Origin of the sequence: Promicromonospora sukumoe 327MFSha3.1 (assembly GCF_000385135.1) — a bacterium.
Taxonomy (GTDB): domain Bacteria; phylum Actinomycetota; class Actinomycetes; order Actinomycetales; family Cellulomonadaceae; genus Promicromonospora; species Promicromonospora sukumoe_B.
Map to the genome: position 1 here is coordinate 1 of NZ_ARQM01000013.1, position 57671 is coordinate 57671.

51 protein-coding genes (1 of these 51 running past the window's edge) are annotated in these 57671 nt (G+C 73.0%); 25 read left to right on the forward strand and 26 right to left on the reverse strand.

Features of this window, described 5'->3' with window-relative positions:
* A partial coding sequence (locus H291_RS31020) for an ABC transporter ATP-binding protein (RefSeq protein WP_020016979.1) occupies window positions 1-575 on the reverse strand: 575 nt, incomplete at its 3' end.
* A 371-nt stretch (window positions 576-946) separates the two neighbouring features.
* Here H291_RS31020 and H291_RS32805 point away from each other — a divergent pair.
* Window positions 947-4183: an FtsK/SpoIIIE domain-containing protein gene (locus tag H291_RS32805; RefSeq protein ID WP_020016980.1), complete on the forward strand. Its 3237-nt coding sequence runs from the start codon at window positions 947-949 to the stop codon at window positions 4181-4183.
* Here the strand turns inward: H291_RS32805 and H291_RS34635 are convergent.
* Entirely contained in the window at window positions 4131-4553 is a 423-nt protein-coding gene (locus H291_RS34635) for a hypothetical protein (protein WP_157237231.1), read from the reverse strand. The genes H291_RS32805 and H291_RS34635 overlap by 53 nt on opposite strands.
* Before the next feature lie 287 nt (window positions 4554-4840).
* On the opposite strand from H291_RS34635, the gene H291_RS0120925 reads away from it, so the two are divergent.
* Window positions 4841-5089: a WhiB family transcriptional regulator gene (locus H291_RS0120925; RefSeq protein WP_026365970.1), complete on the forward strand. Its 249-nt coding sequence runs from the start codon at window positions 4841-4843 to the stop codon at window positions 5087-5089.
* 151 nt (window positions 5090-5240) lie between these two features.
* Here H291_RS0120925 and H291_RS0120930 read toward each other — a convergent pair whose 3' ends face one another.
* Complete coding sequence (locus tag H291_RS0120930; RefSeq protein ID WP_020016983.1) at window positions 5241-6722, reverse strand: sensor histidine kinase; 1482 nt, start codon at window positions 6720-6722, stop codon at window positions 5241-5243.
* A gap of 154 nt (window positions 6723-6876) precedes the next feature.
* On the opposite strand from H291_RS0120930, the gene H291_RS0120935 reads away from it, so the two are divergent.
* The 7 genes from H291_RS0120935 to H291_RS0120965 all read left to right on the forward strand — a co-directional run bounded on the left by H291_RS0120935 (window position 6877) and on the right by H291_RS0120965 (window position 15281).
* On the forward strand, window positions 6877-7401 hold the full coding sequence (locus H291_RS0120935) for a DUF2505 domain-containing protein (protein WP_020016984.1): 525 nt from the start codon (window positions 6877-6879) through the stop codon (window positions 7399-7401).
* Between the two features lie 290 nt (window positions 7402-7691).
* Complete coding sequence (locus tag H291_RS0120940; protein ID WP_020016985.1) at window positions 7692-9038, forward strand: ABC transporter substrate-binding protein; 1347 nt, start codon at window positions 7692-7694, stop codon at window positions 9036-9038.
* A gap of 195 nt (window positions 9039-9233) precedes the next feature.
* Window positions 9234-10556 carry an ABC transporter substrate-binding protein gene (locus H291_RS0120945; protein ID WP_020016986.1) on the forward strand — a complete coding sequence of 441 codons (1323 nt, stop codon included), beginning with the start codon at window positions 9234-9236 and terminating at the stop codon, window positions 10554-10556.
* A 168-nt stretch (window positions 10557-10724) separates the two neighbouring features.
* Window positions 10725-11741: a carbohydrate ABC transporter permease gene (locus H291_RS0120950; RefSeq protein WP_026365971.1), complete on the forward strand. Its 1017-nt coding sequence runs from the start codon at window positions 10725-10727 to the stop codon at window positions 11739-11741.
* Entirely contained in the window at window positions 11738-12655 is a 918-nt protein-coding gene (locus H291_RS0120955) for a carbohydrate ABC transporter permease (RefSeq protein ID WP_020016988.1), read from the forward strand. Before H291_RS0120950 ends, H291_RS0120955 begins: the two co-directional genes overlap by 4 nt.
* A gap of 5 nt (window positions 12656-12660) precedes the next feature.
* Window positions 12661-14259 carry a GH1 family beta-glucosidase gene (locus H291_RS0120960; RefSeq protein ID WP_020016989.1) on the forward strand — a complete coding sequence of 533 codons (1599 nt, stop codon included), beginning with the start codon at window positions 12661-12663 and terminating at the stop codon, window positions 14257-14259.
* Between the two features lie 29 nt (window positions 14260-14288).
* Window positions 14289-15281 carry a LacI family DNA-binding transcriptional regulator gene (locus H291_RS0120965; RefSeq protein ID WP_020016990.1) on the forward strand — a complete coding sequence of 331 codons (993 nt, stop codon included), beginning with the start codon at window positions 14289-14291 and terminating at the stop codon, window positions 15279-15281.
* A 128-nt stretch (window positions 15282-15409) separates the two neighbouring features.
* Here H291_RS0120965 and H291_RS0120970 read toward each other — a convergent pair whose 3' ends face one another.
* Complete coding sequence (locus H291_RS0120970) at window positions 15410-18937, reverse strand: bifunctional proline dehydrogenase/L-glutamate gamma-semialdehyde dehydrogenase (RefSeq protein WP_020016991.1); 3528 nt, start codon at window positions 18935-18937, stop codon at window positions 15410-15412.
* 118 nt (window positions 18938-19055) lie between these two features.
* Between H291_RS0120970 and H291_RS0120975 the strand changes: the two genes are divergently transcribed.
* Window positions 19056-19820: an AraC family transcriptional regulator gene (locus H291_RS0120975; protein WP_020016992.1), complete on the forward strand. Its 765-nt coding sequence runs from the start codon at window positions 19056-19058 to the stop codon at window positions 19818-19820.
* 175 nt (window positions 19821-19995) lie between these two features.
* On the opposite strand, the gene H291_RS0120980 is transcribed toward H291_RS0120975, so the two are convergent.
* Together H291_RS0120980 and H291_RS0120985 are read right to left on the reverse strand one after the other, a co-directional pair.
* Entirely contained in the window at window positions 19996-20787 is a 792-nt protein-coding gene (locus H291_RS0120980; protein ID WP_020016993.1) for an ABC transporter permease, read from the reverse strand.
* Window positions 20784-21788: a daunorubicin resistance protein DrrA family ABC transporter ATP-binding protein gene (locus H291_RS0120985; protein ID WP_020016994.1), complete on the reverse strand. Its 1005-nt coding sequence runs from the start codon at window positions 21786-21788 to the stop codon at window positions 20784-20786. Before H291_RS0120985 ends, H291_RS0120980 begins: the two co-directional genes overlap by 4 nt.
* 90 nt (window positions 21789-21878) lie before the next feature.
* Between H291_RS0120985 and H291_RS0120990 the strand changes: the two genes are divergently transcribed.
* The 3 genes from H291_RS0120990 to H291_RS0121000 all read left to right on the forward strand — a co-directional run bounded on the left by H291_RS0120990 (window position 21879) and on the right by H291_RS0121000 (window position 25260).
* Entirely contained in the window at window positions 21879-22643 is a 765-nt protein-coding gene (locus H291_RS0120990) for a TetR/AcrR family transcriptional regulator (protein ID WP_020016995.1), read from the forward strand.
* A gap of 282 nt (window positions 22644-22925) precedes the next feature.
* Window positions 22926-24233 (forward strand): Glu/Leu/Phe/Val family dehydrogenase, encoded by a 1308-nt coding sequence (locus H291_RS0120995; protein WP_020016996.1) that lies wholly within the window; start codon window positions 22926-22928, stop codon window positions 24231-24233.
* Between the two features lie 85 nt (window positions 24234-24318).
* Complete coding sequence (locus tag H291_RS0121000) at window positions 24319-25260, forward strand: methyltransferase (RefSeq protein WP_026365973.1); 942 nt, start codon at window positions 24319-24321, stop codon at window positions 25258-25260.
* Between the two features lie 201 nt (window positions 25261-25461).
* Here H291_RS0121000 and hemQ read toward each other — a convergent pair whose 3' ends face one another.
* The 3 genes from hemQ to H291_RS0121015 form a co-directional block, all read right to left on the reverse strand.
* A complete protein-coding gene (hemQ, locus tag H291_RS0121005; RefSeq protein WP_020016998.1) occupies window positions 25462-26211 on the reverse strand; it encodes a hydrogen peroxide-dependent heme synthase in 750 nt (249 codons plus the stop codon).
* Between the two features lie 39 nt (window positions 26212-26250).
* Window positions 26251-27405: a ferrochelatase gene (locus H291_RS0121010; protein WP_020016999.1), complete on the reverse strand. Its 1155-nt coding sequence runs from the start codon at window positions 27403-27405 to the stop codon at window positions 26251-26253.
* A gap of 138 nt (window positions 27406-27543) precedes the next feature.
* Window positions 27544-28422, reverse strand: coding sequence for a LysR family transcriptional regulator (locus tag H291_RS0121015; RefSeq protein WP_020017000.1), 879 nt, complete (start codon window positions 28420-28422; stop codon window positions 27544-27546).
* Between the two features lie 73 nt (window positions 28423-28495).
* Here H291_RS0121015 and H291_RS0121020 point away from each other — a divergent pair, with 73 nt between their 5' ends.
* Window positions 28496-29827 (forward strand): MFS transporter, encoded by a 1332-nt coding sequence (locus H291_RS0121020; RefSeq protein WP_020017001.1) that lies wholly within the window; start codon window positions 28496-28498, stop codon window positions 29825-29827.
* 139 nt (window positions 29828-29966) lie between these two features.
* Here the strand turns inward: H291_RS0121020 and H291_RS0121025 are convergent, their stop codons facing one another.
* Both H291_RS0121025 and ald read right to left on the reverse strand, forming a co-directional pair.
* Entirely contained in the window at window positions 29967-31118 is a 1152-nt protein-coding gene (locus H291_RS0121025; RefSeq protein WP_020017002.1) for a glycerate kinase, read from the reverse strand.
* A gap of 26 nt (window positions 31119-31144) precedes the next feature.
* Window positions 31145-32263, reverse strand: coding sequence for an alanine dehydrogenase (gene ald / locus H291_RS0121030; RefSeq protein ID WP_020017003.1), 1119 nt, complete (start codon window positions 32261-32263; stop codon window positions 31145-31147).
* 86 nt (window positions 32264-32349) lie between these two features.
* Here ald and H291_RS0121035 point away from each other — a divergent pair, with 86 nt between their 5' ends.
* Complete coding sequence (locus H291_RS0121035) at window positions 32350-33249, forward strand: LysR substrate-binding domain-containing protein (RefSeq protein ID WP_020017004.1); 900 nt, start codon at window positions 32350-32352, stop codon at window positions 33247-33249.
* A 40-nt stretch (window positions 33250-33289) separates the two neighbouring features.
* Here the strand turns inward: H291_RS0121035 and H291_RS0121040 are convergent, their stop codons facing one another.
* Both H291_RS0121040 and H291_RS0121045 read right to left on the reverse strand, forming a co-directional pair.
* Window positions 33290-33757 (reverse strand): MarR family winged helix-turn-helix transcriptional regulator, encoded by a 468-nt coding sequence (locus tag H291_RS0121040; protein ID WP_026365974.1) that lies wholly within the window; start codon window positions 33755-33757, stop codon window positions 33290-33292.
* A gap of 136 nt (window positions 33758-33893) precedes the next feature.
* Window positions 33894-34655, reverse strand: a complete 762-nt coding sequence (locus H291_RS0121045) for an isoprenyl transferase (protein ID WP_020017006.1) — start codon at window positions 34653-34655, stop codon at window positions 33894-33896.
* Between the two features lie 297 nt (window positions 34656-34952).
* Between H291_RS0121045 and trhA the strand changes: the two genes are divergently transcribed.
* Complete coding sequence (gene trhA / locus H291_RS0121050; RefSeq protein ID WP_020017007.1) at window positions 34953-35711, forward strand: PAQR family membrane homeostasis protein TrhA; 759 nt, start codon at window positions 34953-34955, stop codon at window positions 35709-35711.
* On the opposite strand, the gene H291_RS0121055 is transcribed toward trhA, so the two are convergent.
* From H291_RS0121055 to mca, 4 genes are all read right to left on the reverse strand, one after another.
* Entirely contained in the window at window positions 35687-36805 is a 1119-nt protein-coding gene (locus H291_RS0121055) for a nucleoside hydrolase (protein ID WP_020017008.1), read from the reverse strand. The two genes, trhA and H291_RS0121055, sit on opposite strands and share 25 nt — an antisense overlap.
* An 85-nt stretch (window positions 36806-36890) precedes the next feature.
* Window positions 36891-37736 (reverse strand): carbon-nitrogen hydrolase family protein, encoded by an 846-nt coding sequence (locus H291_RS0121060; protein WP_232216134.1) that lies wholly within the window; start codon window positions 37734-37736, stop codon window positions 36891-36893.
* Window positions 37729-38127, reverse strand: coding sequence for a hypothetical protein (locus H291_RS32810; protein ID WP_020017010.1), 399 nt, complete (start codon window positions 38125-38127; stop codon window positions 37729-37731). Before H291_RS32810 ends, H291_RS0121060 begins: the two co-directional genes overlap by 8 nt.
* On the reverse strand, window positions 38124-39011 hold the full coding sequence (gene mca, locus H291_RS0121070; RefSeq protein WP_033327625.1) for a mycothiol conjugate amidase Mca: 888 nt from the start codon (window positions 39009-39011) through the stop codon (window positions 38124-38126). The genes H291_RS32810 and mca overlap by 4 nt, the downstream gene beginning before the upstream one ends.
* Before the next feature lie 171 nt (window positions 39012-39182).
* Here mca and H291_RS31035 point away from each other — a divergent pair, with 171 nt between their 5' ends.
* Window positions 39183-39686, forward strand: coding sequence for a DUF4307 domain-containing protein (locus H291_RS31035; RefSeq protein WP_020017012.1), 504 nt, complete (start codon window positions 39183-39185; stop codon window positions 39684-39686).
* Window positions 39687-39889: 203 nt separating this feature from the next.
* Window positions 39890-40372, forward strand: a complete 483-nt coding sequence (gene greA, locus H291_RS0121080) for a transcription elongation factor GreA (RefSeq protein WP_020017013.1) — start codon at window positions 39890-39892, stop codon at window positions 40370-40372.
* 76 nt (window positions 40373-40448) lie between these two features.
* Here the strand turns inward: greA and H291_RS0121085 are convergent, their stop codons facing one another.
* The 5 genes from H291_RS0121085 to H291_RS0121105 all read right to left on the reverse strand — a co-directional run bounded on the left by H291_RS0121085 (window position 40449) and on the right by H291_RS0121105 (window position 45584).
* Window positions 40449-41801: an RNA polymerase sigma factor gene (locus H291_RS0121085; protein ID WP_020017014.1), complete on the reverse strand. Its 1353-nt coding sequence runs from the start codon at window positions 41799-41801 to the stop codon at window positions 40449-40451.
* A gap of 13 nt (window positions 41802-41814) precedes the next feature.
* Window positions 41815-42174, reverse strand: coding sequence for a YciI family protein (locus H291_RS0121090; protein ID WP_026365976.1), 360 nt, complete (start codon window positions 42172-42174; stop codon window positions 41815-41817).
* Between the two features lie 144 nt (window positions 42175-42318).
* The gene (gene ilvA / locus H291_RS0121095) at window positions 42319-43578 is read right to left on the reverse strand and encodes a threonine ammonia-lyase (protein ID WP_084468363.1); all 1260 of its coding nucleotides are present in this window, start codon (window positions 43576-43578) and stop codon (window positions 42319-42321) included.
* Window positions 43579-43607: 29 nt separating this feature from the next.
* Complete coding sequence (locus H291_RS0121100; protein WP_232216135.1) at window positions 43608-44861, reverse strand: AI-2E family transporter; 1254 nt, start codon at window positions 44859-44861, stop codon at window positions 43608-43610.
* A gap of 123 nt (window positions 44862-44984) precedes the next feature.
* Window positions 44985-45584, reverse strand: coding sequence for a YdeI/OmpD-associated family protein (locus H291_RS0121105; protein WP_020017018.1), 600 nt, complete (start codon window positions 45582-45584; stop codon window positions 44985-44987).
* 58 nt (window positions 45585-45642) lie between these two features.
* Between H291_RS0121105 and H291_RS0121110 the strand changes: the two genes are divergently transcribed.
* Window positions 45643-46206, forward strand: a complete 564-nt coding sequence (locus H291_RS0121110; RefSeq protein ID WP_020017019.1) for an alpha/beta hydrolase — start codon at window positions 45643-45645, stop codon at window positions 46204-46206.
* A 21-nt stretch (window positions 46207-46227) separates the two neighbouring features.
* Here the strand turns inward: H291_RS0121110 and H291_RS0121115 are convergent, their stop codons facing one another.
* The gene (locus tag H291_RS0121115) at window positions 46228-46683 is read right to left on the reverse strand and encodes a type II toxin-antitoxin system VapC family toxin (protein WP_020017020.1); all 456 of its coding nucleotides are present in this window, start codon (window positions 46681-46683) and stop codon (window positions 46228-46230) included.
* Entirely contained in the window at window positions 46680-47579 is a 900-nt protein-coding gene (locus tag H291_RS0121120) for a metallophosphoesterase family protein (protein ID WP_020017021.1), read from the reverse strand. Before H291_RS0121120 ends, H291_RS0121115 begins: the two co-directional genes overlap by 4 nt.
* 116 nt (window positions 47580-47695) lie before the next feature.
* Here H291_RS0121120 and H291_RS0121125 point away from each other — a divergent pair, with 116 nt between their 5' ends.
* The 3 genes from H291_RS0121125 (at window position 47696) to msrA (ending at window position 50236) form a co-directional block, all read left to right on the forward strand.
* A complete protein-coding gene (locus H291_RS0121125) occupies window positions 47696-48697 on the forward strand; it encodes a hypothetical protein (RefSeq protein WP_020017022.1) in 1002 nt (333 codons plus the stop codon).
* Window positions 48694-49461, forward strand: a complete 768-nt coding sequence (locus H291_RS0121130) for a hypothetical protein (RefSeq protein WP_020017023.1) — start codon at window positions 48694-48696, stop codon at window positions 49459-49461. The genes H291_RS0121125 and H291_RS0121130 overlap by 4 nt, the downstream gene beginning before the upstream one ends.
* A gap of 85 nt (window positions 49462-49546) precedes the next feature.
* Window positions 49547-50236, forward strand: a complete 690-nt coding sequence (msrA, locus tag H291_RS0121135; protein ID WP_020017024.1) for a peptide-methionine (S)-S-oxide reductase MsrA — start codon at window positions 49547-49549, stop codon at window positions 50234-50236.
* Between the two features lie 93 nt (window positions 50237-50329).
* On the opposite strand, the gene H291_RS0121140 is transcribed toward msrA, so the two are convergent.
* Both H291_RS0121140 and H291_RS0121145 read right to left on the reverse strand, forming a co-directional pair.
* On the reverse strand, window positions 50330-51253 hold the full coding sequence (locus H291_RS0121140; RefSeq protein WP_020017025.1) for a hypothetical protein: 924 nt from the start codon (window positions 51251-51253) through the stop codon (window positions 50330-50332).
* Window positions 51254-51323: 70 nt separating this feature from the next.
* Complete coding sequence (locus tag H291_RS0121145; protein ID WP_157237232.1) at window positions 51324-52214, reverse strand: hypothetical protein; 891 nt, start codon at window positions 52212-52214, stop codon at window positions 51324-51326.
* Between the two features lie 245 nt (window positions 52215-52459).
* Here H291_RS0121145 and H291_RS0121150 point away from each other — a divergent pair, with 245 nt between their 5' ends.
* From H291_RS0121150 to H291_RS0121160, 3 genes are all read left to right on the forward strand, one after another.
* The gene (locus H291_RS0121150; RefSeq protein ID WP_020017027.1) at window positions 52460-53062 is read left to right on the forward strand and encodes a pentapeptide repeat-containing protein; all 603 of its coding nucleotides are present in this window, start codon (window positions 52460-52462) and stop codon (window positions 53060-53062) included.
* 72 nt (window positions 53063-53134) lie between these two features.
* Window positions 53135-55663, forward strand: a complete 2529-nt coding sequence (locus H291_RS0121155; protein ID WP_020017028.1) for a glycoside hydrolase family 2 protein — start codon at window positions 53135-53137, stop codon at window positions 55661-55663.
* An 87-nt stretch (window positions 55664-55750) separates the two neighbouring features.
* On the forward strand, window positions 55751-57671 hold the 5' portion of the coding sequence (locus tag H291_RS0121160) for an alpha-galactosidase (protein WP_020017029.1). Its footprint extends 254 nt past the window's final position; the window shows 1921 of its 2175 coding nt (coding positions 1-1921); the start codon lies at window positions 55751-55753; its stop codon lies beyond the right edge, outside the window.

Here is a 57671-nt window from a genome sequence, read left to right on the forward strand (position 1 = left end):
GAGTCCAGGTTGCCCGTCGGCTCGTCCGCGAACACGACGTCCGGCTGCGCGATCAGCGCACGCGCGATCGCGACCCGCTGCTGCTGACCACCGGAGAGCTCACCCGGACGGTGCGTCAACCGACCCGACAACCCCAGGGTCTCGACCAGCGTGTCCAGCCACGCCCGGTCCGTGGTCGCGCCGGCCAGCTCGACCGGCAGCGTGATGTTCTGCTCCGCGGTGAACATCGGCAACAGGTTGAACTGCTGGAACACGAACCCGATCCGGTCCCGCCGCAGCTTCGTCAGCGCCTTGTCGCTCAGCCCGGTGATCTCGGTCTCCCCGAGGAACGCCTGCCCACCCGTGGCCGAGTCCAGCCCGGCCAGCAGGTGCATCAGCGTCGACTTACCCGACCCCGACGGGCCCATGATCGCGGTGAACCGGCCCTGCTCGAAGTCCACGTCCACGCCGTCCAGAGCGCGCACGATCGCCTCGCCCTTGCCGTACGTCTTGGTCAGGTTGCGGGCCCGTACGGCGTGGGGGCGGCCTGACGCCGGGGCCGGCCGGCCCGCCGGGACGTACACGGTGGTGTCCACGAGATTCTCCTCGGTCGATGACGCTGCGGGGTGCTGCGGGCGGGTCGCCGGCGGCGGCCCGCACCGGGTGACGTGGCACGGAGTGCTCCGTGCACGGCCCGGAAGTGGTCCGGCCTTCCCGGGTATGGACCCCGGTTCGGCCGGCGTCATCGAACCTACGGAGCCGGGGGCCGGGTGAACATCGGGCGTCGGCCTGATCCTTCCCTGGCCGTGTCATCCCCCGGTCGTACGTCTCGTCAGCCCCGGGTAGGGGCAGTCCCCCAGGGGTTGTGCCCCAGAGAGCGCGACGAACGGCCTGTGGAAACAGGGTTTGTGCACAGAAACCCTGGTCAGAGCCCTGACCATGAGCGCACTGCGGGGAGGCTGGGGGCATGACCGCTACCTCGTCGTCCGACGGCGCCGTACGCATGACCCTGCACCCGGGCGAGGACGTGCTCGTGCGGCCAGGGGTGCGCCTCGGCGACGTGCGCGTGCCCCTCGCCGCGCTGCTGCGCCGCCCGGAGCTGCGGTGGGCGACGCTCACGGCCGACGGGGTGCGGGTGGCGGACGAGCAGGTGGTCGGCGAGCGGCCGCTGCTGCCCGGGGCGGTGCTGGGGGTGGGGGTTTCGCCGGGTGTGGTGCTGGGAGTGGGGCCGGCACCGGAGGTGGAGGCGGGGCCGGGCGGGGTCGGCGGCGCTGATCGTCGGGGCGGGCTCGACGCGCCGTGGCTGGTGGTGCGGGCGACCGGGCCCGACGCCGGCACGGTGGTCGGCACCCGTGGGCCGTGGGCCGCGCTCCGTCGCTGGGTTCGCCTACGGGGTGGGGGACGTCTCGCGATCCGCCGGTCGCGGGGACCGGCGGCCTGGCTCGCGCCGCCTCCGGAGGCCGCGGCGAACGGCCTGTCCTGGCCGCTCGTCCTCCTGCCCGCCGTCGCGTCACTGATTCTCGCGGCTGTGCTGCGTCAGCCCGTCCTGGCAATGTTCGCGCTGGTCAGCCTGGTTGTGGCAGCCCCGCAGCTGCGCGCCGCCCGGCAGCGTGGGGCGGGTACGGGCACGGTGCGGAACGGGGCGCGGGCGCTGCCCGGTCCGGCTCGGCTCCTGGCATTCGCGCACGCGGCGCTCCACGTCTCCCCGGCCGCGTGGGCGGCGGCGCGGGACGCCGGGGCCGCCGCCCGGGCCCGCGCCGCGAGGTCCGTCGGCGCGGGCCCTGTCGCGGGACCCGGCCTTCCGTCCGCGCCGGACGATCCGCTGGCGGCCCTGCTGCACGACGGCGCCGTCGCCGTGCTCGGCCCCGCGGACCTGGCCCGCTCGGTCGCCCGCGCGCTCGTCGCGGGCCTCGCCGTGCGCGGGGCCTCGGTGCGGCTCGCCGACGACGGTCAGTCAGCGGCCTGGTCCGCGGGCTGGTCCTGGCTCCGCTGGCTCCCCGAGGGCGGACCGCGGGTGCTGGTGGTCGACGGGTCCCCCGCGCCCTTCGGGCCGGCGCCCGCGGGACCCGTGGCGTCCCGCGGCGCGGGCGCGGTCACCGGAGCACCGGCGTCCGACGCCGCGCCGAGCGCCGTCGTGTCCGTCGGCGTCGTCCTGCCCGGCTGTCGCGCCGTGGTGCAGGTCCTGAACGCGCGCCGGGTCCGGATCACCGGGCCGGACGGGGCCACGCGCGCCGTGCCGCTCGTCGGCGTCAGTGCCGGCTGGGCGGAACGGCTGGCCCGGCTGCTCGCCGGCGCCGCCTGGCTCGGCCGCACGGCCGGCGCGCTCGGGAGTACCCGCACCGCGGACACGACCGGCCACCCCGACGGACCGGCCCCGCGCCCCGACGACTCCCGCCTGCCGGTCGCCGTGTCCCTGACCAGGGCGCACGGCGTCGACGAGGTGCCCGGGCCGCGTCAGGTCGCCATGCGCTGGGCGGCCGCGGACCACCGAGCAGACGCCGCCGGGCGGGCGCGTGCCGACCGCCGGACGGGCACCGACCAGCGGCCGGACGCCAAGGGGCGGGCGGGTGCCGGCGGCTGGGCCGTGCCGCTCGGCCTCGATGCGGACGGCGCACCGGTGCTGCTGGACCTGGTCCGCGACGGGCCGCACCTGCTCGTCGCGGGCACCACCGGGTCGGGCAAGTCGGAGCTGCTGCAGACGCTCGTGCTCGGGCTCGCCCTGGCCCGGTCGCCCGCCGAGCTCGCGCTGGTGCTGGTCGACTTCAAGGGCGGCGCGAGCCTCGGCGTGTGCGGCCGGCTGCCGCACGTGGTCGGCCGGGTGACCGACCTCGAACCCGGCCTGGCTGCCCGCGCGCTCACCGGCCTGCGTGCGGAGCTGCGCCGTCGGGAGCGGGTCCTGGCCGCGCACGGCGTGGCGGACGTCGTCGCCCTCGCTCCCGGCGTGCTGCCCCGGCTGGTCGTGGTGATCGACGAGTTCCGCGCGCTGGCGGACGACCTGCCCGCGTTCCTGCCGGGCCTGCTCCGGATCGCGGCGCAGGGCCGGTCGCTCGGGGTGCACCTGGTGCTCGCCACGCAGCGGCCGGGCGGCGCCGTCGGCCCCGACCTGCGCGCGAACGTCAGCGCGCGCATCGCGCTCCGGGTCACGGAACCCCTGGAGTCGCGCGACGTCGTCGACGACGCGGCCGCCGCGCGGATCCCGGCCAGGACGCCGGGGCGTGCCGTGCTGCGGCTCGGGACCGCGCCGCCCGTGGTGTTCCAGTGCGCGCACGCCACGGCGTCGCCCGAGGCCCGCCTGCCGCTGGTCCGCCGCGCCCCGGCAGCACAGCACGAGCATTCGCCGGAGCCAGGTCTGGTGTCGGATTCGGCGCTCGGCCCGGACGTCGCGACCCTCGTGGTCGACGCCGTCGGCGGAGCCGCGGAGTCCCTGGACCTGCGCCCCGGCCCGCCGCCGTGGCTGCCCCCGCTCCCCCGGTCGGCCGGGTCCGCCGACCTGCCGCCGGCCACCCGCCGGGACCGGGGCGGCCTGGTGCTCGCGCTGGGCGACGACCCCGACGCCCAGCGCCGCACCACGGTCGCCTGGCACCCGGCGGCCGGTCACCTCGCGATCCTGGGCCGGGCCCGCTCGGGCCGGACCACCGCGCTGGTCACCCTCGCCCTGGCCGCCCTGCGCCAGGGCTGGACCGTGCACGGCATCACCCGGGACGACGCCGCGCTGGCCCCGCTGCGGCACCACCCGGGCTACGCAGGGACGAGCTACCCGGACGACGCCGGGACCCTCGACGCCCTGCTGTCCGCCGGCACCGGGGCGACCCGCCCCGACCACCCCGGCACGCTCGTCCTGGTCGACGGCGTCGAGGACGTCCGCGGCGCTCTCCCGCTCGCCGCGCTGCGCTCGGGGGTCGTGCTCGCCGTCACGGCGGACGGCCCGTCGGTCGGTGGCCTGGCCGCGCGCATCGGGCCGCGCCTGGTGCTGCTGGGCACCGACCGCGCGGCCGACGTCATGCTCGGGGCGCCCGCGCTGCTCGCGGGTGCGGGCGGGCCGCCGGGCCGAGCGGCGTGGTGCGACCGCGGGGACCCGGTGCTGTGCCAGGTCCTGGAACCGGAGCTCGGCCCGCCGCACCGGCCGCACACGCCGCGCAGGCCGCGCGCGCTCAGTCCTCCGAGCGCGTCCCCGACGTCGCCTCTACCACGGACGGCGTCATGAGCAGGACGCCCACGGCCACCGCGATGACGAGGGCGGCCCAGCCACCCGCGACGGCGGGGCCGCCGCCGCTGCCGATCGCCGCGATCGATCCGATGATCTGGAAGAGCTGCCAGGTCACGATAGGTCCGCGACCAGATCGGCGACCTGCGAGAAGTGCCCGACAGCACACAACGAGAACCCAGGCCACACCCAGGAGGAAGAGAACCAGAAAGAGGCTCACTCCTACCGACATGGAACCGCCCGTAAGGAGTTCGCCAAGTAACACCACGGCGAATGCAACGAGGCCGATCACTTCGACCAGGACGCCGATCACGAGGGCACGAAGAAACGCCGGGACACGAGGCGCGAAAAAGGCTTCCAGTACGGGCACGACGAACTAGGATACTGGTGCGACGGGTATTCACAATAGTGTGACGGATACCTCAGGGTTCATGGCTGAGAAACTTCGCCGTAACCCCTTGTGCGAGCGTTCACGAGCGTGTGAACCTAGATGCAGCAATCCCACACACCCCCGAACACACCCCCGTCGGTCGCCGCCTAGCGCTCAGGGATCGGAAAACGATCCACAACCAGACCTGCGCGCCCCAGACGCACGACGACGATGCTCCCTAGTGGCGAGCCGGACGGTGGGAAGTTCCTTCCAAGGAGTACGTGACCATGGACTGGCGCCACCGCGCAGCATGCCTCGAAGAGGACCCCGAGCTGTTCTTCCCCATCGGCAACACGGGCCCCGCCCTGTTGCAGATCGAGGAGGCCAAGGCCGTGTGCCGTCGCTGCGACGTAGTCGACACCTGCCTCAAGTGGGCAATCGAGTCCGGCCAGGATGCCGGCGTCTGGGGCGGCATGAGCGAGGACGAGCGCCGTGCGCTCAAGCGCCGCACCGCGCGCGCTCGCCGCGCCGGCTGACCCGACGGCACAGCACCACCCAGCACAGCAGTTCTTCGCGAGCCGCGCCTGAGCACTCCCCCTCCGCCCAGGCGTGGCTCGCGGCTTTTCCCTGCGTGTCAGACGTACAGATCACCTGGGTGCCCTGTACGTCTGACACGTAGGGGCGGGTTCAGGCGCGGGCGGGCTCCGCCACGCGCAGCACGAGCTGCAGCACCACCTCGGTGCCGCCGCCCTCGCGGGCGGACCACTCGATGGTCCCGCCGAGCTCGTTGGTGACCAGCGTGCGCACGATCTGCGTGCCCAGGCCGCTGCCGGGCCCGCGCCCGCCGGCGCCGCCGTTCTCGGGCAGCCCCACGCCGTCGTCCGCGACGACCACCCGCAGGTCGGAGTTCTCGCGCTCGACGACGATCTCGACCGTGCCCGAGGCGCGGCCCACGAACCCGTGCTCCACCGCGTTGGTGACCAGCTCCGTGAGCACCAGGGCGAGCGGTGTCGCGTCCTGGGCGGGCACCATGCCGAACGAGCCGGTGCGCACGGTGCGGACCGACGTGTCGGCCGAGGCTACGTCGGCGGTGAGGCGCAGCGCCCGGCCCACCATGTCGTCGAGCTCGACCTGCTCGTCGAGCGTCTGCGAGAGGCTCTCGTGCACCAGCGCGATCGTGGACACGCGCCGCATGGCCTCCTCCAGCGCCTCCTTGGCCGCCGGCACGTCCATGCGCCGGGCCTGCAGCCTCAGCAGCGCGGCCACGGTCTGCAGGTTGTTCTTCACGCGGTGGTGGATCTCGCGGATCGTCGCGTCCTTGGTGATCAGCTCGCGCTCGCGCCGGCGCAGCTCGGACACGTCGCGGCACAGCAGCACGGCGCCGATGCGCTGCCCGCGGTCGGTCAGCGGCATCGCGCGCAGCGACAGGGACACCCCGTGCGCCTCGATGTCGGTGCGCCAGGGGGCACGCCCCATCACCACGAGCGGCAGCGACTCGTCCACGGGCTGGAGCTGCTCCACCATGTCCGCCGTCACCTCGACGAGCGACTGCCCCACGAGCGGGCCGATCACACCGAGCCGGTGGAAGCACGACAGCGCGTTCGGGCTCGCGTACAGCACCTCGCCCTCGGAGTTGAGCCGGATCAGGCCGTCGCCCACGCGGGGCGCGCCCCGGCGCGAGCCGGTCGCGGCGTTCGGCAGGGGGAACTCGCCCCGCGGGATCATCGCGACGAGGTCGTCGGCCGCCTCGACGTAGTTCAGCTCCAGGCGCGACGGCGTCCGCCCGGACCCGAGGTTGGTCTGCCGCGCGATCACGGCGACCGCGGTGTCCTTGTGTACCACCGGGATCGCCTCCTCGCGGACGGCGTACGCCCCGAACCAGCGGGGCTCCCGAGCGCGCTGCGCCTTCGCCTCGGCCATCGCCTTGGCCAGCTGCGGGCGCTGCCCCTCGGGCGCGAACGAGCCGACGACGTCGTCGTAGTGCACCGTCGCGCCCGTCGAGGGCCGACACTGCGCGATCGCGACGAACCGCCCGTCGTCGGTCGGCAGCCACAGCACGAGGTCGGCGAACGCGAGGTCCGAGACCACCTGCCAGTCACCGACCAGGAGATGCAGCCACTCCACGTCGGCCGGCTCGAGGTCGGCGTGCTCAAGGATCAGGTCACTCATGGCGGACACGCGCCAAGCCTATGTCGGAACCGCGCCGCGGCCCGGTGAGGCGTGGCACACCGGGGACCGGGCGCCCCTTCCGGATCGGTGGGGCACAACGCGTCGGTTAGAGTTCCCTCACCGGCATGCCCCGTCGGCGCGAGGAGGAGAGCCCGTGCACCTGACAGTGGACCTGACGTTCCCCGCAGACATCGACGACGTCTCCGCGATGCTCGCCGACGAGTCGTTCGTCCGCTGGCGCGCCCAGCGCTCCACCGGTTCGGTGAACGGCGTCGTCGAGCAGGCCGACGTGACGGGGACCGCGGCGGGCGGCTTCACCGTGGTGGTGCGCCGCACCCTGCCCACCGACATCATCCCCGTCCAGGCCCGCCCGTTCGTGGGCGCGCACCTGGAGATCCGTCAGGCCGAGGCGTGGGAGGCGGCCGCCGACGGCCGCCGCACCGGCACGGTGGCGGTCGAGATCCTGGGCGCACCCGTCCGGGTCACGGCCACCGCGGCCCTGACGGCGCTGCCCGACGGCGGCACGCGGCTCACCTACGCGGGCGACGTCCGCGCTACGGTTCCGCTGTTCGGCACCGTGATCGAGGAGGCGGCGGTCAGCGCCGTCCGCACCACCCTCGAGACCGAGGCCGAGGCGGGGCGCGACTGGCTCGCCGGCAAGCGCACGGGGACGGCCTGAGCCGTCCCGCACCGGGCGCCCCTCCGGGCGTCCCCTGCCAGGACTCCGCTGGTCACCGCACCGGAACGCGCGGTACCTGCCGGTTCCTGACGAGTTCTTATCCCTTCGACGCACGAGCACGGCATTTCAGACATCGTTTCGCAATTGGTACTTTACGTTCGTTCCATCTTGTTCGTTTTCGGGCGGCGAGGTGCTAGAACCTGAGCGAACATTCGTGTCGGACGTGGACGAGTTTGTGCTCTGATATCGCTTTCACGCGTCGACACGCGCACCGACCACGAGGAGTACCAGTGCCCACCAAACACGGACCGGTCCGAAGCCGGACCGTCGCCACCCGCCGCGCGGCCGCCGCCACGCTCGCGGTCTTCGTCCTGCCGCTCACCGCGTGCGGCTCGCTCCTGGGCGGGGAGTCCACGGGCTCCGACGGCGACGACGACGCTCCGATCACCCTCACCGTGTCCACGTTCAACGACTTCGGGTACACCGAAGAGCTGCTCGCCCGGTACACCGAGGAGCACCCGAACGTCACGATCGAGCACGTCGTGGCGCCCACCTCGGACGAGGCCCGCCTGCAGATGCTCAAGGCGTTCACCACGGGTGACGGCTCGGACCTCGCCGACGTGGTCGCCGCCGAGGTCGACTGGCTGCCGGAGCTCATGGAGCACTCGCAGCTGTTCGAGGACCTGAGCGACCCCGAGGTCAACAAGCGCTGGGTGAACTGGAAGGTGGCCCAGGCCACGACCACGGACGGCAAGGTGCTGGGCTACGGGACCGACATCGGCCCCGAGGCAATCTGCTACCGCGCCGACCTGTTCGAGGAGGCCGGCCTGCCGTCCGACCGCGACTCCGTCGCCGAGCTCCTCGGCGGCAAGGATGCAACGTGGGAGCGCTACTTCGAGGTGGGCCGCCAGTTCACGGCACAGTCCGACGCCGCGTGGTTCGACGGCACGACGGGCATGTTCCAGGGCATGGTCAACCAGCTGCCCGCCGCCTTCGAGGACCCGGCCACGCAGAAGCCGACCGACCTGGCGATCAACAACGAGGTCCGGGCGATCTACGACCAGATCACCGGCGGCATCAGTGACGGCCTCTCGGCCGGCCTGGAGCAGTGGACGCCCGAGTGGACGGCCGGGTTCCAGGAGAACGCGTTCGCCACGATGCTCTGCCCCGGCTGGATGATGGGCCCGATCGAGTCCTACTCGCAGGGTGTGACCGGCTGGGACGTGGCCAACGTCTTCCCTGGTGGCGGCGGTAACTGGGGCGGTTCGTTCCTGACCGTGCCCTCGGCCGGCCTGCACACCGACGAGGCCAAGGAGCTGGCCGCGTGGCTCACCGCGCCGGAGCAGCAGACGGAGGCGTTCACGACCGCTGGTGCGTTCCCGTCGCAGCTCGAGGCGCAGGACTCCGACGCCGTGCAGAGCTACGTGAACCCGTTCTTCAACAACGCCCCGGTGGGCAAGATCTTCACCGCGCGGGCCCAGTCCATCGACGGTGCGCCGCACAAGGGCCGGTACTACTTCGCGATCCGCGACGAGGTCAACAACGCGCTGGCCGCCGTCGACGCCGGGACGAACAGCCCCGAGATCGCGTGGAACCAGGCAGTGCAGACGGTCGGAGCATTCCGCATCAAGGAGTGACCCGACCACGGTTCGCCCGCTACCCGCCTTGACACGGCGGGGCGGCGACCGCGACGATCAGGTCGCGTGGTAGCGCTCCCACACCCCAGATGTGGGAGCGCTCCCAACCTCGGTCCGCTGACGTGCCCGTCCGGCACTCGACCGCGACCCGCAAGATCCCCGCAGTACCCAGACCGCACGACAAGGGAGTCCCCAGTGCTGAGCAGTACCCGACCCACGAGGCGCGTCGCCGCCCGTACCCTCCAGGCGACCGCCGGTGCCGCCGTCTTCGCCCTCGCGCTCACGGCGTGCGGCGGTGGATCCGACGAAGGATCCGCCGAGGAGGACGGCCCGATCACGCTGAAGGTCGCGACGTTCAACGACTTCGGTTACACGGACGAGATGCTCGCCGAGTACACCAAGGAGCACCCGAACGTGAAGGTGGAGCACGTCAAGGCCGCCACGACCGACGACGCGCGCAGCAACATGACCACCAAGCTCGCCGCCGGCGGCGAGGGCCTGGCCGACATCGAGGCCATCGAGGTCGACTGGCTCCCCGAGCTGTCGCAGTACCCCGACCTGTTCACCGACCTGGCCGACCCGGAGCTCGACGGTCGCTGGGTGGACTGGAAGGTCCAGCAGGCCACCACGCCCGAGGGCAAGGTCATCGGTTACGGCACCGACATCGGCCCCGAGGCCATCTGCTACCGCGCCGACCTGTTCGAGAAGGCCGGCCTGCCGACCGATCGCGAGGAGGTCGCCGAGCTGCTCGGTGGCGACAGCGCGACGTGGGAGGACTACTTCGCCGCGGGCCGCGACTTCGTCAAGGAGTCGGACGCCGCCTGGTACGACAGCTCCGCGGGCACCTTCCAGGGCATGATCAACCAGCTGCCCGCCGCCTTCGAGGACCCCGAGACGGGCGAGGCCAAGGACCTGGGCGACAACGCCGAGGTCAAGGCGATCTACGACGAGATCGTCGGCTCGGTGGACGACGACCTGTCGGCCGGCCTCGAGCAGTGGGGCGACGACTGGGTCGCCGGCTTCCAGAACGACGCCTTCGCGACCATGCTCTGCCCGGCCTGGATGACCGGCCCGATCGAGCAGAACTCCGGTGGCATCGAGGGCTGGGACGTCGCCGACGTCTTCCCCGGTGGCGGCGGTAACTGGGGCGGCTCGTTCCTGACCGTCCCCGCCTCGGGCGCGAACACCGAGGCCGCCAAGGAGCTCGCCGCGTGGCTGACCGCCCCGGAGCAGCAGACCAAGGCGTTCGAGACGTCGGGTACCTTCCCGTCGCAGATCGAGGCGCAGGAGTCCGAGGCCGTCCAGGGCTTCACCAACGAGTTCTTCAACGACGCCCCGGTGGGCCAGATCTTCTCCACCCGCGCCCAGGCCATCGAGGGTGCCCCGTACAAGGGTGCCCACTACTTCGCCATCCGTGACGAGGTCACGAACGCGCTGAACCGCGTCGACATCACCAAGTCCCAGGACGCCGAGGAGTCCTGGAACGAGGCCGTCGAGAAGGCCGCGGCCCTCGGCTGACGCCCTGAGCCGCACCTGAGCCCCACGGGGCTGATGTGACCCGGTGGTCGAGCGTGCCGAGACCTGTGTTCTCGGCAAGCTCGACCACCGCTTGCCGTCGCCTCCGATCCGGGCGCGGCGAAGCACCGACAGTGACCCTCACCCGACGATGACGCGGCGGAACATGACATGGCAGTCCTGACACCACAACGACCAGCACCGGGGTCCGGTGCACCAGAGCGCGAGTCGCGCAGACTCGGCTTCTCCCAGCGGCTCGGCCGCTGGGACGTGAAGCTCTCCCCGTACCTCTACATCTCGCCGTTCTTCATCCTCTTCGCGGTGACCGGCCTGTTCCCCCTCGCGTACACCGCCTACGTGTCGGTGCACGACTGGAGCCTGCTGGGCGGCCAGGGCGAGTTCGTGGGCCTGCAGAACTTCTCGGACGTGCTGGCTCAGCCCACGTTCTGGAAGTCGCTCGGCAACACGCTGTCGATCTTCGTGCTGTCCTCCGTGCCCCAGGTGATCATCGCGATCACCATCGCGGCACTGCTGGACCAGAACCTGCGCTCGGCGACGTTCTGGCGCATGGGGGTGCTGATCCCCTACGTGGTCGCCCCCGTGGCCGTGTCGATGATCTTCGGCCGCCTCTTCGCCGACCAGTACGGCCTGATCAACTCGATGCTCGGCATCATCGGCATGGACCCGATCGCGTGGCACGGCGACCGGCTCGCCAGCCACGTCGCCATCGCGAGCATCGTCAACTACCGGTGGGTCGGCTACAACGCGCTGATCTTCCTCGCGGCCATGCAGGCCGTGCCGCGCGAGCTGTACGAGGCTGCCGTGATCGATGGCGCCGGCCGCGTGCGCCAGTTCTTCTCCATCACCGTGCCGCAGATCCGCGCCACGATCATCTTCGTGGTCATCACGTCGACCATCGGTGGCCTGCAGATCTTCGACGAGGTGCGCATGTTCGACGCGACCGGCCTCGGCGGGCCGGACCGCAACTGGATGACCACCGTCCTGTACCTGTACGACGTCGCGTGGGGCAACCAGCACAGCCTCGGCCGGGCCTCGGCCGTGGCCTGGATGCTGTTCCTGCTGATCGTCCTGATCGGCTTCGTGAACTTCCTGATCACGCGCCAGATCTCGACGTCGGGCGCGGCGAAGAAGCCGAAGCGCAAGAGCATCACCAGGGGGAACGCATGAGCTCCGTCGCCGTCACCGCCCAGACCGCCGGCGAGGGCGCGGCCCGCGCCGCCGCCCGCCGGCGGGACCGCAAGGCCGCCGGCAGCGCCACCCGCCGCGCCGGCTGGATCGTCTACGCCGCCCTCGGCGTCGTGCTGCTGATCTCGGTCTTCCCGCTGTACTACACGCTGCTGCTCGGCTCGTCCGACCCGGTCGAGATCTCGCGCAACCCCGTGCCGCAGTGGCTCCCCGACATGTCGCTGTTCACGCAGTTCCAGACCGTCATCGAGTCGACCCAGATCAACTTCTGGAAGGCCCTGGCCAACTCGCTGATCATCTCGGTCGTCGTCTCGGCCGCCGTGGTGCTGTTCTCGACGCTCGCCGGCTACTCGTTCGCGAAGCTGCGCTTCCGCGGCCGCGGCCCGCTGCTCGTGTTCGTCATCGCCACGATGGCGGTGCCCACCCAGCTCGGCGTCATCCCGATGTACATCCTCATGTCGGACCTCGACTGGATCGGAAAGCTCCAGGCCGTCATCGTTCCGGCCCTGGTCACCGCCTTCGGCGTGTTCTGGATGACGCAGTACCTGTCCGAGTCGCTGCCGTACGAGCTGATCGAGGCCGCCCGCGTGGACGGCGCCTCGATGATCCGTACGTTCTGGAGCATCGCGCTGCCCGCGGCACGCCCTGCGGCAGCCATGCTCGGCCTGTTCACGTTCGTCCAGCAGTGGACCAACTTCTTCTGGCCGTCGATCGTGCTCAACTCGAGCAACCCGACGCTGCCGCTCGTCGTAAAGTCGCTTCAGTCGAACTACTTCGTGGACTACTCGTTGGTCATGGGCGGTGTGTTCCTCGTGACGCTGCCGCTGCTGGTGATCTTCGCCTTCGTCGGCAAGCAGCTCGTCGCAGGCATCATGCAGGGAGCCGTGAAGGGATGACCCGGATGACCCGCGAGCTCACGCAGAGCTTCAAGACCGACCCCTCGGCCGTACGCGTCCCCGCCCAGGGCATCGCGCTGCCGTACACGCCGACCGCGCCGCGCACGGCGACGTCGGCCAACGCCACCGGGGACGTCGCGTTCCCGGACGGCTTCCTCTGGGGCGCGGCCACCGCCGCCTACCAGGTGGAGGGCGCCGCCCACGAGGACGGCCGCGAGGACTCCGTGTGGGACGTGTTCGCGAAGGTTCCGGGCGCCGTCCTGAACCAGGAGGACGGCGAGGTCGCCTGCGACCAGTACCATCGCTACCCCGCCGACGTCGCGCTCATGAAGGACCTCGGCATCAAGGCCTACCGGTTCTCGACGTCGTGGTCCCGCGTGGTCCCCGGCGGGCGCGAGGTCAACCCGGCCGGCCTGGCCTACTACGACCGGCTCGTGGACGAGCTGCTGGGCGCGGGCATCCTGCCCTGGCTCACGCTCTACCACTGGGACCTGCCGCAGGCCATCGAGGCCGAGTCGAACGGCTGGGTGAACCGCGACACCGCCTACCGGTTCCGCGACTACGCCGTTACCATGCACGAGGCGATCGGCGACCGCGTCGACGTGTGGACCACGCTCAACGAGCCGTGGTGCGCCGCGTTCCTCGGCTACACGGGCGGCCAGCACGCACCGGGCCGGCAGTCCCGCGAGGACGGGCTGGCCGCCGCGCACCACCTCATGCTCGCCCACGGCCTGGCCGTGCAGGCGCTGCGCGAGCGCGCGCCGGACGCGAACCTGGGCATCACGCTCAACTTCGAGGTCGAGGACCCGCTGAACCCGGACGACCCCGCCGACGTCGACGCCGCGCGCCGGCTCGACGGCGGGTTCACCCGCATCTTCGCCGACCCGATCCTGCGGGGCGCGTACCCGCTGGACGTGCTGGAGGACGTGCGCGAGTACGGCCTGGAGCAGCACATCCAGGAGGGCGACCTCGAGATCATCTCGACGCCGATCGACTCGCTCGGCGTGAACTACTACCACGGCAACGCCGTGGCGGCGGTCCCCGCGGAGCACCCGCTGGAGGGCGGGGCACCGGTGACCCGGCCGTCGTCGTCCCCGTTCCCGGGTGGGGACGGCGCGTACACGCACCCGCGTGGGCTGCCCGTCACGGACCAGAACTGGGAGGTGCAGCCCGAGGGGCTGACCCGCCTGCTGCTGCGCCTGCAGGAGGACTACACGGGGCCGCGCGGTATCGCCCTGTACGTGACCGAGAACGGCAGCGCCTACGAGGACGTCGCGGACGCGGACGGGTTCGTGGACGACCAGCAGCGCCTGGAGTTCGTCGACGTGCACCTGCGCGCCGTCAAGGACGCGATCGACGAGGGTGCCGACGTGCGCGGCTACTTCGGCTGGTCGCTGCTCGACAACTACGAGTGGGCCTGGGGCTACGGAAAGCGCTTCGGTCTCGTGCGCGTCGACTACGAAACGCAGGAACGCACCGTCAAGGCGTCCGGCCGCTGGTACGGTCGGGTCGCACGGGCCAACGCTGTTCCGGAGCGATCGCTCACGCCCGAGCCGTACCCGACCGACGCAGACGGCGGAGACAAGGCGGTTCGCACGGCGTGACGACCTCAGGCCCACCCACCCTCGATGACGTGGCACAGGCGGCCGGGGTGTCCCGGTCGACCGCGTCGCGCGCCATCAACGGCGGCCTGCGCGTCTCGCCCGAGGCACAGGCGGCGGTGGACGACGCCGTCGCCAGCCTCGGGTACGCACCGAACCGTGCCGCCCGGTCCCTGGTGACCCGGCGGACCGACTCGATCGCTCTCGTGGTGCCCGAGCCGGACCAGCGCATACTGACCGACCCGTTCCTCTCCGGCACCCTCGCGGGTGTCAGCGAGGGTCTGGCCGGGACGGACCTCCAGCTCGTCCTGCTGCTCGCCCGCCCGGGCGAGCAGCGGGGGCGGGTGGGCCGCTACCTGCGCAGCGGCCACGTGGACGGCGTGATCGTCGCCTCCCACCACAAGGGCGACCAGCTCGAGACGGAGCTCGGGCCGGCGGCGCTGCCGGCCGTGTTCGTCGGCAGGCTGTTCGAGCCCGACCCGTACTTCTCGCGCGGCCTGCGCTACGTGGACGTCGACAACGTGACGGGCGGCCGCATCGCCACCCAGCGGATGATCGACCGCGGCCGGCGGCGCATCGGCACCATCACCGGCCCGCTCGACATGCCCGCCGGCGTGGACCGGATGACGGGCTGGCGCGACGCCCTGCGTGACGCCGGCCTGCCCGACGACGCGATGGTCGAGGGCGACTTCACCGTCGCGGGGGCGCTGGTGGCGGCCGCGCGGCTGCTGGACCAGCACCCCGACCTGGACGGGATCTTCGCGGCGTCGGACCTCATGGCCGAGGCCACGCTGCGCGTGCTCGCCGAGCGCGGCCGGTCCGTGCCCGGCGACGTCTCCGTGGTGGGGTTCGACGACCTCGGGATCGCCGAGACGACGTCGCCCCGGCTGACGACCGTGCACAACCCGGTGGTGCAGATGGTCGGCGCCGCCACGAGCATGCTCGTGGACCTGGTCGCGGGCCGGCCGGTCCGCGACGAGCGCCGGGTCTTCGCCCCGCGCCTGGTCGAGGGTGAGTCGGCCTGACCCGACCGCTGGACGAGCCTCCGGCCGCTGGTCGAGCTTGTCGAGACTTGGTCAGGCCAAACCGCTGGTCGAGCTTGTCGAGACCTGGTCAGGTCTCGACAAGCTCGACCAGCGGGGCCGGCGATGCGTCAGGCCGTGCGGAGGTGGCCGTAGCGGTGCATCGTGCGGCTGACCGCCTGCTCGCGCAGCATCGTCAGCAGCTCGCGCCGCCCGCTCGCCAGCACCGGCCCGTCCAGCACCGTCACCGAGCCCAGCCGGCTCGCGGCGGCGTCGCGCAGCCCGGGGGCCTCGCCGATCACGCGGATCCGGCCGGTCACCACGCCGTCGGCGACGGACTCGGCGAACGCCTCGTCCGAGACCTCCTGCCCGACGACGGTCGCGGCGACCTCGGCCCGCGCGGCCGCGGCCAGCACGCGCTGCACCTCGGCGTCCGGCGCGCCCGCGCCGACCCGCACCGTGATGCCCGGGACGGGCCGGTACCGGAACACGTTCGCCTCGACGCCGAGCCCCGACGGGTCGTGCGCCTGCGAGAACTCGGTGAGCCAGGCGCGGGCGTCGTCGGCGCGGGCCCACGCGAGCCAGCCCGCCGGGTCCTCGGTGCGCGACGGCACGTCGGGCGCGTCGGCCCAGCGGCCGAGCTGCGCCACGTAGTTGGGGCCGCCGGCCTTGGCGCCGGAACCCACCACGGAGGCCTTCCAGCCGCCGAACGACTGGCGCTGCACGATCGCGCCGGTGATGTGCCGGTTCACGTAGGCGTTGCCGACCTCGACTCGGTCGAGCCAGTGCTCCACCTCGGCGTCGTCGAGCGAGTGGATGCCGCCGGTGAGGCCGAACGACACCGCGTTCTGCAGGGCGAGCGCCTCGTCCAGGGTGCGGGCGGTCATGATGCCCAGCACGGGCCCGAATGCCTCGGTGAGGTGGAAGAACGAGCCGGGCCGGACGCCGTCGCGCACGCCCGGGGTCCACAGGCGGCCCTTGCCGAGACCCGCCTCCTGCGCCACCGCGTCGAGACGGCGCGGCCGCACGAGCCAGCTCTCGCCCTGCTCCAGCGTGGTCAGGGCGCGCAGCAGCTTGCCCTGCGCGGGCTCGGTGAGCGGCCCCATCACGGTGGCCAGGTCGGTCGCGGGGCCGACAGCGAGCGACGACACGGCGTCGACGAGCTGCCGGCGGAACCGCTCGCCGGTCACGGTGCGCGGGTCGCCCACCGAGCCGACGAGGATCACGAGCGACGCCGCGGAGCACTTCTGCCCCGCGTGCCCGAACGCCGAGCGCACGACGTCGGCGACGGCCAGGTCCAGGTCGGCCGACGGCGTCACGACGATCGCGTTCTTGCCCGACGTCTCCGCGAGCACGGGCAGGTCGGGGCGCCAGGACGCGAACATCTCGGCGGTCTCGATCGCGCCCGTCAGGATCACGCGGGACACGCCGTCGTGCGTCACGAGGCGACGGCCCAGGTCGCCGTCCGGCACGCGGACGAACTGCGCGACGTCGCGGGCGAGCGCCGGGTCCAGGCCGATCTCGGGAGCGACCTCGTCGAGGGCGGCGTGCACGGCCTCGACGGCGATCTCCAGGCAGCGCGGCGTGGGCGGCGCGGGCTTGGCGATCACGGACGAGCCGGACGCCAGACCCGCGAGCACGCCACCGATCGGGATGGCGACGGGGAAGTTCCACGGCGGGGTGACCAGGGTGACGCCGTCCGGCGTGTACCGGGCGCCCGGCCATGCCTCCGACGTCGGGTCGAGGGCCTCGGCCGCCTGCGCGTAGTAGGCGGCGAAGTCGACGGCCTCGCTGACCTCGGGGTCGGCCTCGGCGACGGTCTTGCCGGCCTCGTGCACCATGGCGGCGACCAGGTCGGCGCGCGCGGCCTCCAGGTGCTGGGCGGCGGAGCGCAGCACCCGGCCGCGGTCCGCCGGGGCGACCTTGGCCCAGGCCGCGCCGGCGCGGCGGGCGAGCGCCACGACGTCGTCCACCTGGGCGGACGTCGCCAGCGGCTCGGCGAGCGCCGGGACGTAGCCCGAGCGCGCGGACGTGACCACCTGGGCCCAGGCGCGGTTCGCGGCGACGGCGGGGTCGGTGTCCGCGGCGTTGTGGAACGGCCCGGTCACGGGCTCGGGCGCGGTGCGCGGACGACGGCGCGGGGCGACGTCGTCGGCCGCGTAGTGCACGCCCAGCTCGACGGAGGCGCGGAAGGCGGCCTCCTGCCGGTCCATGGCGGAGCCACTGCCGACCCGCGCCGGCGCGAACGCCGCGTGCAGGAAGTTCTGCTCCGTCGCGTTCTCCTCCAGGCGGCGCACCAGGTAGGAGATGGCGACGTCGAAGTCCTCGTCGCGCACGACGGGGGTGTAGAGCACGACGTGCCCGTCGTCCTTGGCGACCTCGTCGCGGACGGCGGCGGCCTCGGTGGGCGCCATGCCCTGGAGCATCTCGATGTCGAGCGCCTCGGAGACGCCGCGGGCGCGGCCCAGCAGGATCGCGAGCGCCACGTGGAACAGGTTGTGCGACGCGGCGCCGATGCGGACGGCGTGCGCGCGCTCGGGGCGCAGGGCGTGGTCCAGCATGCGCACGTAGTTGGCGTCGACGTCGGGCTTGGTGGCGTACGGCGCCTGCGCCCAGTCGTGCAGGGCGGCCTCGACGTGCTCCATCGCGAGGTTGGCGCCCTTGACGATGCGCACCTTGATGCGCGCCCCGCCGTCGGCGACGCGCTTGGCCGCGAACTCGGTGAGGCCGTCGAGCGCGCCGAGGGCGTCGGGCAGGTAGGCCTGCAGCACGATGCCGGCCTCGAGGTCGCGGAACTCGTCGCGGCCCAGGATGTCGGTGAACACCGCGGTGGTCAGGGCCAGGTCGCGGTACTCCTCCATGTCGAGGTTGAGAAAGACGCCGTGGTCGCGCGCGGAGCGGTACAGCGGCAGGAGCTGCTCGACGACGCGGTCGCGGGAGCCGTCGAGGTCCCAGGTGACGAGCTGCGCCGCGACGCTGGAGACCTTGATCGACACGTAGTCGACGTCGGAGCGCTCCACGAGCGCGATGGTGCGGGCCAGGCGGCCGGCGGCCTCGTCCTTGCCGAGCACGGCCTCGCCCAGGAGGTTCACGTTGAGGGTGTAGCCCTCGGCCCGGGTGCGGGCGAGGTGCGCGGTGAGGCCGTTGCCGGCGTCGGCCACGAGGTGGCCCACGAGCTGGCGCAGGCGGGCGCGGGCGGCCGGGACCACGATGCCCGGGAGCACCGGGGCCGTGAGGGCGCCGGCCCGGAACAGGGCGCGGTCGCTCGCGCTGAGGAACGTGGCGCTGCCGGCCTTCTTGCCGAGGCGCGCGAGGGCCTTGGCGGCGACGTGGACGTCCTGCGGGCGGGCGACGTCGTCGACGAAGCCGACGGCGAGCTCCAGGCCCGCGGGGTCGGAGACGAGGGCGCCGAGCGCAGCGGAGGCGCGGGCGACGGCCTTGTCGGTCTTCGAGCCGGTGGCTCCGGCGGCGGCGTCGGCTCCGGTGGCGGCGCCGATCCAGGTCCGGGCGAGGGCTACGGCGTCCTCGACGAGGGTGTCGGCGGCGGGCTTCGCGGGGGGCTCGGTCGGAGCCTGCGGCGTCGCGCTGTCCGGTGCGCCTGCGCCCCCGGTCGGGACGTCGGCGGTGTCGGCGCTACCGCGCCGGGCAGAGGTCTTCATGACACCAGGGTGCACCCGGCGACGCTCGTGTGTATTGGCAGGATCACTCACGATCCGCACCGGTTTCGGCCAAGAGCCTGCGCGGACGGCCGTCGCCGCCGCGTAGCATCGGGACCCGATGAGCACCCCGCCGAACGGCGCCGCTCGGCCCGAGGCGCGGGCCCTGCTGGCCGCCCTGCACCCCGCCATGGTCGCGCTGATGGACGAGCTGTCCGGCGTCATGTTCTGCGCCAAGGACGCCGACGGCCGGTACGTGCTGGTGAACCAGGTGTTCGTCGGGCGTACGCGGGAGCGGTCGCGCCGGGACGTGATCGGCAAGCGCGCCGTCGACCTGTTCGTCCCCGAGCTCGCCGAGCGCTACGAGAGCCAGGACGAGCTGGTCCGCACCACCGACAAGCCGCTCCGCGGCGAGCTGGAGCTGATCCGGCACGTGGGCGGCGCGCCGGGCTGGTTCCTCACCTCCAAGCTCCCCCTGCACGACGAGTCGGGCGCGTACGTGGGGCTGGTGTCCGTGTCGCAGGACCTGCGCTCCGGCGATGCCGACGACGCGACCATCCAGGCCATGGCCCGGCTGCGCGGGCAGATCGAGGACCTGCTGGAGCGCGGCGAGGTGCCGTCCGTGGCGGACCTCGCCGCGCTGGCCGGGTCGGCGCCCGCGTCGCTGGACCGGCGGGTGCGCCGGGTGTTCGGCCTCTCGCCGCGGCAGCTCGTGCTGCGGCTGCGGGTCGACCGGGCGGCGCACCTGCTCACCTCCAGCACGGTGCCGCTGGCCGACGTCGCCACCGCCGCGGGGTTCTACGACCAGCCGTCGTTCACGCGCACGTTCGCGCGACTGACGGGCGAGACGCCGTCGTCGTTCCGGAGCCGGTCCAGGAGAGCCTGAGCCGGAGGTGCAGCGCAGGGTGGGGGCCGAGGAACGAGGCACCCGCCCGGAGCGGAACCGCAGGCTCAGGCTCCCGACAACGGAGCCTGAGCCGGAGGTGCAGCGCAGGGTGGGGGCCGAGGAACGAGGCACCCGCCCGGAGCGGAACCGCAGGCTCAGGCTCCCGACAACGGAGTCAGCGGGACAGCCGCCGGTAGGCCCGCGCCGTCAGCGGCAGGAACACCACGGTCAGGACGGCGGGCCACAGCACCGCGAGCAGCAGGGCGTGGTCGGCCAGCACTCCCCCGGTGATCCCGGTCGGGTTGCCGAACAGCTCGCGGCAGGCGGCCGCCGTCGCGCTGATCGGGTTCCACTGCGCGAGGAACGCGAGCCACCCGGGCATGGACTCGGGCGCGACCAGCACGTTGGACAGGAACCCGAGGGGCCACACCAGCACCTGGACCGCCGTCACCCCGCCCTCGCCACGGAACGCGAGCCCGAGGAACACCCCGAGCACCAGCATCGCGAACCGCAGCCAGAGCAGCAGCACGACGCCGAGCACGGTGGCGGCCACGCTGCCGGACGCGCTCCACCCGATGAGCAGGCCGCCCACCATGAGCACCGCGAGCTCGGCCGCGGAGTTCATCAGGTCGGCGCCGGCCCGGCCGAGCGGGACGGCGGCACCGCTGATGGGCAGCGAGCGGAACCGGTCGGTGACGCCCTTCTTCGAGTCGTTCGCGATGGCGCTCATCGTGGCCTCGATGCCGAACATCATGGAGAGCGCGAAGATCCCCGGCATCAGGTACGCGAGGTAGTCCCCGCCGCCGGGCAGGCTGATCGCGCCGCCCAGGAGGTAGCCGAAGACCAGCACCAGCATGACCGAGAACGCGATCCCGAAGACGGGGGTCCACGGCTCGCGCTGCCAGTGCTTGAGGTCGCGCAGCGTGATCACCCAGCTCTGGCGCAGGGTGGCGGCGACGGCGTTCATCGGAGGGCTCCTTCGGTGTCGTCGGCCGGGGCGGCCGTTCCGGGTGCGTCGGTTCCGGGAGCACCGGCTCCGGCGCCGTCCTTGGCCGTGAGGTGCAGGAACACCTCGTCCAGGGTCGGGCGGCGCAACAGCAGGTCGTCGACCTCCAGGCCGGCGGCGTCCAGCGCCCGGACGACGGCGGTCAGCGTCGCCGCCCCGCCGTCCTGCCCGGCCTCGACCGTGACCTGCCGCAGCTCGGCGTCGGCCCGGCCGCCGAGCACGGCGGCGAGCCGGTCCAGGTCCGCGTGCGCGGGCGCAGTCACCAGCACCCGGTCGCCGCCGAGGCGGCGCTTGAGCTGCTGCGCCGAACCCTCGGCGACCACGCGGCCGGCGTCCATCACGGTGATCCGGTCGGCGAGCTGGTCCGCCTCGTCGAGGTACTGGGTGGTGAGCAGCACGGTGGTGCCGGCGTCCACGATCTGCCGCACCGTCTGCCAGACCTCGTTGCGCGCCCGGGGGTCCAGCCCCGTGGTGGGCTCGTCGAGGAACAGCAGGGCCGGGCGGCGGATGAGCCCGGCGGCGATGTCGAGCCGGCGGCGCATGCCGCCGGAGTACGTGGACACCTTGCGGTCGGCGGCATCCCGCAGGCCGAAGGTGCCGAGCAGCTCGTCCGCCCGCTCGGCCGCGGCGGACTTCGACAGGCCGTAGAGGCGGCCGAACATCACGAGGTTCTCGCGGCCGAACAGGATCTCGTCGAGCGCGGCGTGCTGGCCGACCAGCCCGACGGACGCGCGGACCGCCGCGGGCTCGCGGCGCACGTCGCGGCCGGCGACGCGGACCTCCCCCTCCTCGCAACGGGTGAGGGTGGCGAAGGTGTTGACGGCGGTGCTCTTGCCGGCCCCGTTGGGTCCGAGCAGCGCGTGCACGGCCCCGGGTTCGATCTCGAGGTCGAACCCGTCCAGGGCGTGGGTGTCGCCGTACCGCTTGCGCAGTCCACGGGCGACCAGGGGTGGGACGGACACGATGTCTCCTTTTCCGTACGGCGTACGACTAACGGCTCGCCCAGCGTAGCATCCATTCCGTACGGCGTACGAGAAAGTTACGGTGGACCCATGTCGGACCACCCGGACCCAGTCCTCCGCCTCCTGTGGCGCTACGACGACGGCGCGGCGTCCGCGCCCCGGCGCGGGCGCAAGCAGCGGCTGAGCGTCGACGACGTCGTCGACGCGGGGATCCGGATCGCCGACCGCGACGGCCTGCCCGGCCTGTCGATGCGGCTGCTCGCCTCCGAGCTCGGCCTCGGCGCGATGAGCCTGTACACGTACGTGCCCGGCCGGGACGAGCTCGTCGCGCTGATGGTGGACCGGGCGCTCGGCCGCCGGAAGCTGCCCGCGATGCCCGACGGCGTGCGCGACCGGATGGCGCTCGTCGCCCGCGTCCACTACGAGGCATGCCAGCAGCACCCCTGGCTGCTCGAGGTCTCGGGCCTGCGCGCGTGGGTCGGCCCCGGTGCGTCAGACCTCTACGAGTGGCAGCTCTCCGCGATCGAGGGCGTCGGGCTCGACGACATCGAGATGGACCAGACGGTGGCCCTCCTCATCGGCTTCGCCAGCAGCGTGGCGCAGGCGCAGGAGCGGATCCGCGCCGAGGAGCGCTCGTCGGGGATGACCCAGGCCGACTGGTGGGCCGCGAACGCCGACGAGCTCGGCGTCGTCATGGCCGGGCGCGAGTACCCGCTCGCCGGGCGCGTGGGCGCGGCCGCGGGCGAGGCGTACCAGGCCGCCACGGACCCCGCCCGGGAGATGGAGTTCGGCCTGGCGCGCATCCTCGACGGGCTCGTCGCCCACATCGAGCAGAAGCGGGGCACCCCGGCCTGACGGCTTCACCACCGGTGGAGCGGCCACCTACCCGACCGGCGTACCCTGGCTGCGTCCAAGGGCGTCCGCACGGGCGCCCTTCTCCCCTGCGCTTGGCGGCTTACGGAACGCTGATTCCCAAGCAATGGCACTTTCACCGGAAAATCATCGGCTAACACCCCACGGCCGAGCACATTCGCCCATCGAAGCGATACGGTGAGACCGAGGCGCAAACCCCGCGCCGCGCAACCCGCGCCCCCGCCCCCACGAAGCGGGAGGCGCCGTTCTCCACGGAGGACCCACGTGACGACGACAACGACGTCCACCACCACACCACCGCCCACCTTCGCGCCGTCCGACACGCCCGCGGAGGGCTCCGCCCTGGCGACCGCGCACGCGCAGCTCGCCACGGCGGCCGAGATCCTCGGCTACGACGAGGGCCTGCACCGCATGCTCGCGACCCCGCGCCGCGAGATCCACGTGGCGGTGCCGCTCCGGCGCGACACGGGCGAGACCGTCCTGTTCCACGGCTTCCGCGTGCAGCACAACGTGAGCCTGGGCCCGGGCAAGGGTGGCCTGCGCTACCACCCCTCCGTCGACGTCGACGAGGTGCGGGCGCTGGCGATGTGGATGACCTGGAAGTGTGCGGTGGTCAACCTGCCGTACGGCGGCGCCAAGGGCGGCGTCGCCATCGACCCGCGCGGCTACTCGCAGGCCGAGCTGGAGCGCGTGACCCGGCGGTACACGTCGGAGATCATGCCGATGATCGGCCCCGACACCGACATCATGGCCCCCGACATGGGCACCGACGCCCAGACGATGGCGTGGGTCATGGACACCTACTCGGTCAACCGCGGGTACACGATCCCCGCCGTCGTGACGGGCAAGCCGCTCGCCGTCGGCGGCTCGCTGGGCCGCGGCACGGCGACGTCGGCCGGCATCGTGCACGTCACGGGCGCCGCGCTCGCCGAGGCGGGCGTGGGCCTGAGCGACGTGTCCGTCGCCATCCAGGGCTTCGGGAAGGTCGGCTCGCACGCCGCGGAGATCTTCGCCGCGCGCGGCTCGCGCGTCGTCGCCGTCAGCGACCAGTACGGCGGCATCCGGAACGACGTCGGCCTCGACGTCCCCCTGCTCATGGACCACGTGCGGCGCACGGGCTCGGTCGTCGGGTTCGACGACGCCGACCCGATCACCAACACCGAGCTGCTCGGGCTCACCGTCGACGTACTGGTCCCGGCCGCGATCGAGGGCGTGCTCGACGAGCTCACCGCCGGTTCGGTCAAGGCCCGCTGGGTGGTCGAGGGCGCCAACGGCCCGACGACGGCAGCCGGCGACGCGATCCTCGCGAAGAACGGCATCACCGTGGTCCCCGACGTCCTCGCGAACGCGGGCGGCGTCGTCGTCTCGTACTTCGAGTGGGTCCAGGCCAACCAGACCTACTGGTGGACCGAGCAGGAGATCGCCGACAAGCTCGAGTACCGCATGACCACGGCGTACGCCGAGGTGTCCGCCCTCGCCCAGCGCGAGGCGCTGTCCCTGCGCGACGCCGCGCTCGTGATCGGCGTCAAGCGCGTCGCCGAGGCGCACCAGATCAGGGGCCTGTACCCCTGATCCTGGCCCTCGCCAGCGCACGTGTCAGACCCCCAGGTCACCCCGGTGACCTGGGGGTCTGACACGTCTCGCCTAGGCTTGTGGCGTGGAGCAACTCGTCGCGCGACTGCGCGCAGCCGGCTGTGTGTTCGCGGAGGACGAGGCGCGGATCCTCGTCGAGGCCGCCACGTCGGACGACGTCACCGACGACGCCCGGCTGGAGGCCCTGGTCGCGGCGCGCGTCGACGGGCTGCCGCTGGAGCACCTCGTGGGCTGGGCCGAGCTCGACGGTCGGCGCTGGGGCGTGGCGCCGGGTGTCTTCGTGCCGCGGCAGCGATCCGAGCTGCTGGTCCGGGAGGCGGCGGCGCGGGCGCTGTCCCTGGCTGCTGCCGTGGGGGCCGGCGCTTCCGCTGGTGCTCTGCCTGGTGCGGCGAGCGAGGCTCTGTCCGGCGCCGAGGCCGGACCGGTCCTGCTCGTCGACCTGTGCTGCGGCTGCGGCGCGCTCGGCGGGGCGGTCGCGGCACGGCTGCTGGCGGCGGGGCACGACGTCGAGCTGCACGCCGCCGACGTCGACCCCGTGGCCGTGACCTGCGCGCACGAGAACCTGGAGGCGCTGGCGGCGGAGGCGTTCGCCGCTCGCGCGGCGGGGGCAGACCGGGCCCAGCCGCCCGGCCGGCTCAGCGCGCAGACGTACACCGGCGACCTCGGCGCTCCCCTGCCCGCCGAGGCCTGGGGCCGCGTCGACGTCCTGGTCGCGAACGCGCCGTACGTGCCGACCGAGGCGATCGGCATGATGCCGCCCGAGGCCCGCGAGCACGAGCCGCACGCCGCGCTCGACGGCGGGGACGACGGCCTGGCGATCCTGCGCCGCGTGATCGACCTGGCCCCGGCGCTGCTGCGCCCCGGCGGGCACCTGCTCGTCGAGACGGGCGAGGCCCAGGTGGGCGCCGCCGTCGGGCACCTGGAGGCGGCTGGTCTGGTCCCGACAGTCCTGACGGACGACGACCTGGGCGCCACGGCCCTGGTGGGAACCGCACCGCTCACCTGACCCCGCCCGCCGGAGCCCCGCCCGCCAACCGGACCCCTGAGTGCTGATCAACTTCGAGGCCTAAGTTTCTTCGCTTTGGGCCGGTTCAAAGCGAAGAAACTTAGGCCTCAAGGGTGATGTCCTACTCGCGGGGAGCCGACGGGAGCCAGCCGTTGGTCTGGCACCTGTGACCGGGGCGAATCCGGGCGGCTCGCCGAGCCGTCAGCTCAGGGGCTGGCGGTCCGCCCAGTCGGCCAGGGTCGTGCGCGGGCCCGTGAAGAACGGGATCTCGTCGCGCACGTGCCGGCGGGCCTCCGTGGCGCGCAGGTCGCGCATCAGGTCGACGATGCGGTGCAGCTCGTCGGCCTCGAACGCGAGGATCCACTCGTAGTCGCCGAGCGCGAACGCCGAGACGGTGTTGGCCCGGACGTCCTTGTAGGGCGCGGCCGCCATCCCGTGATCGCGCAGCATGGTGCGGCGCTCCTCGTCGGGCAGCAGGTACCAGTCGTAGGACCGCACGAACGGGTAGACCGACAGGTAGTCGCGCGGCGCCTCGCCGGCGAGGAACGCGGGCACATGGCCGCGGTTGAACTCGGCCGGGCGGTGCAGCGCGGCGACCGACCACACGGGCTCCAGGGAGCGGCCCAGCTCGGACGCGCGCAGCCGCTGGTAGGCGCCCTGCACGGCCTCGATCGACGGGCCGTGGGTCCAGAGCATGAGGTCGGCGTCGGAGCGCAGGCCGCCCACGTCGTACCAGCCGCGGACGACGAGGTCGCCCTCGGTCGCGGCCGGGTCGGCGCCGCCGCCGACGGCTGACTCGGCCTCGGCCACGACGGCCTTGCGCTCGTCGGCGTCGGCCGGGAGCGTCTCGGTCACGGAGAAGACCGAGAACATCGTGTAGCGGATGCCCTCGTTGATCGCGGCGGTGTCGATCTCGGCACCGGTGTCCCCGTGCACGTGCGTGTCGTTCATGTCTGCCTCTCAGTCAGGGGTGCGGGCGGGCCGCGGACCTCAGGAGCTCAGGTCCGTGCTGCACAGCGCCGGGATGCCGCTCGGCTCGCCGTCCCGCCGCAGGCAGCAACCAGGTGCACAGACGGAACGCAGGGCCGGGAGCGACCCCACGGTCGCCTCGGTCACCGGCTCGTCGCGGGCCAGGGCCGCCCGCTCCAGGAGCAGGTCGACGAGCCCGCGGACGAACGGCTCCCGCGTGCCGACGGTACCGGCTCGCACGGCGGTGATGCCGAGGTCCTTGGCCGTGGCCAGCGCCTCGGTGTCGAGGTCGTAGGCGACCTCCATGTGGTCGGAGATGAAGCCGATCGGCGACAGCACCACGTCGCGGACGCCCTCGCCCGCGAGGGCCTCCAGGTGGTCGTTGACGTCCGGCTCCAGCCACGGCTGGCTGGGCGGGCCGGAGCGCGAGCAGTACGCCAGGTCCCAGGGCACCTCGTGCCCGAGCCGCTCGGCCGCCTGCGCCGCCACGACCCGCGCGAGGTCCAGGTGCTGCTCGGAGTAGGTCGCGTGCGAGATGCGCGACGCCGCCTCCATGGTGTCCGGGATCGAGTGCGTGACGAAGACGAGCTTCGCGGCCGCACCGGAGCCGCCGTTCGCCTCGAGCTCGGCGTACGCCTCGACGACGGCGTCGACGTTCGCCTGCGCGAAGCCCGGGTGGTTGAAGTACGAGCGCACCTTGTCGAACTGCACGCCCGTCGACCCGTCGGGGCCGAGCTGCCCGCGCTTGTCCAGCGTGATCGCGAGGTCCTCGCGGTACTGGCGGCAGCCGGAGTACGAGGAGTACGCGCTGGTCACGAGCGCGACGGCGCGCTTGGCCCCCAGCTCCTCCAGCTCGTCGACGGCGTCGGTGGTGTACGGCGCCCAGTTGCGGTTGCCCCACACGACCGGGAGGTCCAGGCCGCGGGCGGCGAGCTCGGCCTCGAGCGCCGCCTTCAGCGCGAGGTTCTGCTCGTTGATGGGGCTCTTGCCGCCGAACCCGTAGTAGTGCTCGCCCACCTCTTCGAGCCGCTCGTCCGGGATGCCCTTGCCCGCGGTGACGTTGCGCAGGAACGGCACCACGTCCTCGGGCTTGTTCGGGCCACCGAAGGAGTAGAGCAGGAGGGCGTCGTACGGCGCGGCGTCGTGCGCCGCAGGCCGGGGGGAATTCGCGGGCATGCGCACATCCTTCCACCGTCGGGCGGAGGGGACCGACCGGAGAGGGCCGAACGGGACGTGACATCGAACCGACGCCCTGTCAGAACCTCTCCGGTGTCAGACGTACAGGTCCCGGGAGTGATCTGTACGTCTGACACGTCAGAGGCGGGCGTGGGTGTTGCCCTCCCGCAGGCGCTCGCGCAGGCCCGGCAGGGTGTCCAGCAGGATCTGCGGCGCCGGGCTGCGGGTCACCATCGAGAGCGTGATGCGCCCGCGGGCCGGCGCGGGCACGGTGCGGTCGCCGGGCGCGGCGTACCAGCGCGCCACCATGTCGGGGATGACGACGGCGCAGCGCCGCTCCCGCGCGGTCCGGACGGCGGCCTCCGCCGTGGCGCCGGGGCGCGCCTGCGCGCCGAGCTCGGTGAGCCGCCGGTGCAGCGCGTCGGCGCTGAGGTCGAGCGGGCAGTAGACGACGGTCTGCCCCGTGTAGGGGCGCCGCCCGGTGCCGGGTGCGGGGGCGCCCGCGGGCAGGAGCGTGACCAGGTCGTGCCGCCCGACCTCCGTGACCACGAGGCCGCGCGGGATCGGGACCTGCCGGGCGATGCCCGTGAACGCGGCGTCCAGCGCACCCCGCTCCACCCGCTCCAGCAGCTTGGGTCCGTGGTCCACCTCTGGCTGCACCACGACGTCGTCGAGCAGCACGTCGAGCGCCGCGAACAGGGTGCCCGCGAGGCTCGGGAACGCCCCGACGGAAACCGTGCGCGACTGCGCCGCCGACAGCGTGCGCTCGACGATCGACCCCAGGTGGTCCAGCACGTGCGCGGCCTGGTCGCAGAACTCGCGGCCGGCCGCCGTCGGCCGCGCGCCCGTGGTGTCGCGGTCGAAGAGGCTGGTGCCCACGCGCCGCTCCAGCGCGGCCAGCCGCTGGCTGGCCGACGGCTGGCTGACCAGCAGCTCGCGGGCGGCGGCGCCGAGCGAACCGTGCCGCGCGACGGCCTCGACCAGCCGGAGGTCCTCGACCGTGGGATATGGGCTCATAGCGTGAGCCTATGCCTGCTCATGCGAACCGGCCGTCTACCGGTGGGCAGCGGGGCGGCCGCAGGATGGCGGCGTGCGCAATCCTCACCTCGTCACGCTGACCGCGACGACCTTCGTCACCTGGACCGGCCAGCGCATCACCGCCGTCGCGCTGCCGCTGGTCGCGCTCGACCAGACGGGCGACGCCTGGACCACCGGGCTCGTCGGCGGGTTCGCCGGCCTCCCGCTGCTCACCTCCGGGTGGTGGGGCCGACGGCTGCGTGGGCGCCTGGTCTCGGGGCGCGCGCTGGCCGCGGTGCTCGCGGTCCAGGTCCTCGGGCTCGCGCTCGTCCCGGTCGCGGCGGCGACGATCGGCGTCGGCGCTGTGGTGCTGTGCGCGACGGGCCTGGTCACGGGGGCGACGTCGGCCCTGCTCTCGCCGGCGCAGCGGGCGCTGACCGCGGACCTGGCCGAACTGCCCGGCAACGGGCCCGGCGTCGGCGCGAAGGCGCTGGCCTGGCAGGACCTCGCGCACCGCGCCTCGATGATCTTCGCGCCCGCGCTCGGAGCGTGGCTGCTGGTGGCCTGGGGCGCGGAGCCGCTGCTGTGGTGGGAGGCGGCCGGGGTCGGGCTGGCCGCAGCGGCGATGCTCACGGTGCCTGCGGCCCGCGCGGCGGTCGAGGCGGATGTGTCGCGGGTCGAGGCGGATGCCTCGCGGGTCGAGCTTGCCGAGACCGCACCAGGTCTCGACAAGCTCGAGCGGCGATCGCCGGGCGACCAGCGGGAGGGTGGCGAGGAGCAGGCTCCCGCCCTGCGTTGCGTGCTGCGCGGCGAGCCGGAGCTGGCCGTCGGCCTGGCGCTGGCGGGCGTCGGCGGCGTCACGTGGTTCGCGTTCGCGCTGGGCCTGGCCCTGCTCGGCGTCGAGCTGGACCGCCCGGGCGAGCTGATCGCCGCGGGCATGGCGGGGTACGGCGTCGCGACCGTCGGCGTCTCGTTCGTGGTGCCGCTGGTGGTGCACCGGGTTCCGCGGATCCCGGCGATCGTGGCCTCGTGGGTGGTGTTCGGGCTCGCGTACCTGGCGCTGCCGGTGGCCGCGCCCGAGCTGCTCGCCGTCGGCGTCGTCTCGGCCGTGGGCGGCCTGGCCATGCCGTTCGGCATCGCGGCGCTCAACACGCTGATCGTGGAGCGGACCACGGGCGCGGCCCGGCGGACGGCGTTCACCGCGGAGACCGTGCTGCACGCGGGCGGCGCCTCGCTCGGGCTGCTGGCCGGCGGCGCGCTGATCGGCGCGTTCGGGGCAGGACCGGTGCTCGTGGTCACGGGCGGGTTCCAGGTGCTGGCGTCCGCGGCGGCGGTGATCTGGCTGCGGACGCGCCGGTCAACGACCCGCGTGCCGGCCCCGGCCGCGGCGTCCGACCTGGCCTGACGGTTACGGCGAGGCGGGCAGCCAGCCCGAGCGTTCGGCAGTTGGCATCGAGATCGGCTCAGGCCTGAGCCGATCTCGATGCCAACTGCCGAGTCCGCGGGGCAAACTGCCGACGCCAGCGCCCAGCCCAGCCCAGCACCTACCCGCGGCTCGCCCCCACCAGGCTCGTCACCGCGGCGGCCAGGTCGCGCAGCCGGGACGCGGTGCGGGAGATCAGGTCGTCCAGCTCGACCGGCCCGGGCGCGATCGAGAACGCGGCGGCGATGCCCGCTGCCCGCGCCTGTGCCTCGGGCAGCAGCACCTGACCCGCCAGCACGACGACGGGCGGCCGTGTGGGCGACGCCGCGGCCAGCCGCGCGACGCCGTCGGCCACCTTGCCGTTCACGGACTGGGAGTCGAACGACCCCTCCCCCGTGATCACCAGGTCGGCGTCCTCGAGCGCCGCAGGCAGGCCCACGGCGTCGGCGACCAGGACGGCGCCAGGGGTGGTCTCGGCGCCCAGCACCGCGATCAGCCCGGCGGGCACGCCGCCGGCGGCACCCGCGCCGGGGACCTCGGCGACGGCCACACCGGTCTCCCGTTCCAGCAGGTCGGCCCAGTGCCGCAGGGCGCCGTCGAGGAACTCGGCCTCGCCGTCGCGCGCGCCCTTCTGCGGGCCGAACACCTGCGCGGCGCCGTGCTCGCCGACCAGGGGGTTGGTCACGTCGACGGCGAGCCGCCAGCGCACCTCGCGCGCCCGCGGGTGCAGCCCGGTCAGGTCGAGGGACGCGACGGAGGCGAGCCCCTCGCCGCCGTCGGGCACCTGGTTGCCGTCGGCGTCGAGCAGGCGGGCGCCGAGGCCGGTCAGGATCCCGGCGCCGCCGTCGGTCGATGCGGATCCACCCAGGCAGACGAGGAGCTCGGTGACGCCCGCGTCGAGCGCTGCGCGGGCGAGGTCGCCGGTGCCGCGGGTGCTCGCGTGCAGCGGCTGCAGGGGCACGTCGGAGACGCCGGGCAGGCCGCTGGCCTCGGCGAGCTCGACGACGGCGGTGCGCCCGTCGGGCGACATCGCCCAGCGGGCCGACGCCGGCCGCCCGATCGCGTCGACGGTCTCGGTCACGTGCGCGGCGCCGCCCCAGACGGCGAGCAGCGCGTCGAGGGTGCCCTCGCCGCCGTCGGCCATGGGCAGGCGTGTGACGACGGCCCCGGGGGCGGCGTCCGAGACTCCCTCGGCGATCGCGGACGCGACCTCGGACGCGGACAGGCTGCCCTTGAACGAGTCTGGGCAGACGACGATGTGCAGCGGCTCCACGCGCCGATCGTAGGCCGTCGCGGCGCTCAGGCCGCCAGGATCTCGGCCACCGGGACCGACTCGGTCCCGAACGCCTCGGCCACCCCGGCGTTGGTGATGTGCCCCGCGTGCGTGCTCAGGCCGCGAGCCAGGGCCTCGTCGGCCCGCAGCGCCTCGCGCCAGCCGTGGTCCGCGAGGGCCACCACGTAGGGCAGGGTCGCGTTGGTCAGCGCGCGGGTCGACGTCGCGGGGACCGCGCCGGGCATGTTCGCCACGCAGTAGTAGAGGGTGTCGTGCACGGCGAAGGTCGGGGCGTCGTGGGTCGTGGGGCGCGAGTGCTCGAAGCAGCCGCCCTGGTCGATGGCGATGTCGACGAGCACGGCGCCGTGCTTCATCGTCTTGACCATGGCGTCGGTGACGAGCTTGGGCGCGGCGGCGCCGGGGATCAGCACCGACCCGATGACGAGGTCGGCGGACGCGACCTGGTCGGCCACCTCGTACGTCGTCGAGACGCGGGTGCCCACCGCGCCGCCGAACCGCGCCTCGATGCGGCGCAGGGCTGGCAGGGAGACGTCGAGCACGGTCACGTCGGCACCCATGCCGAGCGCGTTCGCGGCCGCGTGCTCGCCGGCCACGCCGCCGCCGATCACCACGACCCGGGCCCGCGGCGTGCCGGGCACCCCGCCCATGAGCACTCCCGTGCCGCCCTGCGGCCGCATCAGGTGGTAGGCCCCGACCTGCGCGGACAGGCGTCCGGCGACCTCGCTCATCGGGCTGAGCAGCGGGAGCGAGCGGTCGGCGAGCTGGACCGTCTCGTAGGCGATGGCGGTGGTGCCCGCCGCGAGGAGCGCCTCGGTGCAGGGCGCGGACGCCGCGAGGTGCAGGTAGGTGAAGAGCGTCTGGTCCGGCCGCACGAGCGTGTACTCGGGCTCGATGGGCTCCTTGACCTTGACGAGGAGGTCGGCCGCGGCCCAGACCTCGTCGGCCGTGTCGATCGTGCGCGCGCCGGCGAGCCGGTAGGCGTCGTCCTCGAAGCCAGAACCCCGCCCGGCGCCCGCCTGCACCAGCACGTCGTGGCCGCGACGGACCAGCTCGTGCGCACCGGCGGGCGTGAGCGCGACCCGGTGCTCGTTGTTCTTGATCTCGGTAGGAACGCCTATGTTCATGGTTCGACGGTAAGCACCGTCCGGTGTGCGGGTCCAGACCACGTTTCTGAATAGAATGTTCGGCGAACCTGCACAAGGATGTGCCCATGCTCAACCCCTGGCGCCTGCGCCTCCTGCACCAGCTGCACCTGCTCGGCACGGTGCGCGCCGTCGCCGACGCGACCCACCTGAGCCCCTCCAGCGTCTCGCAGCAGCTCTCCACGCTGGAGACGGAGGTGAAGGCGCAGCTCTTCGAGCGGGTCGGACGGCGCATCCGGCTCACGCCCGCCGGGGTCGCCCTCGCGGGTCACGCCGCCCAGATCCTGGACCGCATCGCGGCCGCCGAGGCCGACATCGCGGACCTGCACTCGGAGCCCACCGGGGTGGTGCGGCTGTCGGCGTTCACGAGCGCGTTCCACGGGATCGTGGTCCCGGCCGTCGCGGCCCTCACCGAGCAGCACCCGCGGATCCAGGTGCAGCTCACGGAGGCGGAACCGCAGGTCAGCCGGGGTGCGCTCCAGCGCGGCGAGGTGGACGTGGCCATCTGCGCGGACTTCCCCGACGCCCCGGTGCCGCCCGACGCCGACCTGGCGCGCCTCCCCCTGACGGGTGACCGGGTGGTGCTCGTGACGGCGCGGGACACGGCGGTCGGCGAGCGCTCGGGCCGGGTGGACCTGACCAGCCTCGCGGGCGAGCCCTGGGCGTTCGAGCACCCCGGCGCGCACCTGGCCGACCTGGCCGAACGCCTCTGCCGGCGGGCCGGGTTCACGCCCAGGGCGGTGGCCCGGTTCGAGAGCCACGGCACGCTGCTGAGCCACGTCGAGGCCGGCCTGTCGATCACGCTGCTGCCGCTGCTCGCGGTGCACGACCGCTACGCCGTGCGCACCCTGGACCTCGTGGACCCGCCCCGGCGCGACATCCACCTCGTGGCGCGCCGCACCACGATGGACCGGGCGGCGGTACGCATCGTGGTGGAGGCGCTGCGAGGTCAGGCGCGTTCGGCCTGATCAGCGGCCCGCTCGGGGCCGCTCAGAAGCAGGGGGAGCCTCAGAAGTCGTCGATGTCCGCCTGCGCCCCGCGCAGCGCGTCCGCGAGCTGACGCAGGTGGTCCAGGTCCTCGGCGTCCAGTGCGGGACCCACGTAGTGGGCGATGGAGCGGACGTGCCGGCGGCCGAGCTCCTTCTGCGTCGCCGTGCCCTCCGGCGTGAGGCTGACCAGCACGCCCCGGCCGTCGTCGGGCGACGGGTGGCGGCGCACCAGGCCGCGCTTCTCGAGCCGCTCCACCATGCGCGACAACGAGGACTGCGCCATCAGGATGTTCTCGTTGAGCTCCCGCAGCCGGAGCGTCTCGCCGGGGGCGAGCGCCAGCGTGAACAGCACGTCGTACTCGCGCATGCTCAGGTCGCCCCAGATGTCGTCCGCCAGCAGCCGGCGCATCACCGTCACCTGAGCGCGAAACAACGACTCCCACGCCTCGGCGGCCTCCCGCGCCGAGGGCACCCGTCGCTCGGTCATCAGCGTGCCCACCTTGTCATCTTCGGCACGCTACCTGACTGAACTTTCAGTCACCTACCTGGGCGCGTGGTGGCGAATTTCACCATGCGAATTCATGGCTCGCCAGCGGTTCCGGGCCGTTCGTGAGGAGCGGGGCTCAGCGCCCGAGGCGGCGCTCCCGCAGAGAGAAGTCGCGCAGCGCGCGCAAGAAGTCGACACGCCGGAACGCGGGCCAGTAGGCCTCGCAGAAGTAGAACTCCGTGTGCTGGCTCTGCCACATCAGGAAGCCGCCGATGCGCTGCTCGCCGGAGGTCCGGATGACCAGCTCCGGGTCGGGCTGCCCCTTCGTGTACAGGTGCTCCGCGATGTGCTCGACGTCGATCGACTCCGCGAGGTCCGCGAGCGTGGCGCCGTCCTTGGCGCGCTCCGTGAGGTAGGAGCGCACGGCGTCGGCGATCTCGGTGCGGCCGCCGTACCCGATGGCCACGTTGACCTGCAGGCCCTTGACGCCGGCGGTGCGGTCGGCGGCGGCCCGCAGGGCGGCGGCCAGCCGCGCGGGGAGCAGGTCGAGCCGCCCGATGACGCGCAGGCGCCACCGGCCCGACTCGGCGAGGTCCGTCACGGCGTCCTCGATGATGTCCAGCAGGTTGCTCAGCTCGTCGGCCGACCGGCTCAGGTTGTCCGTGGAGAGCATCCACAGCGTGACGACCTCGATGCCGAGGGAGTCGGCCCAGCCCAGGAACTCGGTGATCTTGTCGGCGCCGCGGCGGTGCCCGGTGGCCGCCGTCTCGCCGAACGACTTCGCCCAGCGGCGGTTGCCGTCGAGCATGACGCCGATGTGCCGGGGCAGTGTGGCGCCGTGCAGGGCGAACGCGAGGCGTCGCTCGTAGAGGCGGTACAGCGGGCTGGGCAGGCGCACGGATACCTCAGGGATTCGGGGCCGTCGGCCCGCTGTGCGCGGTCCGGACGGCAGCTCTGACGCTGGGCTCTGCACCCGGCAGGACGTGGACAAAGGTACCCCTCGAACACGCACGTTCCCGCCGCCCAGCGGCGTTCCGGGGCTCCGGGCGGGCGACTCCCGCCAACCCGGCGCAGGATCTTCACAAGGCCCCTGTCAGGCAGCCCGAGCCCTAACCTACGCTAGAGTAAGTTACGCGACCGTAGGTTGTGCCCCGGCACCCGGAGGGGCACCGGTCGCCGACGGTGAGGAGTGCACGTGGTCGCAGGAGCAGACGGGCCCGACCGTCCGGCCAGCCGCCTGGACGAGGTCACCCACAAGGTCTCGGAGACGCTGCAGGACATCTCCACCTCGGTGTCCTCGACCGTCGAGAAGGTCGAGAAGAAGGTCAAGCCCCGCCTGCGCGGCTGGATCCACGCCGGCACCTTCCCGCTCGCCCTCGCGGCCGGCATCGTGCTGATCGCCCTGGCCCCGACCGTGCCCGGCAAGGTCTCGGCGTCCGTGTTCGCCCTCAGCGCCTGCCTGCTCTTCGGCGTCTCCGCGGTCTACCACCGCGGCAACTGGTCCCCCCGGACCGAGGCGGTGCTGCGCCGCCTCGACCACACCAACATCTTCCTGATCATCGCCGGTACCTACACGCCGCTCGCGGTGATGCTGCTGCCCCGCGACCAGGGCACGATCCTGCTCGCGCTCGTGTGGAGCGGCGCGCTGCTCGGGCTGCTCGCCCGGATCTTCTGGCTGAACGCGCCCCGCTGGGTCTACGTGCCGGTCTACCTCGCCCTCGGCTGGGTCGCGGTCGCCTACATGGGCCAGTTCTGGGCCACCGGTGGCCCCGCCGTCGTCTGGCTCATCGCAGCGGGCGGTGTCTTCTACACGGCCGGCGCCATCGTCTACGGCACCAAGAAGCCCGACCCCAACCCGGCCTGGTTCGGCTTCCACGAGATCTTCCACGTGTGCACCGTGCTCGGGTTCGCGTGCCACGTGGTCGCGATCTACCTGGCCAACCTCGCCGTCTGAGGGCCCTCGAGCCCGTCGAGGAACAGCTCCTCGAAGAGCGCGCCGTCCGCCGTCGTGCCCACCCGCTGGGGCGTCCCGCCGGGAACGCTCACCGTGCGGCCCGACGACGGACCGTCCAGCACCACGTCGACCGGGCGCACCCGGTAGTCCACGCCCTGCCCGGTCACGAGCGACACGGCCGCCAGGGCGTCCCACCAGAACATGACCCCCTGCCCGATCAGCTCGGGCATGCCCGGCTGGGTCACGATGGCGTGCACCGTGCGGGCCTCGTAGCTCGTGCCCTGCGCCCCCAGGAGGTCCACGAAGGCCGGCGTGATCGGTGCGTGGTTGGTCGCGTCCAGCCCCACCACGCTCACGCGGGCCCGGGGCACGGTGGCGAGCACGTGGTCGGCCGCGACCGGGTCGATCCACATGTTCACCTCCTGGGTGTTGTCGAACCCGCCGGTCGTGGAGCCGAACAGGTTACCGCCCACGTCGAACGCCCCGCCCATGACCACGACGCGGCCCAGCCGGTCGCGGAGCGTGCGGGGGCTCATCCGGTCTAGCGCGGCGGACACGTTGCTCAGCGGCCCCGTGGCCAGCACGGTCACCGGGGTCCGTGAGGTCTTGACGGTCCGGGAGATCAGCTCGGCCGCCGACGTCGGACCGGGTACGTCCGGCGTGTCCGCGTCGCCGAGCGCGCCCGACAGCACCTGCTCGAACAGCACGCGCGCCTCGGGCGGCGGCTCGTTGACCCAGTCCGGGGAACCGTCCGCGACCGGCACGTCGGCCAGGCCGCAGCCGGCCAGGATGGTGCGCGCGTGGGTGAGCGACCGGCCCGGCGTGCCGACGCCGTTGTTCACCACGGTGACGGCGCGCAGGTCGATCAGCCCCTGCTTGTCGGCCTGGCACAGGTAGAGCAGGGTCGCGGCGTCGTCGAAGTCCAGGTCGGAGTCGTAGACGACGGGTACGGGCCGGTACCCCGCGGCGCCGTCCGCCCCGCCGGGCTGCCCGACGGCGGCGGCCGGCGTCACCGTGGCACCCGCCACGCCCAGGGCGAGCGCCGCCGACGCGAGTGCACGAACGCTCGACGAGAACCTGCGGCCGACCACCATGACTCGCTCCCTCCGACGACGGATGGAGCCATGGTGCTCGCGCGGCCCGCGCCTGCCCACGTCATTCGGCGCTGCCCGAAGACGCTCAGGCGCCGGTGGGGACGACGGTGTAGCGCCGGTTGGCCAGCGACGGGTTGGTCTGCCGCACGGCCGCGAGGGGCGCGGGGTCCAGGTCCACCGTGCGGTAGGCCTGCTCCTCGCCCATCTCCAACCCGACGACGCCGTCCGGCCCCGCCAGCAGGGTGCGGCCGGTGACGCCCTTGCCCGTCATGCCGACGCCGATCACGACCGCCGTGTTCTCGATGGCGCGGGCCGTCAGCAGCGTGCGCCAGTGCTCGGCCTTGAGCGGCCCCGCGACCCAGGCGGCCGGGTACACCAGCACGTCCGCCCCGGCGTCGACCACGCGGCGGGCCGACTCGGGGAACCGCAGGTCGTAGCAGGTCAGCACACCGAAGGTGAGGCCGCCCAGGCGCAGGGTGACCGGCTCGGCGTCCGCCGGACCCGGCTCGAGCAGCTCCGACTCCTGGTAGCCGAACGCGTCGTACAGGTGCACCTTGCGGTACACCCCGGCGAGCTCGCCCGCGGCGTCGACCACGACCAGCGCGTTCGCCGCGCGGACACCGTCGGAGCCCGGCAGCGTGACGCCCGCGACCACGGCGATGCCGTGCTTGCGCGCGCGCTCCCGCAGGAGCGTGACGAACGGCCCGTCGAGGGGCTCGGCGTGCTCCGGGCCGACGCCCCGCGGGTCGTAGGCCGACGCGTACTCCGGGAGCACCAGCAGGCCCGACCCGGCCCGCGCCGCGACCTGGAACGCGTCGACGGCCGTCTCGCGGTTGGCCGCGTGGTCGTCGCTGACCGCCACCTGGGCGACGGTCACCCGCACGACACCGGGCGCGGCGCCAGGCGCGGCGGCGGCCGCGTGGTCAGGCACCCGGACCGCCGCCCTCACCCGTGGCCGGCCCGTCGGCGGGGCTCTCGGCGGACCCGGCGGTGTTGTTCGCGACGTCGGGCGACGCGCCCGGCCGGGTGCCCGGCTCGGTGCCGGCGAAGTCCGGCTCGCCGTCCGTGCGCCGGAAGCCGATGCCCTCGGGCTGCTCGATCGGCAGGCCCTGCTGGCGGGCGTTGTGCCCCGCCCGGCGCAGGTGCTTGCTCATGTTCAGGAACAGCACCACGCACGCGAGCGCGAGCGCGAACGTGATGACGAAGCCGATCAGGCCCGGCGAGACCTGCCAGGTCTCCAGGCCCGGGCGGAGCTGGCCCTCGGTCGGGTTGGGCGACGGCTCGGTCGCGGCGGCGAGCGCGCCGGCGATCAGGGGGCTCATGCGGCCACCTCCGAGCGGACGCCCTCGAACAGGTCTTCCTCGTACTCGCCGGCGGCGCGCTCGGGCAGGGGGACGCGGGACTCGGCGAGCTCGTACTCGTCCCACGGCCACACGTCGACCTCGAGGTCGCGCGGCACCGCGAAGAAGAACCCCGTGGGGTCGATCTGCGAGGCGTGCGCGGTCAGGGCGGCGTCGCGGTTCGGGAACCAGTCCGCGACCGGGACCAGGGTGGTCACGGTGCGCTCGGGGATCTCCCGCGCGTCCCGCGACTCGACCCACTCGCCGAAGGGCGACTCGAGCCCGGCGCCCTCGATGGCCTCGTGCACCGCGCGGATGCGCTTCATCGAGAACCCGTGGTTGTAGTACAGCTTGAGCGGCTCCCACGGCTCCCCGGCGTCCGGGTAGCGGTCGGGGTCGCCCGCCGCGGCGAAGGCCTCGAACGACACGTCGTGGCACTTGATGTGGTCCGGGTGCGGGTAGCCGCCGGACGGGTCGTACGTGGTGATGACGTGCGGCCGGAACTCGCGCACGGCCCGCACGAGCGGCTCCGCGGCCTCCTCGAGCGGGACCAGCGCGAAGCAGCCCTCGGGAAGCGGGGGCAGCGGGTCGCCCTCCGGCAGGCCGGAGTCCACGAAGCCCAGCCACTGCTGGCGCACGCCCAGCGCCTCGGCGGCGCGGGCCATCTCCAGCCGGCGCACGGCCCGGCGGCCCTCGATGGTCTCGAACTCGTGCCCCTCGGGCACCTCGAACGACGGGTTCAGGATGTCGCCCCGTTCGCCCCCGGTGCACGTCACGACGAGGACCTCCACCCCCTCTGCGGCATAGCGGGCCATGGTGGCGGCCCCCTTGCTCGACTCGTCGTCGGGGTGCGCGTGCACCGCCATCAGACGGAGCGGCTCGCGCTCGGGTACGGACACTGGGTCCTCCTGTGGGGCAGGGACTGGGACTGAGTCTGAGAGTGCGAGCGTCTGGGAGACAATCACTCTCATGGACCATGATGGTCCACGGACAATCTTGCTACGAACCACCGACATCCCCGATCCGAGCGAGCAGTGATGACCGACCAAGACCCCGCCGTCCCGACCAGCGACGCGAACGCGCCGGACCTCGCCGCGCGCTACGGCCGCGGCGGAGCCGGGACACGGCACCGGGCCGGGCACCCCGGCCAGGACGACCCGTGGGACGAGGGCGACGGCGTCCGGCCGCGGCCCAAGCTGTCGGTGGGCGCACGGATCGCGGTGGGCCTGGCACTGGCCGCCGGCGTCGCGATCGCGGCGTGGTTCACCATCGTCGACACCCAGCGCGAGCCCGTGACCTTCGTCGACGTCGGCTTCTCGGTCGAGAGCCCCGAGGAGGTGCGGGTGACGTTCGACGTCAGCATGCCGCCCGGGACCGAGGCCGTGTGCACGGTCACCGCCCTGAGCCGGAACTTCGCCGAGGTCGGCGCGGTCGACGTCGAGGTGGGCCCGGAGTCGGGCCGCACCACCCGGGAGACCGTGACGATCGCCACGACGGAGCTCGCGACCACGGGCGTCGTCGACCACTGCGAGCAGCGCTGACGCTTCGTCCTCGGGAATACGTACACCGTCCGCTCACAGCGGAACCGGGGAAAGTCTTGGCACGTCTTTCCCCGTAATTGGTATTCTCGTCGTTTCACACGCTGTGTTGACCGGCTGCCGCGTGCCCGAACCGCTCGTCGGCCGGGAACTTGCGCGCTGCCAAAACTGTGGCTCGAACGAGCAACGACGAAAGGAGAGCCCCCGTGGCCGACACCTCTGTCACCTGGCTCACCCAGGAGGCGCACGACAAGCTCAAGGCCGAGCTGGAGCATCTCTCCGGCCCTTACCGGTCGGAGATCACCGAGCGTATCGCCGCTGCCCGTGACGAGGGCGATCTCAAGGAGAACGGCGGGTACCACGCCGCTCGTGAGGAGCAGGCGAAGAACGAGGCACGCATCCTCGAGCTCACCGAGAAGCTGCGCAACGTCCACGTCGGCACCCCGGCGGACGACGGCAAGGTCGAGCCCGGCATGGTCGTGACCGCCATCGTCGCCGGCGACGAGATGAGCTTCCTCTTCGGCTCGCGCGAGATGGCGGGGTCCACCGACCTCGACGTCTACTCGCCGACGTCGCCGCTCGGCGCCGCCATCGACGGCAAGTCGATCGGCGCGAAGACGAGCTACCACGCGCCCAACGGGCGCGACATCCCCGTGGAGATCACGGGCGCGAAGCCCTTCCAGGGCTGACGAACCACCCCCGACGGGCCTGTCGGACGTACGGATCACCCCGGTGACCGGTACGGCCGGCAGGCCCGTCGGCGTCTCACAGCTCGGCCGGCAGGCTCGCTGACAGCTCCGCGAGGCGACGGCGCAGGAGCTTCCGGTCGCCCTCGCGGTCCACCTGGGCGAGCGCCCGCCGGTACTCCGCGGCGGCCTCCTCGGGGCGCCCGGCCCGGAGCAGCAGGTCGGCCCGCACCGCGGGGAGCAGGTGGTACGTGGCCAGCTCGGGCGCGGCGGCGACCTCGTCGAGCACGATCAGGCCGGCCTCGGAACCGCGCAGCCGGCCCACCGCGACCGCCCGGTTCAGCGCCACCACCGGGGAGCGCGTCATGTCCAGCAGCACGTCGTACAGGGCCGTGATCTCGGCCCAGTCCGTGTCGTCGGCCGTCGCCGCCCGCGCGTGCAGGGCCGCGATCGCCGCCTGCACCTGGTACGGGCCCGGGCGGTGGTTCGCTAGCGCGTCGTCGAGCACGGCCAGGCCCTCGGCGATCTCGTCCTCGCGCCAGAGCGAGCGGTCCTGCTCGTCCAGCACCACGGGCACGCCGTCCAGGTCGAGGCGCGCCTCCCGGCGCGAGTACTGCAGCAGGAGCAGGGCGAGCAGGCCCGTCGCCTCGGGCTCGTCGGGCAGCAGCCGGGCCACCAGCCGGGCGGCCCGGACCGCGTCGTCGCCCAGCGCGCGGCGCGCGGCGGTGCCACCGGCGTCGTCGGCGGGCTCGGACCAGCCGTCGTAACCCTGCGTGAACAGGACGTACAGCACCGCCAGCACCGCGGACACGCGCTCGTGCAGCAGCTCCGCGGGCGGTACCCGGAACGAGATGCCGGTGGCGTGGATCTTCCGCTTGGTCCGGGTCAGGCGCTGCGCCATGGTCGTCTCCGGCACCAGGAAGGCCCGCGCGACCTGCGCCGTCGTCATACCCGTGAGGCTGCGCAGGGTGAGCGCCACCCGGCCCTCCAGGGGCAGGGCCGGGTGGCAGCACGTGAAGACGAGGCGGAGCAGGTCGCCGTCGGGCTCCTCCGGCCCGACGGCGGCCCAGCCCGCGTGGTCCAGCGTGCGCACCGCGGTGTCGCCCACCGGGTCGGGCTCCGCGGCGCCGGCCTCGGCTCCCGGCACTCCCCCGGCCCGGTAGGCGAGCCGGGCGGCCGTGGCCGTCTTCTGCGCCTCGACCGCCCGGCGCCGCAGCCGGTCCAGCGCCCGGTTGCGGGCCGTGGTGGTGAGCCAGGCACCCGGCCGGTCCGGTACGCCGTCCCGCTCCCAGGTGCGCAGCGCCACGGCGAACGCCTCCTGCGCGCAGTCCTCCGCGAGGTCGAGGTCACCGGTGCTGCGCGCGACGGCGGCGAGCACCCGGGGCCACTCGTCCCGGAAGGCCGCGGAGACCGCCTGCCCGACGTCGGTCACGCCCGGTCCCCGCTCAGGCCTCGGTCGGCACGCCGTCGTCGAGGCCCAGCGGCCAGAAGGGGCGCAGCTCGAGCGCCCCGGTGTACGCCATCGGGTGGGCGGCGGCGATGCGGATGGCCTCGTCGAGGTCGGGGGCGTCCAGGACGTCGAACCCCGCGACGACCTCCTTGGTCTCGGAGAACGGGCCGTCCGTGACGATCACCTCGCCGGCGCGGACCTGCACGCCGACGGCGTCGGCGGGCGGGCGCAGGCGGTCGCCGAGGACCGCGCGGCCGGTGTCGTAGGTGTCGCGGACCCAGTCCTCGATCCGCGGCACGTCGCCCGGCTCGGCCGGGGCGTCGGGGGTGGACAGGACGAGCATGAGATAACGCATGGTGTGCTCCCTTCCGGGGTGGTCCCCGGAGTCATCGTCGCGCGGCCGGGCGGCCGCGTCATCCTGACGACGAACGGGACGACGCCCCCACGACACCCGTCCGCGAAAAAGCCTCGCCCGACCCCGGGAACCGTCCGCACCCGGTCAGAACGCCACGACCTCGTACCCCTCCGACTCCAGCCGGTCGACGACGGCGGACCGGTGGTCGGCGCCCTTGGTCTCGAGCTGGAGGTTGACCCACACCTCGGACACCGAGAGCGAGACGTCGGTCCGCGTGTGGTCCACGGCCACGATGTTGGCGCCGGCGGCCGCGATGGTCTCCACGAGCCGCGCGAGCGCGCCGGGCTTGTCCGTCAGCCGCACCTGCAGCTTCAGGTACCGCCCGGCCGCGACGAGGCCGTGCTGGACCACGCGCAGCAGCACGAGCGGGTCGATGTTGCCGCCCGACAGCACCGCGACGACCGGCCCGGCGAACACGCCCGGCCCGGCGGCCATGATGCCCGCGACCCCCGCGGCACCCGCGGGCTCAACCATCAGCTTCGAGCGCTCCAGCACCGCCAGGAGTGCGCGGGAGAGCTGGTCCTCGGTGACGGTCCGGACCTCGACGCCCTCCTTCTGCACGATGCCGAACGGCACGTCGCCCGGCAGGCCCACGGCGATGCCGTCGGCCATCGTGGCGCCGAGCACGCCCGCCTGCGGCTTGCCCGCCTTGAGCGAGCCGGGGTAGGCCGCGGCCGACGCCGCCTGCACGCCCACGACCTTGACGTGCGGGGCGGCCTCGGCCAGCACGGCCGCGATCCCGGCCACGAGCCCGCCGCCGCCCAGCGGCACGACGACGGTGGCGACGTCGGGCACCTGCTCCAGGATCTCCAGGGCGACGGTGCCCTGGCCCGCGACGACGTCGACGTGGTCGAAGGGGTGGATGAGCACCCGGCCGGACCGGGCGGCCTCGACGCGCGCGGCGGCCAGCGCCTCGTCCACGGACGAGCCCACCATGCGCACCTCGGCGCCGTACCCGCGGGTCGCGGCGACCTTGGGCAGGGCCGCGTCCACGGGCATGTAGACGACGGTGTCGATGCCGAGCATGCTCGCGGCGAGCGCGACGCCCTGCGCGTGGTTACCGGCGGACGCCGCGACGACGCCGCGCTCGCGCTCCTCGGGTGACAGGCGCGCGAGGCGCACGTAGGCGCCGCGCACCTTGAACGAGCCCGCGCGTTGCAGGTTCTCGCACTTGAGCAGCACCTTCGTGCCCGCGATCGTGGAGAGCGCGCGGCTCTCCGTCACGGGCGTACGGGTGATGACGCCGTCGAGCATCTCGGCGGCAGCCCGGGCGTCGTCGGCGGACACCGTGAGGTGACCGCCGTAGGACTCCAGGTCGAACGGATCCAGTGGCACAGCGCGCATGTTGCCCGACTGCGCCGCCAGATGCACGTTCAGCGCTGGGGATCACCCTCCGGCGGGGCGGTCTGCTCGTCGGTGGAGACGTCGTCGACGGCGTTGTCGGCCAGCACGCCGGGGCTCCGGCGCAGGCGGAGCGGGATCGACATCGGTGGGGCGTCGGCGGCGCGCCATCTGATCGGTAGCGCGTCCTCGTCGCCGAGCTCCGGGAACTTGTCGTGCCCGTTGAGATACAGGATCACGGTGTTCAGGAGCGCCGCGAGCGGCACGGCGAACAGGGCGCCGACGATGCCGGCCGCCAGCGACCCGGCGGCCACGGCGAGGATCACCGCGACGGGGTGCAGCGAGACGGCCTGGCCCATGAGGAACGGCTGGAGCGCGTGCGACTCGATCTGCTGCACCAGCAGCACCACGCCGAGCATGATGAGCGCCGCGACCCAGCCGTTGGACACGAGCACGACGACGACGGCGATGGCGCCGGTCACGATGGCACCGACGACGGGCACGAACGAACCGACGAACACGAGGATCGCGATCGGCAGCGCCAGCGACGGCACGAAGAACACGGCGCCGATGCCGATGCCGACGGCGTCGACCGCCGCGACCAGGATCTGCGTGCGGGTGTAGGCGGCGAGCGTGACGGCGCCGCGGCGCCCGGCCTGGTTGACCCGCTCTCGGGCGGACCGCGGGAGCAGACCGACGATCCAGCTCCAGATGCCCCGCGGGTCGTACAGGAAGAAGAAGGTGCAGAACAGCGCGATCAAGGCGCCGACCAGGACGCTGCCCGCCGTCGCCGCGGCGCCCAGGGCGCCGCTCACGATCGCGCCCTGCTGCGCCTCGAGCTGGTTGAGGATGTCCTCGCTGTAGCTCTGCAGCTGCTTCTCGAGCCCGAACGTGGCCGAGAGCTGCGACCACAGCTCGTTGAAGCCGCTGATGGCCTGCGTCCGCAGGTCGGCGAACCCGTTCGCGATCGACTGCCCAGCCAGGGTGATCAGGCCGGCCACCACCACGATCAGGCCGACCAGGGAGAGCCCCGCGGACAGCCCGCGCGGTACCCGGAGCCGCTCGTTCAGCACGCGCCGCACCGGCGTCAGCATGATCGTCAGGAGCAGCGCGACCGCCACCGGGACCACGATCGTCTTGAGCAGCGCCAGCAGCCAGAGGACCGCGGCCACGAACGCGCCGATCAGGAGCATGCGCCACGACCACGAGGCAGCGGCCCGGATGGCCGGCGGGACCGCGCCCGACTCGTCGGTGCGGGGCGGCAATGTGGTCTGGCTCGACGTCACGCTTGTCTCCTCGGTCTGTGGCACGGACAACACCCTAGGGGAGCACACCGACAGCCCGCTGGCCTGCGCACGCGCCGCACGGAAGGTGCACCGCGTGCTCACGGGTCCGACAGATGCGCGACGTCAGTCGCCCAGCTTCCGCTTCTGCGGGTAGACCGTCTCGCCCCGCTCCAGCATGCCGACGAACTTGGTGATGTTCCGCGCCCGGGTCTCCGGCTTCTTGACTCCCGTGATCCGGAAGAGGATCGCGAACCGGTTCTGCGCCGTGAGGATGGCGAACATCTCCGCCGCGCGCGGGCTGGCCGCGAGCGCCTCGGCGAGGTCGGCCGGTACCTCGATGTTCTTGCTGCCCTCGTACGCAACGTCCCAGCGGCCGTCGTCCTTGGCCTTGTCGATCTCCTGCTGGCCGCGGGGGCGCATGCGCCCCTCGGCGATCAGGCGGTCCACGATGCGTACGTTGCGCGCGGACCAGCGGCTGCGGGAGCGGCGCGGGCAGAAGCGCTGCAGGGACGTCACCTCGTCGCGGCTGCGGCCCTGGGCGTCGATCCAGCCGCTGCACAGCGCCTCGTCGAGCGCGGTGTCGTAGTTGAGGGTGGTCGGCGCTTCCTTGTTCTTGCGGGCGAGGATGAGCCAGACGCCGTCCGACGTCCCCTCGTTCTCGTCGAGCCAGGCGCGCCAGGCGGCGACGTCGGTGAACAGGACCTCGGCATCGGTGTCGGCCATGGGCACGACGCTACGCCGGGCCACTGACATCGGCGGACGGCGGGCCTACGGTGGCGGTATGACGACCTGGCAGATCAGCACGTCGACGGGCGATCCCGGGCGGGTCGCGACCATCCTCCCGGGCAGCGGGTACACGGCGCAGGGGCCGGTGCTCTGGTACGCCGCAAAGGTGCTGCACTCGGCGGGCTGGACCGTCCGCACGTTCTCGTGGGACGAGCTCTCCCCGGACTGGGGGCACGCCCGCCGGGTCTACGGGGAGTCGCTGCGGCAGGCGACCGTGCCGGACGGCGGCCGGCACCTCGTGGTCGCCAAGTCGCTCGGTTCGTTCGCGCTGCCGGTCGCGACGGAGCTCGGCCTCCCCGGAGCCTGGCTGACGCCGGTGCTCACCGGGGACGCGGCCGGACCGGTCCGGCACGCGGTCGCCGCCGGGGCGGCGCCGACGCTGCTGGTGGGCGGCACGGCGGACCCGCTGTGGGACGGCGACGTCGCGGCCGCCTCGGGCGCGCAGGTGCTGGAGGTCGAGGACGCGGACCACTCGCTCGAGGTGCACGACTGGCGCCGGTCGCACGAGATCCTCGCCCGCGTCACGGCGGCGGTGGAGGAGTTCGCGGCGCGGCTCTGAGGTGCTGCCCGGCCGCACCGCTCAGGCCCGGCTGCCGTCCGCCGGGAGGATCGCGAAATGGTCGTGTCCACTCAGGGGGTGAACCACGCGGTAGTCCTGGTCGGTCGCCACGACCAGGTTGGTACCCAGCGACCCGGCCACCACGACGTTCATGGCGTCCGCGAGGTCGAGAGACCCTGGCTTGCGACGCTTGCGCTCCATCTTTCCCTCGTACTTCTTGATGAGGGACCTCGCAGTGCCGTAGTCCTCCGGGCGAGGGTCTGCCACCTCGAAGAAACCGTCCGTGACGTTCTCCAGGAAGTCGCTCGCCGCCAGGTGCTCTCCCGCAGCACTCAGCAGGTAGTGGACCTCGGCGATCACCAGAGGTGTGACCACCGCGAGCCTGGCGGATTCGAGCGTCTCCCGAAACTCGTCGTGCTGCGGCTCACCTGGGTCCATCGCCGCGACGATCCCCCCGGTGTCGGCGATGACGATCACTCGCCGAAACCGTCCATGAGCTCGTCGACACGTCGGGTCAGACCGTGCTGCCGCAGACGCCCCTTCATCTTCGGGCGAGTACGCAGGTGATCGTGGATCACCTGGTCGATCCCCTCGCGGATGAGGTCTGGTTGCGGACGCCCGTCCCGGGGTCCGAACGCGCGCAGGGCGTCGGCGTCGCTGTTGGCCGAGGTCACGTACTCGCGCGCCCACTCCTCGGCGCCCGGGTACGTGCTGCCGGCGGCGACGGCGGCCACGGTGGCCTCGACGTCGACCGGCGTGTGCCGCAGCTCGACCTGGCCGTCGCGCAGCAGGGCCCACGAGCCGCCCGCGCGGCCGTACGGCATGCCGACGCTGCCGGGGTTGACGCACAGGCGCCGGTCGGCGAGCCGCACGAACGGCATGTGCGTGTGCCCCATGACCACGGTCGTGACGTCGGGGTCGAGCCCGCCGAGCACGTCGGCCCAGCGCTCCAGCGACGAGTCGACGAGCACCACCTCCTCGTCGTCGCGCGGGGTGCCGTGGCAGAACACGACGCGGCCGAACCCGCGCACCGTGAGCTCCACGGGGTGCGGCAGGCCGGCGAGCAGCGCGACGTCGTCGGGCCGGAGCTGTGCCGCCGCCCAGGGGGCGACCGGGTCCGGGATGTCCGTGGTGCCACCGCGGGCGAGGTCCACGAGCTCCCGGTCCGCGTTGCCGCGCACCAGCACGGCCCGCTCCCCCAGGGACCGGAGGCGGTCCAGGACCTCGACGGGCTGCGGCCCGGCGGCATGGTCGCCGGTGACGACCACGAGGTCGGCCGAGACCACGTCGGGCTCCGCGAGCACCGCGTCCAGGACGGGGAGCACCCCGTGGACGTCGGACAGGACCGCTACCGCACCGACCTCGCTGCTCATGTGTCGACCCTGTCGTGCACGGCCGGGGGACGCCACCGCATCTGCCGAGGGCAGAACGTCTCGCACGATCCAACGTGGTCGTCTAGAGTATAAGTAATGGACGGGAAAGGTGTCTGATGCTTATCACTGAACCGTGGACCACGATCGCCGACGGGCTGGGCCTGGTCGTCACGGCACCGCCGGAAGACAGCGGTGCCGACGTCGTGCTCGCGGGCCCAGGGTGGCCGAGCAGCGCATACCGCACGAAGAGCTTCCCGACCCCGATCCGGCCTGCCGCCGTGCACGCCCACGCCGCGTCCGCACGGGAACGGGGCCTCTCTCTGCTGCTCATCGTGCCTTCCGCGAGCGCCGGGGTCACACAGGCCGCTCTGGACGAGAACGTGTCCCTGCTCGTCGTCCCTGGTTCGCCGGGCAGCACCGTACGAGGCTTCCTGATCTCGCCAGCAGGCCGGCTCGATCTGCCCGATGCCGACGTCACGACGGAACACGGCAGGCGCCCGGGACGTGTCCCCTGGGCGACGTATGCGCTGGCGTTCGAACTCCTCGAAGCCCCGGAGGCCTCCCAGCGCGTGCTGGCCGGCCGGATCGGAGTGACCCAGCCACGCATCAGCCAGGCCTTGCGGGACCTCGGCGATGCCGTGCACCGCACTCCTGCGGGATGGGGGGTGCGCTCGCCCGACGACCTGGTCGACCAGATCCTCGCCCGCTACCCATGGCAACCAAGGATCGCAACGTCGTGGCTGACTCTCGACGCGCCGGTGACAGCCGCCCAGCACGCCACGACGCACCTGAGGGACAGGGGTATCGCGCACGCGGTAGGCGGTGACGTCGCGGCCGACGCGATCGCGCCCTGGGCTCGACCGTCCAGTGCCTGGATCTGGACGTCGGCCCAGGTAGATCTCCAGGAACTAGGCGCCACGCCGACGACCGCGGACACGGCGAACCTGTTCCTGGCCGTCCCGGACGACCCGTATCTCCTCAGGTCCGCCGCTCGGCCGGAGGACGGCTACCCGACACTCCCTCCGTGGCGGGTGTGGGTCGACCTCGTGCGCCAGGGCCACGACGACGCCGCAGCCGCGCTTCGACGCCACCTCATGACACGAAGGGGCCCGCGATGACCGTCCTCCAGCTGACATCGCCGTCCGCCGCGACCGACGGCGCTTGGCTCGCGGCAGCCGACGTCGCGGCGATCAGCGCGTCGCTGGGTGTCGAGTATCGCCTGATCGGCGGTATCGCCACCACGCTCTTGACCCATGTCCACGACGTCGCGGACCGTGTTCCCGCGCGGGAGACAGCTGACGCGGACATGGGTGTGTCCACGTCGGTCTGTGCCAACCCTCGCCTGCCCGGGGCCCTGGCAGGACTCGGCTACACGCGCGAGGACGGCAGCCGCTTCGCTCGCGAGGACCCGGGTGCACGGCGTGTCATCGATGTGCTCGTCCCGTCGTATCTCGGCAAGCACCAGCCCAACCAGGAACTCGGCGCCCTGGTCGTCGATGCTGTGCCCGGCCTGTCGCTCGCTCTCGCTCTGCCTGCGACTGAAGTGATGCTGAGGGCCCACCTCAGCAACGGGAGCGCCGTCGAGCTGTCGCTGTCGCTCCCTGACGTACGAGCTGCTCTTGTCCTGAAGGCGTACGCCTACCGGGAACGACTCACGACCCGGGACGCCGTCGACGTCTGGCGGCTTCTCGAGTCCGCTGAGAGTGCCGGTCTCCAGGCCGGTGACTGGCCGGTCCGGGCGAGCGGGCGGGACGCCGCGGCGTACCTGCACCAGTTCTTCGGCGCGGCAGGCGCGCCGGGCGCACGACGTGCGTCGCCATCACCTGCAACGCAGGCGCGGGTGCGGGTCCTCGTGCAAAAGCTCATACCAAGGCCCGCGTGAACGTGCCGGAACAGTGCCACGCCCTCGCTTGTTGTGATGGACAAACGTGCCACCGCACGAATCAGACCCAAAGGATGTGTGTTCGATGACCTTCCTGAACTCCCTCTTCGGCCCCGGCTCCGGTTCGAGCAAGACCACCATGGTGGCTCCCGAGGACGCCCTGCCCGGGCGCTCAGCGCCGGTGCTCCAGGCCCCGCGCCCGCACACCGTCCTGGGCTCGTCGGTCACGGGCCCGTGGGAGCCCGGGACGCGCGTGCTCTACCTGGCGATGGGCTGTTTCTGGGGCGCCGAGGAGATCTACTGGCAGGTCCCCGGCGTCGTGAGCACCGCCGTCGGCTACATGGGCGGCACCACGCCCAACCCGACGTACGAGGAGGTCTGCACCGCGCGGACCGGCCACACCGAGACCGCGCTGGTGGCCTACGACCCGGCCAAGGTCAGCGAGGCCGAGCTGCTCAAGATCTTCTGGGAGCGGCACGACCCGACGCAGGGCTTCCGCCAGGGCAACGACGTCGGCACGCAGTACCGCTCGGGCATCTACTGGACGACGCCGGAGCAGGCCGAGGCCGCGCAGGAGACCGCCAAGCGCTACGCCGAGGTGCTGAGCGCCAAGGGCTACGACGCGATCACCACGGAGATCGAGCCCGCCGCCGAGGCCGGCCCGTTCTACTACGCCGAGGACTACCACCAGCAGTACCTGTCCGACGCGAAGAACCCGAACGGCTACCGCTGCCACGCGACCACGGGCGTCCCGTACCCGGCGTCCGCGGCGTAGCAGGACAGCGATGCGCCCGGTGATCCGTCGAACGGACCACCGGGCGCATCGTCATGTGCGGGACACGCCGTCAGGCCTGCCCTGCGTTTCAGTTCACCGACCCGTCACGCGACGTCGCGCGATGATCAGTGAGACACCCGCCGCGACGGTGAGCAGGGCTGCACCGCCCAGGACGACGGCGTCCCCGGGACCGGTGGCAGCCAGCTCGTCGGGCTGCTGCGCCCCCGGCTGGGCGGACCCGCCCGTTTCCGGCTCGCACGACACGTCGTCGAACTTCACCAGGTAGTCCGCGATGCCCGGCTCCGTCAGTTCCCATCCCTCTGGAAAGTTCCAGTGCGCGAACCTGTAGCCGTCCGTCGTCCGCGCTCTCACGATGTACCACCAGTCGGGCTCGTGGTCCTCGATCTCCCGCACCGTATAGGTGATCGCACCATCGGCCGGCAACGTGATGGTCGGTTCTCTCAGCTCACCGTCCACGCACTCCGGTCCGGTCACCACCGGCACCTTGGGCACGACCGGCTCCTCATACGCACACGGCACGTCCTCGAACCTCACCTTGAACAGCGCCGCGTTACCGGAGTTCAGCACACGCCACCCGGCCGGCAGCTCCGCCGCCCAGGTGTAGCCCTCCTTCAGCGTGGCGAGCACGCCCACGTCCAGGGGCACGCTGTCGAACGGCGGCCCGATCTCGGGGTCGTTCCACTCGTAGTCGATGGCCTCGTCGTCCGCCGGGAGCGTCATCGTCGGAGCGATGAACTCGTCACCCTCACAACTCGGCAGGGTGTAGTCGGGCGTCTGGGGCACGACCTCGATCAGTACGTCGTCCGTGGCGGACGGCTCCGGAGCGACCTCTGGGGTCGCTTCCGGCGTCACCTCCGCGGTCTGGACCGGATCCTCCGTGTCGGCCGCGATCGCCGGCGTGGCGCCGAGTGCTCCGATGACACCGGCGAGGCCGAGTGCGATGACGACGCCGGTCGGTCTGGCGCCGTTCAGCCTTCCTTTCTTCTGTCCGAACATGTCTCCTCCACTTGTCCGCTTCCTATCTGGGGTGCGGGACCCGCCCGTGAGGCGGGTCCCGCGGTTCGGGTCAGCGACCCGTGACGCGACGTCGCGCGATGATCAGCGCGACACCCGCTGCGACGGTGAGCAGGGCGGCACCGCCCAGGACCGCCGCGTCCGTCGGACCGGTGGCAGCCAGCATCTCGGGCTCCTCCGCCCCCGGGTCTGCGGGCTGTCCCGCTCCCGGCTCGCACGAGACGTCGTCGAACTCCGGGTAGAACCACGCGACGTCCGGATCCGACCAGGTCCAGCCCTCAGGCATCTCCTCCGGGCTGGCCAGGAAGTAGCTCCAGGAAGTCTTCGCGAGCACCCGAATGCCGGCGTCGTCGTCACGCAGCTCGTACGTGATTCCCTCGGTGTTCTCCGGCGCCGTGACCGACGGCTCCGTCAGCTCGCCGTCCACGCACTCCGCCTGCGTCACCACGGGCAGCGCGGGGACGATCGGATCGTTGTGCGGCGCACACGGCACGTCCTCGAACTTCACGTCGTAGACCCCGCCGGTCTCCGACAGACGCCACCCCTCCGGCACCTCTGCCCCCCAGGTGTAACCCTCCTTCAGGGTCGCGTACACCTCCAGGTCGATAGGCACGAGGTACGGGTGCGTGTACCAGTAGTCCTCGAACTCGTAGTCGATGCCGGCGCTGTCCTTCGGGGCCCTGAGCGTCGGCGGGACGTACTCGTCGCCCTCGCACATCGGCCAGGTGATCGCGGGGATCTCGGGCACGACCTCGATCAGCGCGTCGTCCTCGGCGGACGGTTCCGGGGTTGCCTCCTGGGTCTCCTCAGAAGTCGCCTCCTTGGCCACCTCCGGGGCCGCCTCCTTCACCGTCTCCGGAGTCGCCTCCGGGGTCGCTTCCGTCGCGGACGCCTCCGCGGTCTGGACCTGGGCCTCGGAATCGGCCGCAACAGCCGGCGTCACGCCCAGCGCCCCGATGACACCGGCGAGACCGAGAGCAATGACGAAGCCAGCAGGCTTCGCACTGGTCAGCCTTCGTTTCTTCCGTTCGAACATGTCAGCCACTCGCCCCTCAGCTATGAGAATTGTCACGTAAATCGTCTCGGCACCGATGAGTCCGAATCAGCGCTTTCCGGTACGTATCTCGTGGAGACACAAGTGCCGCTTCACCCGCAGTTGTGAAGGTGGGTGAACATAAGGTCGGGCACATGATCCGTATGCCTGCCACCGAGCTCACCGTCCGCGGCGAGGACTGGTACTCCCGCGACCTCACCGGCGAGGACCACATGGCCACGCTGTTCGCCGACGTCGACATGACGGAGGCCACCGGGACGGGCGCCACGTTCGACTCGTGCGTGTTCCGCGGCGTGCGCTTCAACAGCGCCCACCTGACCGAGATCGCGTTCACGTCCTGCGTCTTCGACGCGTGCGTCTTCTTCGACACGACGCTGGAACGCTGCAAGCTCGTGGGCTCGCAGTTCAACAACTGCCGGTTCGACCTCCTGAAGGTCGAGGGCGGCAACTGGTCCTTCACCAACCTGCACCGGGCGGCACTGGCCGGCGCCCGGTTCGACGGCGTCCGCCTGCGCGAGGCCGACCTGTCCGGGATCAAGGCGGCCGGCGCCGTCCTGCTCGGGAGCGACCTGTCGGGGGCGGACCTCGCCGAGGCCGACCTCAGCAACGCCGACCTGCGGGGCAGCGACCTGTCGGCGCTCGACCCGCTCGGCGCGAACCTCACCGGCGCGGTGGTCGGCGAGGCCCAGGCGATCCTGCTGGCCGAGCGGCTCGGCCTGGTGGTCCGACCCGACTGAGCGGCGCCGCTCCCCCTATGCTCGGGTCGCTCGCACACGCAACGGAGCACTGCTCTGGGAGGACGACGATCGATGAAGATCAGCCGCGACCTGACCGACTGGACCGTCACCGCCACGGGTGGCCCCGTACCGGCGGACCTCGCCGGGGTCCCCGTGCCCGCGACGGTCCCGGGCACGAGCCACACCGCCCTGCTGGAGCAGGGCCTCATCCCCGACCCGTACCTCGGCACCAACGAGACCGCGCTGGCCTGGATGAAGCGCGCCACCTGGCGGTACGCGACCGTGCTGGACGAGCCGGCCGCCGCGGACGACGAGCGCGTCGACCTGGTCTTCGAGGGCATCGACACGGTGGCCGGCGTCGTCGTCGACACGGACGTGGAGCAGGCCGCCGTCGGCCAGGGGCGGGTCGAGCTGGGCCGCACCGCGAACATGCACCGCTCCTACCGGTACGACGTGCGCGAGCTCGTGGGCACACCGGCCAACCTGATGGTCGACCTCGACTCGGCGCTCGAGACGGCCGAGGCCGAGGCGGAGCGTCTCGGCGCGCGGCCGATGGCCTACGACCAGCCGTTCAACATGGTGCGCAAGATGGCCTGCTCGTTCGGCTGGGACTGGGGCCCCGACCTGCAGACGGCCGGCCTGTGGAAGCCCGTCCGGGTGGAGCGCTGGCGCGTGGCCCGGATCGCGAGCGTGACGCCGCTGGCCACGCTGGCCGACGACGGCACGGGGCTCGTGGACGTGCGCGTCGAGATCGAGACCTCGGGCCTGGCCGACACCCCGCGGCTGACCGTGGACGTCTCCGTCGGGGACCGCGGCGTGACCACCGGCATCTCGGCCGGCTGGGCCGGCGGCGTCCTGGACGTCCAGGTGGAGGCGGGCGACGTCGACCTGTGGTGGCCCGTGGGCCACGGCGAGCAGCCGCTCTACCCGATCGAGGTGGTCGTCCACGCGGGCAACGGCGAGGACCGCTCCGACCCGCTGGACCTCTGGTCCGGCCGGGTCGCCTTCCGCACCGTCGAGCTGGACCGGGAGCGCGACGAGCACGGCACGAGCTTCGTGTTCCGCATCAACGGCAAGCCGGTCTTCGCGCGCGGGGCCAACTGGATCCCCGACGACCACCTGCTGACCCGAATCACCCGCGAGCGCCTCGAGGAGCGCGTGGACCAGGCGCTCGGTGCGAACCTCAACCTGCTGCGGGTGTGGGGCGGCGGCATCTACGAGTCGGACGACTTCTACGACGTCTGCGACGAGAAGGGGGTCATGGTCTGGCAGGACATCCTGCTGGCCTGCGCCGCCTACCCCGAGGAGGAGCCGCACCGGTCCGAGTTCGAGGCCGAGCTGCGGGAGAACGCGTCCCGGCTGGCGCCGCACCCGTCGCTGGTGCTGTGGAACGGCGGCAACGAGAACATCTGGGGCCACGAGGACTGGGGCTGGAAGGAGTCGCTGGGCGACCTGACGTGGGGCGCCGGCTACTACTACGAGCTGTTCCCGAAGGTCCTGGCCGAGGTGGACCCGACCCGCCCGTACTCGGACGGGTCGCCGTACTCCCCCGGCTTCACGCCCGAGCAGGTGCACCCCAACGACCCCGACCACGGCACGCACCACCAGTGGGACGTGTGGAACCGGGTCGACTACACGCACTACCGCGACGACGTGCCGCGGTTCTCGTCGGAGTTCGGCTTCCAGGGCCCGGCGACCTGGGCGACCTCCCGGCGCGCGATCCTTCCTGACAGCGCTGACGTGCCCGACGGGTTCAAGGAGTCCGAGGTCTTCCTGCTGCACCAGAAGGCCGACGACGGCAACGGCAAGCTCGACCGCGGCCTGGCCGCGCACCTGGGCGTGCCCGAGGGCTTCGTCGACTGGCACTGGGCGACGCAGCTCAACCAGGCACGTGCCATCCAGTACGCCGTGGAGCACTACCGGTCGTGGTGGCCGCGGACGGCGGGCGCGATCGTGTGGCAGCTCAACGACTGCTGGCCGGTCACGTCCTGGGCCGCCGTCGACGGAGACGGGCGCCGCAAGCCGCTCTGGTACACGATGCGGCACGCGTTCGCGGACCGGCTCGTCACCGTGCAGCCGCGGCCCGACGGGCTGGTCGCGGCCCTGGTCAACGACACCGACGAGCCCTGGACCGGGCAGCTCGGCGCGGCCCGGACCACGCTCGGTGGTGAGGTGCTGGCGACGTCGGGCACCGAGGTGGCCGTGGCACCGCGCTCGGTGGCGCTGGTCCCGCTGGAGGGCGATCTCGTGACCGTCGCCGACGCCGCGCGCGAGGTGCTCGTCGTGACCCTGGGCGCCGAGCGGGGGCTGCACCGGTGGGCCGAGAGCAAGGACCTCGCCCTGGACGCCACGCCGCTGCAGACCGCGGTGACCGGCCAGGACGACGGCTACCGCGTGGAGGTGACGGCGACGTCGCTCGCGCTCGGTGTCACCGTGCTGGCCGACCGGCTCGACCCGGACGCCCAGGTTGACGAGCAGGTGGTCGACCTCCCGGCGGGGGCCACCGCGGTGTTCCACGTGACGACCGGCCAGGAGCTCGACGCCGCGGCGCTGGTGTCCCGACCGGTGCTGCGCACGGAGAACGACCTCGTGGCGCGCTAGGGACATCACCCGCCCGGGCGGGACGAGACCGGATCCGATGTCAGCGACCGCGCGTACGGTGTGGTCCAGGGGGCGAAGGGACACGCCATGAACAGGTTCGACGAGGTTTCCAGCTGGTCCGTGCTGCGCCGCGACGGGGTCGCCGTGGTCGTGGCCCATCCCGAGCGGGGGCTGCCCCTGGTGCTGCACTGGGGCGCCGACCTGGGCGAGCTCACGCCCGCGGACCTGCACGGGCTCGACGCGGCCACGAGCCGGCAGACGGCTCCGGGCACGCTCGACGCCGCGTGGCGGCCCTCGCTGCTGCCGCAGGAGTCGGACGGCTGGGCGGGCCGCCCCGGCCTGCTCGTGGCGGCCGGCGGCATCTCGCTGTACCCGCGGTGGACCGTCACGGAGGTGGCGCGGGACACCGCCGACCTGCTGGTCACGGCACAGGACCCGGACCTGGGGCTCACGCTCCGCACGCACCTGGAGATCGGGGCGGGCGGCCTGGTGCTGCTGTGGCACGAGCTGACGAACGGCGGACCGGAGCCGGTGGACGTGCACTGGCTGGAGGCGCTGCTGCCCGTGCCACGGTCCGCGGACCACCTCACGCAGTTCACCGGCCGCTGGTCCCGGGAGAAGTCGCCGGTCACCACGGCGCTGCCCGGCGGCAGCACGGTGCGGCAGACCCGCCGCGGCCGGTCGGGGCACGACGCGCCCTGGGTGACCGTGGCGTCGTCGGGCGAGCCGCGGAACCGTGCCGGCGAGGCGTGGGCCACCCACCTGGGGTGGAGCGCCGACGTGACCCACCGCGTGGACCACCTGACCGAGCACGCGACGCTCCTCGGGGCGGGCGAGCTGGTGCGGCCGGGCGAGGTGCGGCTGGCGCCGGGCGAGGCGTACCGCACGCCGGTCGCGTACTTCTCCTGGTCGCCGCGCGGCCTGGACGGCGTCGCGGACCGGTTCCACACCTGGATGCGGGCGCGGCCCCAGCACGTGACCAGCCCGCGGCCCCTGGTGCTGAACACGTGGGAGGCGGTGTACTTCGACCACTCCCCGGCCAAGCTGGAGCGGCTGGCGCGCCGCGCCGCCGCGGTGGGCGTGGAGCGGTTCGTGCTCGACGACGGCTGGTTCCACTCCCGCCGCGACGACACCACCGGGCTGGGCGACTGGGTCGTGGACCGGGACGTGTGGCCCGACGGCCTGGGCCCGCTCGCCGGACTGGTCCACGAGCTGGGCATGGAGTTCGGGCTCTGGTTCGAGCCCGAGATGGTCAACCTCGACTCCGACCTGGCCCGCGCGCACCCGGAGTGGATCCTGTCCAACACGGCCGCCGTGCCGTCGCCGGACGGGCTGTCGTTCCGCACGCAGTACGTGCTGGACCTCGCCGTCCCCGAGGCGTGGGAGCACGTGCGCGGCCAGATCTCGGCCCTGGTGACCGACCTGGGCATCGACTTCATCAAGTGGGACCACAACCGCGACCTCGCCGAGCCCGTGCACGTGGGGGCCGACGGCGTCGGGCGGCCGGGCACGCACCTGCAGACCCGCGCCGCGTACGCGCTGATCGCACGCCTCAAGGCGGACCACCCGGGGCTGGAGATCGAGTCGTGCTCCTCCGGCGGCGCACGCACCGACCTGGGCATCCTGGAGGTCACCGACCGCGTGTGGGCGTCCGACTCCAACGACCCGGTCGAGCGCCAGGACATCCAGCGGTGGACCTCGCTCGTGCTGCCGCCCGAGCTGATCGGGGCGCACGTCGGCCCGTCGCCCGCGCACTCGTCCGGACGCACCACGGACCTCTCCTACCGGGTGGCCACGGCGCTCCAGGGCCATGCCGGGTTCGAGTGGGACCTGCTGACCTGCACGGACGCCGAGCTGGTGGCCGTGACGGCGTACGCGGCGCTCTACAAGGAGCTCCGGTCGCTGGTGCACACCGGCACCGTGGTGCACGGCGACCCGGTGGACCCGGCGCTGCGGGTCACGGGCTTCGTCTCCCCCGACCGCACCCAGGGCGTGTGGACCGTGGCGA

Coding starts and splice junctions, on each gene's coding strand:
- H291_RS0121010 (WP_020016999.1), bottom strand. CDS start 27,405: ATGCCCGCGAATTCCCCCCGGCCTGCGGCGCACGACGCCGCGCCGTAC.
- H291_RS0120970 (WP_020016991.1), bottom strand. CDS start 18,937: ATGAAGACCTCTGCCCGGCGCGGTAGCGCCGACACCGCCGACGTCCCG.
- H291_RS0121110 (WP_020017019.1), top strand. CDS start 45,643: ATGACGACCTGGCAGATCAGCACGTCGACGGGCGATCCCGGGCGGGTC.
- hemQ (WP_020016998.1), bottom strand. CDS start 26,211: ATGAACGACACGCACGTGCACGGGGACACCGGTGCCGAGATCGACACC.
- H291_RS0121125 (WP_020017022.1), top strand. CDS start 47,696: ATGCTTATCACTGAACCGTGGACCACGATCGCCGACGGGCTGGGCCTG.
- H291_RS0121090 (WP_026365976.1), bottom strand. CDS start 42,174: ATGCGTTATCTCATGCTCGTCCTGTCCACCCCCGACGCCCCGGCCGAG.
- ald (WP_020017003.1), bottom strand. CDS start 32,263: ATGAACATAGGCGTTCCTACCGAGATCAAGAACAACGAGCACCGGGTC.
- H291_RS0121015 (WP_020017000.1), bottom strand. CDS start 28,422: ATGAGCCCATATCCCACGGTCGAGGACCTCCGGCTGGTCGAGGCCGTC.
- H291_RS0121040 (WP_026365974.1), bottom strand. CDS start 33,757: ATGACCGAGCGACGGGTGCCCTCGGCGCGGGAGGCCGCCGAGGCGTGG.
- H291_RS0121105 (WP_020017018.1), bottom strand. CDS start 45,584: ATGGCCGACACCGATGCCGAGGTCCTGTTCACCGACGTCGCCGCCTGG.
- H291_RS31035 (WP_020017012.1), top strand. CDS start 39,183: ATGACCGACCAAGACCCCGCCGTCCCGACCAGCGACGCGAACGCGCCG.
- H291_RS0120990 (WP_020016995.1), top strand. CDS start 21,879: ATGTCGGACCACCCGGACCCAGTCCTCCGCCTCCTGTGGCGCTACGAC.
- H291_RS0120955 (WP_020016988.1), top strand. CDS start 11,738: ATGAGCTCCGTCGCCGTCACCGCCCAGACCGCCGGCGAGGGCGCGGCC.
- H291_RS32810 (WP_020017010.1), bottom strand. CDS start 38,127: ATGAGCCCCCTGATCGCCGGCGCGCTCGCCGCCGCGACCGAGCCGTCG.
- H291_RS0120975 (WP_020016992.1), top strand. CDS start 19,056: ATGAGCACCCCGCCGAACGGCGCCGCTCGGCCCGAGGCGCGGGCCCTG.
- H291_RS0120925 (WP_026365970.1), top strand. CDS start 4,841: ATGGACTGGCGCCACCGCGCAGCATGCCTCGAAGAGGACCCCGAGCTG.
- H291_RS0121150 (WP_020017027.1), top strand. CDS start 52,460: ATGATCCGTATGCCTGCCACCGAGCTCACCGTCCGCGGCGAGGACTGG.
- H291_RS0120980 (WP_020016993.1), bottom strand. CDS start 20,787: ATGAACGCCGTCGCCGCCACCCTGCGCCAGAGCTGGGTGATCACGCTG.
- ilvA (WP_084468363.1), bottom strand. CDS start 43,578: ATGCGCGCTGTGCCACTGGATCCGTTCGACCTGGAGTCCTACGGCGGT.
- H291_RS32805 (WP_020016980.1), top strand. CDS start 947: ATGACCGCTACCTCGTCGTCCGACGGCGCCGTACGCATGACCCTGCAC.
- H291_RS0121130 (WP_020017023.1), top strand. CDS start 48,694: ATGACCGTCCTCCAGCTGACATCGCCGTCCGCCGCGACCGACGGCGCT.
- H291_RS0120950 (WP_026365971.1), top strand. CDS start 10,725: ATGGCAGTCCTGACACCACAACGACCAGCACCGGGGTCCGGTGCACCA.
- H291_RS0121120 (WP_020017021.1), bottom strand. CDS start 47,579: ATGAGCAGCGAGGTCGGTGCGGTAGCGGTCCTGTCCGACGTCCACGGG.
- H291_RS0120960 (WP_020016989.1), top strand. CDS start 12,661: ATGACCCGCGAGCTCACGCAGAGCTTCAAGACCGACCCCTCGGCCGTA.
- H291_RS0121140 (WP_020017025.1), bottom strand. CDS start 51,253: ATGTTCGGACAGAAGAAAGGAAGGCTGAACGGCGCCAGACCGACCGGC.
- H291_RS0120930 (WP_020016983.1), bottom strand. CDS start 6,722: ATGAGTGACCTGATCCTTGAGCACGCCGACCTCGAGCCGGCCGACGTG.
- mca (WP_033327625.1), bottom strand. CDS start 39,011: ATGGCGGTGCACGCGCACCCCGACGACGAGTCGAGCAAGGGGGCCGCC.
- H291_RS0121055 (WP_020017008.1), bottom strand. CDS start 36,805: ATGGTGGTCGGCCGCAGGTTCTCGTCGAGCGTTCGTGCACTCGCGTCG.
- H291_RS0121155 (WP_020017028.1), top strand. CDS start 53,135: ATGAAGATCAGCCGCGACCTGACCGACTGGACCGTCACCGCCACGGGT.
- msrA (WP_020017024.1), top strand. CDS start 49,547: ATGACCTTCCTGAACTCCCTCTTCGGCCCCGGCTCCGGTTCGAGCAAG.
- H291_RS0121035 (WP_020017004.1), top strand. CDS start 32,350: ATGCTCAACCCCTGGCGCCTGCGCCTCCTGCACCAGCTGCACCTGCTC.